The 56,083-nt window shown below is 66.6% G+C and carries 53 protein-coding genes (1 of these 53 only partly in view); 36 read left to right on the top strand and 17 right to left on the bottom strand.

Features of this window, described 5'->3' with window-relative positions:
- Positions 1 to 74, top strand: the 3' portion of a protein-coding gene (gene rimI, locus FHR95_RS07140) for a ribosomal protein S18-alanine N-acetyltransferase (protein WP_183313893.1). The gene continues 388 nt to the left of window position 1, outside the view; the window shows 74 of its 462 coding nt (coding positions 389-462); its start codon lies beyond the left edge, outside the window; its stop codon occupies positions 72 to 74.
- Positions 75 to 78: 4 nt separating this feature from the next.
- Here the strand turns inward: rimI and FHR95_RS07135 are convergent, their stop codons facing one another.
- Both FHR95_RS07135 and rsmD read right to left on the bottom strand, forming a co-directional pair.
- Complete coding sequence (locus tag FHR95_RS07135) at positions 79 to 273, bottom strand: cell division protein ZapB (protein ID WP_183313892.1); 195 nt, start codon at positions 271 to 273, stop codon at positions 79 to 81.
- 81 nt (positions 274 to 354) lie between these two features.
- Positions 355 to 1,014, bottom strand: a complete 660-nt coding sequence (gene rsmD, locus FHR95_RS07130; RefSeq protein WP_183313891.1) for a 16S rRNA (guanine(966)-N(2))-methyltransferase RsmD — start codon at positions 1,012 to 1,014, stop codon at positions 355 to 357.
- A 91-nt stretch (positions 1,015 to 1,105) separates the two neighbouring features.
- Between rsmD and ftsY the strand changes: the two genes are divergently transcribed.
- The 4 genes from ftsY (at position 1,106) to rpoH (ending at position 4,995) form a co-directional block, all read left to right on the top strand.
- Positions 1,106 to 2,374: a signal recognition particle-docking protein FtsY gene (gene ftsY, locus FHR95_RS07125; RefSeq protein ID WP_183313890.1), complete on the top strand. Its 1,269-nt coding sequence runs from the start codon at positions 1,106 to 1,108 to the stop codon at positions 2,372 to 2,374.
- Positions 2,371 to 3,039, top strand: coding sequence for a cell division ATP-binding protein FtsE (gene ftsE, locus FHR95_RS07120; protein ID WP_040184968.1), 669 nt, complete (start codon positions 2,371 to 2,373; stop codon positions 3,037 to 3,039). The genes ftsY and ftsE overlap by 4 nt, the downstream gene beginning before the upstream one ends.
- On the top strand, positions 3,036 to 4,010 hold the full coding sequence (ftsX, locus tag FHR95_RS07115; RefSeq protein WP_183313889.1) for a permease-like cell division protein FtsX: 975 nt from the start codon (positions 3,036 to 3,038) through the stop codon (positions 4,008 to 4,010). The genes ftsE and ftsX overlap by 4 nt, the downstream gene beginning before the upstream one ends.
- 118 nt (positions 4,011 to 4,128) lie before the next feature.
- Complete coding sequence (rpoH, locus tag FHR95_RS07110) at positions 4,129 to 4,995, top strand: RNA polymerase sigma factor RpoH (RefSeq protein ID WP_183313888.1); 867 nt, start codon at positions 4,129 to 4,131, stop codon at positions 4,993 to 4,995.
- 134 nt (positions 4,996 to 5,129) lie between these two features.
- On the opposite strand, the gene slmA is transcribed toward rpoH, so the two are convergent.
- The 5 genes from slmA to coaBC are packed head-to-tail and all read right to left on the bottom strand — an operon-like array spanning position 5,130 to position 9,968.
- Entirely contained in the window at positions 5,130 to 5,741 is a 612-nt protein-coding gene (slmA, locus tag FHR95_RS07105; protein ID WP_040184973.1) for a nucleoid occlusion factor SlmA, read from the bottom strand.
- A 43-nt stretch (positions 5,742 to 5,784) separates the two neighbouring features.
- On the bottom strand, positions 5,785 to 6,702 hold the full coding sequence (gene argB / locus FHR95_RS07100; RefSeq protein WP_183313887.1) for an acetylglutamate kinase: 918 nt from the start codon (positions 6,700 to 6,702) through the stop codon (positions 5,785 to 5,787).
- Positions 6,703 to 6,742: 40 nt separating this feature from the next.
- Positions 6,743 to 8,140 carry a phosphomannomutase/phosphoglucomutase gene (locus tag FHR95_RS07095; RefSeq protein WP_183313886.1) on the bottom strand — a complete coding sequence of 466 codons (1,398 nt, stop codon included), beginning with the start codon at positions 8,138 to 8,140 and terminating at the stop codon, positions 6,743 to 6,745.
- 49 nt (positions 8,141 to 8,189) lie between these two features.
- Positions 8,190 to 8,657 carry a dUTP diphosphatase gene (dut, locus tag FHR95_RS07090; protein ID WP_040184981.1) on the bottom strand — a complete coding sequence of 156 codons (468 nt, stop codon included), beginning with the start codon at positions 8,655 to 8,657 and terminating at the stop codon, positions 8,190 to 8,192.
- A 21-nt stretch (positions 8,658 to 8,678) separates the two neighbouring features.
- Positions 8,679 to 9,968, bottom strand: a complete 1,290-nt coding sequence (gene coaBC, locus FHR95_RS07085; RefSeq protein ID WP_183313885.1) for a bifunctional phosphopantothenoylcysteine decarboxylase/phosphopantothenate--cysteine ligase CoaBC — start codon at positions 9,966 to 9,968, stop codon at positions 8,679 to 8,681.
- A gap of 115 nt (positions 9,969 to 10,083) precedes the next feature.
- Between coaBC and radC the strand changes: the two genes are divergently transcribed.
- The 10 genes from radC to FHR95_RS07035 all read left to right on the top strand — a co-directional run bounded on the left by radC (position 10,084) and on the right by FHR95_RS07035 (position 19,681).
- Positions 10,084 to 10,758: a RadC family protein gene (gene radC, locus FHR95_RS07080; RefSeq protein ID WP_183313884.1), complete on the top strand. Its 675-nt coding sequence runs from the start codon at positions 10,084 to 10,086 to the stop codon at positions 10,756 to 10,758.
- Positions 10,759 to 11,057: 299 nt separating this feature from the next.
- Positions 11,058 to 11,294, top strand: coding sequence for a 50S ribosomal protein L28 (rpmB, locus tag FHR95_RS07075; RefSeq protein WP_040184989.1), 237 nt, complete (start codon positions 11,058 to 11,060; stop codon positions 11,292 to 11,294).
- A 26-nt stretch (positions 11,295 to 11,320) separates the two neighbouring features.
- Positions 11,321 to 11,476 carry a 50S ribosomal protein L33 gene (gene rpmG, locus FHR95_RS07070; protein ID WP_040184991.1) on the top strand — a complete coding sequence of 52 codons (156 nt, stop codon included), beginning with the start codon at positions 11,321 to 11,323 and terminating at the stop codon, positions 11,474 to 11,476.
- A gap of 93 nt (positions 11,477 to 11,569) precedes the next feature.
- The gene (mutM, locus tag FHR95_RS07065; protein WP_183313883.1) at positions 11,570 to 12,394 is read left to right on the top strand and encodes a bifunctional DNA-formamidopyrimidine glycosylase/DNA-(apurinic or apyrimidinic site) lyase; all 825 of its coding nucleotides are present in this window, start codon (positions 11,570 to 11,572) and stop codon (positions 12,392 to 12,394) included.
- 52 nt (positions 12,395 to 12,446) lie between these two features.
- Positions 12,447 to 13,643 (top strand): class I SAM-dependent rRNA methyltransferase, encoded by a 1,197-nt coding sequence (locus tag FHR95_RS07060; RefSeq protein WP_183313882.1) that lies wholly within the window; start codon positions 12,447 to 12,449, stop codon positions 13,641 to 13,643.
- A gap of 6 nt (positions 13,644 to 13,649) precedes the next feature.
- Positions 13,650 to 13,970 carry a putative signal transducing protein gene (locus FHR95_RS07055; protein ID WP_183313881.1) on the top strand — a complete coding sequence of 107 codons (321 nt, stop codon included), beginning with the start codon at positions 13,650 to 13,652 and terminating at the stop codon, positions 13,968 to 13,970.
- Positions 13,971 to 14,189: 219 nt separating this feature from the next.
- Complete coding sequence (gene ald / locus FHR95_RS07050; RefSeq protein ID WP_040184998.1) at positions 14,190 to 15,305, top strand: alanine dehydrogenase; 1,116 nt, start codon at positions 14,190 to 14,192, stop codon at positions 15,303 to 15,305.
- A gap of 145 nt (positions 15,306 to 15,450) precedes the next feature.
- Positions 15,451 to 16,476 (top strand): tryptophan--tRNA ligase, encoded by a 1,026-nt coding sequence (locus FHR95_RS07045; RefSeq protein ID WP_183313880.1) that lies wholly within the window; start codon positions 15,451 to 15,453, stop codon positions 16,474 to 16,476.
- A gap of 178 nt (positions 16,477 to 16,654) precedes the next feature.
- Positions 16,655 to 17,863 carry a YeeE/YedE family protein gene (locus tag FHR95_RS07040; protein ID WP_183313879.1) on the top strand — a complete coding sequence of 403 codons (1,209 nt, stop codon included), beginning with the start codon at positions 16,655 to 16,657 and terminating at the stop codon, positions 17,861 to 17,863.
- 138 nt (positions 17,864 to 18,001) lie between these two features.
- A complete protein-coding gene (locus FHR95_RS07035) occupies positions 18,002 to 19,681 on the top strand; it encodes an NAD-dependent malic enzyme (RefSeq protein ID WP_040185004.1) in 1,680 nt (559 codons plus the stop codon).
- Between the two features lie 89 nt (positions 19,682 to 19,770).
- On the opposite strand, the gene acnA is transcribed toward FHR95_RS07035, so the two are convergent.
- Positions 19,771 to 22,518, bottom strand: a complete 2,748-nt coding sequence (acnA, locus tag FHR95_RS07030; protein ID WP_183313878.1) for an aconitate hydratase AcnA — start codon at positions 22,516 to 22,518, stop codon at positions 19,771 to 19,773.
- A 184-nt stretch (positions 22,519 to 22,702) separates the two neighbouring features.
- Here acnA and FHR95_RS07025 point away from each other — a divergent pair, with 184 nt between their 5' ends.
- Positions 22,703 to 22,912, top strand: a complete 210-nt coding sequence (locus FHR95_RS07025; RefSeq protein WP_040185009.1) for a zinc ribbon domain-containing protein — start codon at positions 22,703 to 22,705, stop codon at positions 22,910 to 22,912.
- 148 nt (positions 22,913 to 23,060) lie between these two features.
- The gene (trxB, locus tag FHR95_RS07020; RefSeq protein ID WP_183313877.1) at positions 23,061 to 24,011 is read left to right on the top strand and encodes a thioredoxin-disulfide reductase; all 951 of its coding nucleotides are present in this window, start codon (positions 23,061 to 23,063) and stop codon (positions 24,009 to 24,011) included.
- 229 nt (positions 24,012 to 24,240) lie between these two features.
- Here trxB and FHR95_RS07015 read toward each other — a convergent pair whose 3' ends face one another.
- Entirely contained in the window at positions 24,241 to 24,486 is a 246-nt protein-coding gene (locus tag FHR95_RS07015) for a SlyX family protein (RefSeq protein WP_040185053.1), read from the bottom strand.
- A gap of 95 nt (positions 24,487 to 24,581) precedes the next feature.
- Between FHR95_RS07015 and FHR95_RS17290 the strand changes: the two genes are divergently transcribed.
- On the top strand, positions 24,582 to 25,046 hold the full coding sequence (locus FHR95_RS17290) for a cold-shock protein (RefSeq protein WP_040185012.1): 465 nt from the start codon (positions 24,582 to 24,584) through the stop codon (positions 25,044 to 25,046).
- Positions 25,047 to 25,124: 78 nt separating this feature from the next.
- Here FHR95_RS17290 and FHR95_RS07005 read toward each other — a convergent pair whose 3' ends face one another.
- From FHR95_RS07005 to map, 7 genes are all read right to left on the bottom strand, one after another.
- Positions 25,125 to 25,511: a hypothetical protein gene (locus tag FHR95_RS07005; protein ID WP_040185056.1), complete on the bottom strand. Its 387-nt coding sequence runs from the start codon at positions 25,509 to 25,511 to the stop codon at positions 25,125 to 25,127.
- Positions 25,512 to 25,518: 7 nt separating this feature from the next.
- On the bottom strand, positions 25,519 to 26,691 hold the full coding sequence (gene dapE / locus FHR95_RS07000; RefSeq protein WP_040185013.1) for a succinyl-diaminopimelate desuccinylase: 1,173 nt from the start codon (positions 26,689 to 26,691) through the stop codon (positions 25,519 to 25,521).
- Positions 26,678 to 27,703 carry a 2,3,4,5-tetrahydropyridine-2,6-dicarboxylate N-succinyltransferase gene (dapD, locus tag FHR95_RS06995; RefSeq protein WP_040185014.1) on the bottom strand — a complete coding sequence of 342 codons (1,026 nt, stop codon included), beginning with the start codon at positions 27,701 to 27,703 and terminating at the stop codon, positions 26,678 to 26,680. Before dapD ends, dapE begins: the two co-directional genes overlap by 14 nt.
- Positions 27,704 to 27,737: 34 nt before the next feature.
- Complete coding sequence (locus tag FHR95_RS06990) at positions 27,738 to 28,076, bottom strand: Spx/MgsR family RNA polymerase-binding regulatory protein (protein ID WP_183313876.1); 339 nt, start codon at positions 28,074 to 28,076, stop codon at positions 27,738 to 27,740.
- The gene (gene dapC, locus FHR95_RS06985; RefSeq protein ID WP_183313875.1) at positions 28,076 to 29,275 is read right to left on the bottom strand and encodes a succinyldiaminopimelate transaminase; all 1,200 of its coding nucleotides are present in this window, start codon (positions 29,273 to 29,275) and stop codon (positions 28,076 to 28,078) included. The genes FHR95_RS06990 and dapC overlap by 1 nt, the downstream gene beginning before the upstream one ends.
- A gap of 158 nt (positions 29,276 to 29,433) precedes the next feature.
- Positions 29,434 to 32,115: a [protein-PII] uridylyltransferase gene (locus FHR95_RS06980; RefSeq protein ID WP_183313874.1), complete on the bottom strand. Its 2,682-nt coding sequence runs from the start codon at positions 32,113 to 32,115 to the stop codon at positions 29,434 to 29,436.
- A 10-nt stretch (positions 32,116 to 32,125) separates the two neighbouring features.
- Positions 32,126 to 32,917 carry a type I methionyl aminopeptidase gene (gene map / locus FHR95_RS06975; RefSeq protein WP_183313873.1) on the bottom strand — a complete coding sequence of 264 codons (792 nt, stop codon included), beginning with the start codon at positions 32,915 to 32,917 and terminating at the stop codon, positions 32,126 to 32,128.
- Positions 32,918 to 33,212: 295 nt separating this feature from the next.
- Between map and rpsB the strand changes: the two genes are divergently transcribed.
- The 18 genes from rpsB (at position 33,213) to tilS (ending at position 54,187) form a co-directional block, all read left to right on the top strand.
- On the top strand, positions 33,213 to 33,959 hold the full coding sequence (gene rpsB, locus FHR95_RS06970; RefSeq protein WP_040185023.1) for a 30S ribosomal protein S2: 747 nt from the start codon (positions 33,213 to 33,215) through the stop codon (positions 33,957 to 33,959).
- Positions 33,960 to 34,097: 138 nt separating this feature from the next.
- Positions 34,098 to 34,967 (top strand): translation elongation factor Ts, encoded by an 870-nt coding sequence (tsf, locus tag FHR95_RS06965; RefSeq protein ID WP_040185025.1) that lies wholly within the window; start codon positions 34,098 to 34,100, stop codon positions 34,965 to 34,967.
- 115 nt (positions 34,968 to 35,082) lie between these two features.
- Positions 35,083 to 35,850 (top strand): UMP kinase, encoded by a 768-nt coding sequence (gene pyrH / locus FHR95_RS06960; RefSeq protein ID WP_040185027.1) that lies wholly within the window; start codon positions 35,083 to 35,085, stop codon positions 35,848 to 35,850.
- A 4-nt stretch (positions 35,851 to 35,854) separates the two neighbouring features.
- Positions 35,855 to 36,412, top strand: a complete 558-nt coding sequence (frr, locus tag FHR95_RS06955; protein WP_040185029.1) for a ribosome recycling factor — start codon at positions 35,855 to 35,857, stop codon at positions 36,410 to 36,412.
- A gap of 118 nt (positions 36,413 to 36,530) precedes the next feature.
- A complete protein-coding gene (gene uppS, locus FHR95_RS06950; protein ID WP_040185031.1) occupies positions 36,531 to 37,319 on the top strand; it encodes a polyprenyl diphosphate synthase in 789 nt (262 codons plus the stop codon).
- The gene (locus FHR95_RS06945) at positions 37,312 to 38,112 is read left to right on the top strand and encodes a phosphatidate cytidylyltransferase (protein ID WP_040185033.1); all 801 of its coding nucleotides are present in this window, start codon (positions 37,312 to 37,314) and stop codon (positions 38,110 to 38,112) included. The genes uppS and FHR95_RS06945 overlap by 8 nt, the downstream gene beginning before the upstream one ends.
- Positions 38,100 to 39,290: a 1-deoxy-D-xylulose-5-phosphate reductoisomerase gene (ispC, locus tag FHR95_RS06940; protein ID WP_183313872.1), complete on the top strand. Its 1,191-nt coding sequence runs from the start codon at positions 38,100 to 38,102 to the stop codon at positions 39,288 to 39,290. Before FHR95_RS06945 ends, ispC begins: the two co-directional genes overlap by 13 nt.
- Before the next feature lie 39 nt (positions 39,291 to 39,329).
- Positions 39,330 to 40,688 (top strand): sigma E protease regulator RseP, encoded by a 1,359-nt coding sequence (gene rseP, locus FHR95_RS06935; protein WP_040185036.1) that lies wholly within the window; start codon positions 39,330 to 39,332, stop codon positions 40,686 to 40,688.
- An 87-nt stretch (positions 40,689 to 40,775) separates the two neighbouring features.
- A complete protein-coding gene (gene bamA, locus FHR95_RS06930) occupies positions 40,776 to 43,115 on the top strand; it encodes an outer membrane protein assembly factor BamA (protein WP_246378425.1) in 2,340 nt (779 codons plus the stop codon).
- A 26-nt stretch (positions 43,116 to 43,141) separates the two neighbouring features.
- Complete coding sequence (locus tag FHR95_RS06925; RefSeq protein WP_183313871.1) at positions 43,142 to 43,648, top strand: OmpH/Skp family outer membrane protein; 507 nt, start codon at positions 43,142 to 43,144, stop codon at positions 43,646 to 43,648.
- 29 nt (positions 43,649 to 43,677) lie between these two features.
- On the top strand, positions 43,678 to 44,715 hold the full coding sequence (gene lpxD, locus FHR95_RS06920) for a UDP-3-O-(3-hydroxymyristoyl)glucosamine N-acyltransferase (RefSeq protein ID WP_040185039.1): 1,038 nt from the start codon (positions 43,678 to 43,680) through the stop codon (positions 44,713 to 44,715).
- Positions 44,716 to 44,821: 106 nt separating this feature from the next.
- The gene (gene fabZ / locus FHR95_RS06915; protein ID WP_040185041.1) at positions 44,822 to 45,265 is read left to right on the top strand and encodes a 3-hydroxyacyl-ACP dehydratase FabZ; all 444 of its coding nucleotides are present in this window, start codon (positions 44,822 to 44,824) and stop codon (positions 45,263 to 45,265) included.
- A complete protein-coding gene (gene lpxA / locus FHR95_RS06910) occupies positions 45,262 to 46,029 on the top strand; it encodes an acyl-ACP--UDP-N-acetylglucosamine O-acyltransferase (RefSeq protein ID WP_040185045.1) in 768 nt (255 codons plus the stop codon). Before fabZ ends, lpxA begins: the two co-directional genes overlap by 4 nt.
- Before the next feature lie 13 nt (positions 46,030 to 46,042).
- Entirely contained in the window at positions 46,043 to 47,239 is a 1,197-nt protein-coding gene (lpxB, locus tag FHR95_RS06905) for a lipid-A-disaccharide synthase (protein ID WP_183313870.1), read from the top strand.
- Positions 47,236 to 47,874 (top strand): ribonuclease HII, encoded by a 639-nt coding sequence (rnhB, locus tag FHR95_RS06900; protein WP_183313869.1) that lies wholly within the window; start codon positions 47,236 to 47,238, stop codon positions 47,872 to 47,874. Before lpxB ends, rnhB begins: the two co-directional genes overlap by 4 nt.
- Positions 47,875 to 48,137: 263 nt before the next feature.
- The gene (gene dnaE / locus FHR95_RS06895) at positions 48,138 to 51,638 is read left to right on the top strand and encodes a DNA polymerase III subunit alpha (protein WP_183313868.1); all 3,501 of its coding nucleotides are present in this window, start codon (positions 48,138 to 48,140) and stop codon (positions 51,636 to 51,638) included.
- Between the two features lie 181 nt (positions 51,639 to 51,819).
- Complete coding sequence (gene accA, locus FHR95_RS06890) at positions 51,820 to 52,773, top strand: acetyl-CoA carboxylase carboxyl transferase subunit alpha (RefSeq protein ID WP_040185050.1); 954 nt, start codon at positions 51,820 to 51,822, stop codon at positions 52,771 to 52,773.
- 85 nt (positions 52,774 to 52,858) lie between these two features.
- A complete protein-coding gene (tilS, locus tag FHR95_RS06885) occupies positions 52,859 to 54,187 on the top strand; it encodes a tRNA lysidine(34) synthetase TilS (protein ID WP_246378424.1) in 1,329 nt (442 codons plus the stop codon).
- Here tilS and ppx read toward each other — a convergent pair.
- Entirely contained in the window at positions 54,117 to 55,661 is a 1,545-nt protein-coding gene (gene ppx, locus FHR95_RS06880) for an exopolyphosphatase (protein ID WP_183313866.1), read from the bottom strand. The two genes, tilS and ppx, sit on opposite strands and share 71 nt — an antisense overlap.
- Positions 55,662 to 56,083 lie beyond the last annotated feature (422 nt).

Raw genomic sequence — 56,083 nt, 5'->3', positions numbered from 1 at the left:
GGCATGGCTACTATCCGGCACGCAACGGCGGCCAGCGGGAGGATGCGCTGCTGATGTCGCTTCCGCTGACCTGATGCCTCAGTTGCTGGTGGTGGTCTCGACCTCGTCGAACTTGCCCAGCAGGGCGGAGAGGCGACGCTCCCACTCCTCGCGCTCCTGCTTCAGGCGGGCGTTTTCCTCGCGCAGCTCCTCGGCTTCCATCCTCATCAGCTCCAGGGCCTCGACGGCGCTGGTGACCTTCTGTTCGAGCTGGTTGAAGAGTTCAATACTCATCCTGTTCTCCTGACGACATCCTGCTGGTGGGGCATGCCCGTTGGGTTCCTTCAGCGCGCAGCGTAACGCCGCGGTCGGGGCTCAGCAAGCGTCGCCGTCGGGCGACCTTGCGCCTGGCGGTTGTCGGCGGTAGAGCCATCCCGTGCTGTCGCCGGCCCGTACCTCGCGATGCAGGTGCCAGTTGGCGGGTACCTCCGGGGCGAGCGATGACTCGGTCTCCACGTAGATCAGTGCCTCCTCGGCGAGCCAGCCGGCCTCCAGGGCGTGGCAGCAGGCCCCGGCGAGCCCCAGGCGGAAGGGCGGATCGAGGAATGCCAGGGAGAAGGGAGTAGGGGCGCCGGTGAGGAAGGCCTGGGCATCGGCGTTGACCAGCCGGGCGCGTTCGTTGGCTCCCAGGGCCGCGAGGTTGTCGGTGAGTTGGCGCGCCACTTTGGCGTCGCGCTCGACGAATACCGCCTGCCGGGCGCCCCGCGAGAGGGCCTCGAGGCCGAGTGCGCCGGTGCCGGCAAACAGATCCAGCACCCTTGCCCCGGGCGTGGCATCGGTGAGCCAGTTGAACAGCGTCTCGCGCACCCGGTCAGGCGTGGGACGCAGCCCCGGGCGGTCGAGCACCGGCAGCTGGCGGCGGCGGTACTCGCCGCCGATGATGCGCAGCCGGCCGGCATTCCGGCGTCCGGTGCCCTTGCCCTGGGGAGCGTCCGATCGGCATGGCTTTCGAGAGGAGGGGCGGCGTCGTGTCATGGGGGCGGATTGTAACCGCCGGCTTGTCCACAGTCATGGTGCTCAATGGTAGGATGAGGCGATTCGTTCATCCGTGAGGCGTGATCCCCCCATGTTCGGTATTTTCAAGCGCAAGAAGCAGCAGGAAGGGCAGCAGACAACACCGGAACAGGAGGCCGAGCAGCAGGCGGAGGAGCAGGCGGAGGAGCAGACGGCGGATGAGGTCAGCACGCCGGCGGAGGACGTCGACCAGGCAGGCGACGAGACGGCAACGCCCCCGGCGCCGCATCATCAGACGTCCGTGACCCCGGCCAGCGAAGCCATGCCCGAGCCCGCTCCCGAGCCACCGGCCAAGCCCTCGCCTGAATCCGAGCTCGCCCACGAGACCGAGCCGTCGCCACCCAGGGCGGCGCTGCAGGAGAAGCCGGTCGCCGAGAAGAAGGGCTGGTTTGCCCGCATTCGTGCCGGGCTTGGCAAGACACGCGCCAATCTCACCGACGGTCTGGCCGACCTCTTCATGGGCCGCAAGCAGATCGATGACGACCTCATGGAGGAGCTCGAGACCCAGCTGCTGATGGCGGATGTGGGCATCGAGGCCACCACCGAGATCATCGACCGGCTCACCGACCGGGTCTCGCGCAAGGAGCTCAAGGAGCCCCAGGCGCTCTACCGAGCCCTGCAGGAGGAGCTCGCGGCGATGCTCGAGCCGGTCACTCGACCGCTAACGCTGCCGCCCAAGGGCGAGGGCCCGTTCGTGATCCTGGTGGTGGGCGTCAATGGTGTGGGCAAGACCACGACCATCGGCAAGCTGACCCAGCGCTTTCAGCGCGAGGGGCGCAGCGTGATGCTGGCGGCGGGCGATACCTTCCGTGCAGCGGCAGTGGAGCAGCTAAAGGTCTGGGGCGAGCGCAACGCCGTGCCGGTGATCGCTCAGCATACCGGCGCCGACAGCGCCTCGGTGATCTTCGATGCCGTGTCGGCCGCCAAGGCGCGAGGCGTCGACGTGCTGATCGCGGATACCGCAGGGCGCCTGCACAACAAGGCTCATCTGATGGAGGAGCTCAAGAAGGTCCGACGGGTGATGGCCAAGGTCGACGACACTGCACCCCACGAGGTCATGCTGGTGCTCGATGCCGGGACTGGCCAGAACGCCCTCGCTCAGGCCTCGACCTTCAACGAGGCGGTGCCGGTCACCGGTATCACGCTGACCAAGCTCGACGGCACCGCCAAGGGCGGCATTATCTTCGCTCTGGCCCGCCAGCTCGGCACGCCGATCCGCTTCATCGGCGTCGGCGAGTCGCTGGATGACCTGCGACCCTTCGCGGCGCAGGAGTTCATCGATGCCCTGTTCGATCGCGAGCCGGTGTCGCCGGCGTCATGATCGCCTTCGAGCACGTCGGCAAGCGCTATGGAGGGCGTTTCGAGGCGCTCGCCAATATCGATTTCCGGGTGCGACGCGGCGAGATGGTCTTCCTCACCGGCCACTCCGGCGCGGGCAAGAGCTCGCTGCTGCGCCTGATCATGCGTCTGGAGCGCCCCAGCCGCGGCAAGGTGCGGGTGGCGGGCCATGACATCGAGCGCCTGCATCACAGCCAGATTCCCTTCTATCGCCGCCAGATCGGCGTGGTCTTCCAGGACCATCAGCTGCTCTTCGACCGCTCCATCTATCACAACGTGGCCCTGCCGCTGGAGATCCAGGGGGTCGAGCACCGCGAGGCGGCGCGGCGGGTGAGGGCGGCTCTGGACAAGGTGGGCCTCTTGCATCGAGAGGGTGCGCTGCCCATCGAGCTCTCAGGCGGCGAGCAGCAGCGGGTCGGCATCGCCCGGGCGGTCGTCAACAAGCCGGCGTTACTGCTTGCCGACGAGCCCACTGGCAACCTCGACCCCCAGCTCTCTGCCGACATCATGGCGCTGTTCGAGGACTTCAATCGCATCGGCACCACGGTGATGGTCGCCAGCCACGACCTGGCGCTGATCGCTCGGCTTCGCCACCGCACCTTGCGCCTCCATGACGGACGCCTGGTGGCTGACGAGGAGGTCGCATGAGCCGCGAATCCGCCCCTTCGCCCCGCGGGGCGCGCACCCAGCGGCCGGCTGGTGGCATACGCTGGCGGGCCTGGGCGCGTCATCACCGTGCCATGGTTCTCGACAGTGCGCGTCGCCTGCTGCGCCGCCCGCTGGGGAGTCTGATGACCATGCTGGCCATCGCCATTGCCCTGGTGCTGCCCGCGGGGCTCTGGCTGACCCTGGACAGCGCGCGTCTGCTCGACGCCGAGCTGGAGCAGAGCGCCACCCTCACCGCTTACCTGGAGGTCGGAGTCGGCGATAGTGAGGCCGGACGCATCGAGCAGGCGCTGGCCGCCCAGGCGGGGGTGCTCGACACCCGCTTGATCACCGCCGCCGAGGGCATGGCCGAGTTTCACCAGGCGCTGGGGCTGCGCGATGCGCTGGCCCGCCTCGACGACAACCCCCTGCCGGCCAGCGTGGTGGTGCGCCCCGCAGACCCTGCCCCCCAGGCAGTGCGGCGACTCGCCGAGCGGTTCGAGGCTGTTCCCGGGGTCGACGAAGTGCGCCTGGACCTCGCCTGGCTCGAGCGCCTGCGTCACCTTGCCGAGTTGGGCCAGCGGGTCACCCTGGCGCTGGGTGTGCTGTTCGGGCTGGGCGTGCTGTTGGTGGTAGGCAATACCATCCGGCTCGCCGTGGAGAATCGCCGTCAGGAGATCGAGGTGATCACCCTGATCGGTGCCACCCATGCCTTCGTGCGCCGCCCGTTCCTGTACAGCGGCGCCTGGTTCGGGCTGGGCGGTGGCCTCTTGGCCTGGGGTCTATTGACGCTAGGCAGCGACTGGCTTTCGGCGCCGGTCTCGGCCCTGGCGGCGAGCTACGGGGCCAGCTTCCACCTGCCGCGGCTGGGCCTCGAGGGGTCTACAATACTACTGTGTTCTAGTACACTACTTGGCTGGCTGGGTGCCTGGATCGCCGTGAATCGGCACCTGGCGGAGAGTCGGCCTCGCTGAGCCGAGGGTTGGACGAATCCACGGGATATCGGGCATCGGCCGGAACTTTCATCGGTCTTTACCATCTTATACGGCAACCATGCACAGCCTTATGGGTTTCGAAGGAGACAACCTGCACATGAGCACCAGTCTTCTGCCGGTGGGTCAGCTCTCGCCGGGTCATGACCTGAACGGTTACATTCAGGCGGTCAACGGTATTCCGATGCTGACCGTCGACGAGGAGCGCGAACTGGCCTTCCGTCTGCACGACGAGGGAGACCTCGAGTCGGCGCGCCGGCTGGTGCTCTCGCATCTGCGCTTTGTCGTCTACATCGCTCGCAGCTACTCCGGCTACGGGCTGCCTCAGGCCGACCTCATCCAGGAAGGCAACGTCGGTCTGATGAAGGCCGTCAAGCGCTTCGACCCTAACCAGGGAGTGCGGCTGGTCTCCTTCGCCGTGCACTGGATCAAGGCCGAGATTCACGAGTTCGTGCTGCGCAACTGGCGTATCGTCAAGATCGCCACCACCAAGGCCCAGCGGAAATTGTTCTTCAACCTGCGGGGCGCCAAGAAGCGCCTGGCCTGGCTGAATAGCGACGAGGTCGAGGCCATCGCCAAGGATCTTGACGTCAAGCCCGAGGTGGTTCGCGAGATGGAGGGCCGTCTGTCGGCCCACGACGCCGGTTTCGATGCCTCGCCGGGCGAAGACGAGGAGTCCGCCTATCAGGCGCCGGTACACTTCCTCGATGACAGTAGTGCAGACCCGGCCACCCAGCTCGAGGACAGCGACTGGGAGCAGGATGCCACCCACCGCCTTCAGCAGGCCCTGGCGGCCCTTGATGAGCGCTCTCGGGACATCCTGCAGCGCCGCTGGCTGGGAGACGACAAGGCCACCCTGCACGAGTTGGCCGACGTCTACGGCGTTTCTGCCGAGCGTATCCGCCAGCTCGAGAAGAATGCCATGAAGAAGATTCGCCAGCAGATCGGCGATACCATGGCGGCGTGACGCCCTGCGGGCAGCGCCGAGCGACAGGCGCCTAGCCTCGAGGTAGCAAGCGGAAAGTAGACAGTGACGAGAGGGCCCCGTCGGCGACCGCCGGCGGGGCTTTTTACGTTCTCCTTGAGCCCTTGCTCGGCGCGCTACGCCGTCTGCGGGCTCTCCCGAAGCAGCTGTGCCGAGAACAGCGCCCACTGGTCGTCCCAGTGCTCGGTGGGGCGGTGGCGGAAGTCGCTGCGCACGTAGCGCGAGATCTGCCCCTCCAGATGGGCCAGCAGCAGGTTGGCAGCCGCCGGCACGGGCAGCGCGGGGCGGCGCCCTTCGCGCAGCTCCGCTTCACGCAGCACCTGCTTGAGCTGGGTCTCGAGACGCTCGAAGAGCTGGTGGATGCGAAGACGAAGTCGTGACGTCTCGCCGGTCAGGGCATCGCCACCCAGCAGGCGCGAGAGGCCCGGGTTCTTCTCGGCGAAGGCCAGCACCAGGGTGAGGATCTGGCCGCAGCGCGGCACCGCCTCCGGCACCTCATCGAGGATGCGGCCGATACGCTCGAAGAGGGACTCCTCGATGAACGCGATCAGCCCCTCGAACATGCGCGCCTTGCTGGGAAAGTGGCGATAGAGCGCGGCCTCCGAGACACCGACCTGGCGTGCCAGGGCGGCCACGGTGATGCGTTTGCCGCTATCCTCTTCCAGCATCAGCGCCAGGCCCTGCAGGATCTGTTCGCGGCGATTGGGGGGACGTGTTTCCTGCGTCATGTCGTTGTGTTCTTGTCGGTCGAGTGGATCGGGGCCGGCAGGCTCAGACGGCGTTCAGGTCCTGGGGAATGTCGGTGATCAAGGTGCCCACCCCGGCATTGGTGAAGATCTCCAGCAGGGTGGCATGGGGCACTCGACCGTCGATGATGTGGGCGCTCGCGACGCCCCCCTTCACGGCGTCCAGGGCACAGCGGATCTTCGGCAGCATGCCGCCATGGATGGTGCCGTCGGCGATCAGGGCATCCACCTGGGCGGTGGTCAGCCCGGTGAGCACCTCGCCCTCGCTGTTCATCAGCCCGGCGACGTTGGTCAGCAGCATCAGCTTCTCGGCATCCAGGGCCTCGGCCACCTTGCCGGCCACCAGGTCGGCATTGATGTTGTAGCTGCGGCCCTTGGCATCCACGCCGATGGGCGCGATCACCGGGATGAAATCGCGCGCGGCGAGCATCTCGATGAGGTCGGTGGAAATATGCTCCACCTCGCCCACATGGCCGATGTCGATGATCTCCGGCGCGGTCATTTCCGGGCTCTGATGCTCCACCTGGAGCTGGCGGGCGCGGATCTGCGCGCCGTCCTTGCCGGTCAGGCCGATGGCCTTGCCACCGCTCTGGTTGATCAGGTTGACGATCCCCTTGTTGACCAGGCCGCCCAGTACCATCTCCACCACGTCCATGGTCTCGGCGTCGGTCACTCGCATGCCGTTGACGAACCGCGACTCGATGCTGAGCTTCTCCAGCAGTTCACCGATCTGCGGCCCCCCGCCATGCACCACCACCGGATTGATGCCGACCTCCTTCATCAGCACCATGTCGCGGGCGAAGGAGTCGATCAGGGTGTCCTCGGTCATGGCGTTGCCGCCGTACTTCACCACCACGGTCTTGCCGGAGAAGCGCTGGATGTAGGGCAGGGCCTCGGAGAGCACCTCCACCACCAGGCGTGGGTCACGGTTGTGTTCAGTCATCGATCGGGTTCCCTCTCCTGTCTATGCGGCGAACTGCCCCTCAAAGGGGCAGTTCGAGGTCGGGTGACACCTGGGTGAGGGCGTCGGCGAAGCGCCCGCGGATGCGGGCTAGGGCAGCGTCGTCCTTGCCCTCGAAGCGCAGCACCAGCACCGGCGTGGTGTTGGAGGCGCGGCACAGGCCCCAGCCGTCCGGATAGTCGACGCGGATGCCATCCAGGGTCGTCTTGACGCCGTCCTCGCCGAAGTCGCCCTCTCGGGCCAGCCGCTCCACCAGCGCGAACTTGCTCTCGTCGGTGACCGTGATGTTGATCTCCGGGGTGCCGACGTCCTGGGGGTAGCGGGCGAAGAAGCTATCGGCATCGTCGGCCTGCTTCGAGAGGATTTCCAGCAGGCGGGCGGCGGCGTACAGGCCGTCGTCGAAGCCGTACCAGCGCTCCTTGAAGAAGATGTGACCGCTCATCTCGCCGGCCAGCAGGGCGCCGGTCTCCTTCATGCGCGCCTTGATCAGCGAATGCCCGGTGCGCCACATCTCCGGTGTGCCGCCGGCTTCCTCGATGACCCGGGTCAGATTGCCGGTGCACTTGACATCGAAGATCACCCGGGCGTCGCGATTGCGCGACAGCATGTCCTCGGCGAAGGCCATCAGCAGATGGTCGGGATAGATCAGCTTGCCGCTCGGCGTGATCACGCCGAGTCGGTCGCCGTCGCCGTCAAAGGCCAGGCCGATGTCCGCCCCGCTCTCCTGCACGGTGCGAATCAGGTCCTGGAGGTTTTCGGGCTTGCCCGGATCCGGATGATGGTTGGGGAAGGTGCCGTCGATCTCGGCGAACAGCGGTAGGGTCTCGGCCCCGAGGCGCTCGACCAGTGCCGGGCCCAGTTCGCCGGCGACGCCGTTGCCGCAATCGACCACCGCCTTGAGCGGACGGTCGAGCGTGACATCGCCGAGGATGCGGGCTAGATAGGCGTCACGTACGTCCTCCTGACGCATGCTGCCCTGGCCGTCGCTGAGTTCGCCGTTCGTCAGGCGCGTATGCAGCGCGGTGATGGCGTCGCCGGAGAGCGTCTCGCCGCCCAGCACGATCTTGAAGCCGTTGTAGTTCGGCGGGTTGTGGCTGCCGGTGACCATCACGCCCGAGGTCGTGCCGTCGAGCACGTGGGTGGCGAAGTAGAGCACCGGGGTGGGCACCATGCCGATATCGATGACGTCGCAACCCGAGGTCATGAGGCCACGCGTCAGGGCGGCCAGCAGGCGTGGGCCGGAGAGGCGACCGTCGCGGGCGACGACCACGGTGAACTCGCCGCGCGACTGGGCCTCGCTGCCGATGGCATGACCGATCTGCGCGACGCTCGTCTCGCTCAGGGTGTCGTCGACGATGCCGCGAATGTCGTAGGCGCGGAAGATGGAGGCGGGGACTGCCTGGCTGGCGTCTTGGGTCATGGTATCTTTCCTGTGTGGAGTCTCGCGTCGCGGGGTCCATCACCGGCCGTCAGTGACGGCCGGAGCTACCGAAGCCCCCGGCACCGCGCAGGCTGGTGTCGAAGGTGTCGACGATCTCGAGGTCGGCCTGTACGACGGGAACGAGCACATACTGCGCCAGCTTCTCGAAAGGCTCGAGGGTGAAGGGCGCCTTGCCACGGTTCCATGTGGAGATCATCAGCTCACCCTGATAGTCGGAATCGATCAGGCCGACCAGGTTGCCGAGCACGATACCGTGCTTGTGACCCAGTCCCGAGCGGGGCAGGATCATTCCGGCGAGGGTCGGGTCGGCAATGTGGATGGCAAGCCCGGTGCGCACCAGCTCGCACTGCCCGGGTGCCAGGGTCAGCGGGGCATCGAGCAGGGCACGCAGGTCCATGCCGGCAGAACCGTCGGTGGCGTATCGAGGCAGGTAGTCGCGCAAGCGCTCGTCGAGCAGCTTGACGGCGAGGCGCGGGCGAGCAGGAGGGACGGGCATCTGGGGTCCTCGGGATCGGTATCAGGGGGCGTGATGGAACGCCAGGCAGGAGAGCGCGCGGCGCATCACCGCCTGGGCAAGCTGTGCCTTGGGCTGGGGGGCGAGGCTCTCGCTGCCTTCCCCGTCGCCTTCCCGCCATAGCAGCAGGGCGGCGTTGTCGTCGCTGCCGAAGCCGAGGCCGGCTCGGGAGACGTCGTTGGCGACGATCATGTCGAGCCCCTTGCGGGTCAGCTTGTCCCGAGCATAGGCCTCGAGGTCGCGCGTCTCGGCGGCGAAACCTACCACCAGCGGACGCTGTGACTCGGGGAGGGCGGCGACACCGGCGATGACGTCGGGGTTCTTCACCAGGCGCAGGATGAGCCCCTCCTCGCCCTCGACCTTCTTGATCTTGTGCTCGGCGGCCGCCTCGGCACGGTAGTCGGCCACGGCGGCGCAGCCGATGAAGATATCGCTGTCGATGGCCAGCCGCTGGGCGGCCTCGTGCATCTCCTGGGCGGTCTCGACGTCGGTACGTTCGACGCCCTCCGGCGTCGGCAGGCCGACCGGGCCGCTGATTAGCCGCACCCGAGCGCCCAGCGCGGCAGCGCTGGCGGCCAGAGCGAAGCCCATCTTGCCGGAGCTGTGATTGGAGAGGTAGCGCACCGGGTCGAGCGGCTCCTGCGTGGGGCCGGCGGTGATGGTGATGGTCAGGCCGTCGGCCTCCCCGGATGCATTCGCCTCGGCCGGCGCGGCATCGGGTGCCGTGGAAAGCAGCGCCGCCACGATCGTCTCGGGCTCGAGCATGCGCCCCGGCCCCACGTCACCGCAGGCCTGGTCACCGCTGTCCGGCCCCAGCAATTGCCAGCCGTCCTCGGCAAGCCGGTGGGCGTTGCGCTGCGTGGCCTTGTGGCGCCACATGGCCTGATTCATGGCGGGGGCCATCACTTTCTCCGCCTCGCTCGCCAGGCACAGAGTGGTCAGCAGATCATCCGCCAGGCCCTGGGCGAGGCGCGCCATCAGGTCCGCCGTGGCCGGCGCAATCAGGATGGTATCGGCCCAGCGCGCCAGCTCGATATGCCCCATGCCAGCCTCGGCTTCGGGGTCGAGCAGCGAGGTGCGCACCGCTTCTCCACTAAGCGCCTGCAAGGTCAGCGGAGTGATGAAGGCCTGGGCGCCCTGCGTCATCACTACGCGCACGTCACAGCCGGCCTGGGTGAGCAGGCGGACGATTTGAGCGCTCTTGTAGGCAGCGATGCCGGCGCTGATGCCAAGCAGTATGCGTCGGGAGGCGCTCCGTCGGGCGGTGTTTCCGGGGCCGGGCAGTGATGACATGGTGGTATCCGAGCGGAAATCGGGTTGCCTACCTTACCATCGGTGCCCGACCTTGCGTAGCCGCCGGACCGACTACACTGACGTGACGTCAGGGGCGTTGGGCAGGGAGGCAGGGATGTCGATTCGGGACTGGCCGGAGGGGGAGCGACCCCGGGAGAAACTGCTGGCGCTGGGTGTGGAGGCGCTCTCCGATGCCGAACTGCTGGCGATCTTTCTGCGTGTCGGCGTCGAGGGGCGTTCGGCGGTGGACCTGGCCAGGGATCTGCTATCGGCCTTCGGTGGGCTTCGCCAGTTGCTCGAGGCCGACCAGGCGCGCTTCTGTGCCCAGCGTGGCATGGGAATGGCCAAGTTTGTTCAGCTCCAGGCCACCCTGGAGCTGTCTCGGCGGCATCTCGCCAGCCAGTTGAACCGTGGCGACGCGCTGACCTCCCCCTCGCTGGTGCGCGCCTACCTCGCCGCCCAGCTGCGCCATCTCGGCCACGAGGAGTTTGCCGCGCTGTTCCTCGACAGCCAGCATCGGGTGATCCGCTACGAGTCGCTGTTTCGCGGCACCCTGGACAGCGCCTCGGTCTATCCTCGTGAAGTGGCTCGTCGCGCCCTGGAACTCGGCGCCGGCGCCATCATCTTCGCCCACAATCACCCCTCCGGCGTGGCCGAGCCTTCCGATGCGGACCGACGCATCACCGACCGCCTTCGCGAGGCGCTCGCGCTCTTCGAGGTGCGCGTGCTGGACCACTTCGTGGTGGGCGACGGGGAGGTGGTCTCCTTCGCGGAGCGGGGATGGCTGTAACGGCTGGATGGATAGGAAAACCGCGCCTGGCCGGCTACAATACGCCACCGGCTGCGCTGGGCCCCTTGGTAAGGGCCACCCGCCTGTCATCGTTGTCCGCTACGCCTTCCGAGGTGCGTTGCGGGCCATGCCACGCCCCGTCGGATTGTCGCCGCGTCGCTTGCCGAATGCGGCGGTCTCTGGTATAAAGTGCAGCCTTTGAATTCCCTTGGGTCAAATGACAACGGGGTCGTCCCGGTTTGCCCGACAGGTTTTGAACACTCAGGTATAAACGCCTGGCCAAGCGGTTGGAGGCTCTCATGTCCAAAGTATGTCAGGTTACCGGCAAGCGCCCGGTGACTGGTAACAACGTTTCACACTCCCAGCGCAAGACGCGTCGTCGTTTCGTGCCGAACCTGCATTCCCACCGTTTCTGGGTGGAGTCCGAGAAGCGCTTCGTCAAGCTGCGCGTCTCCTCCAAGGGCATGCGCATCATCGACAAGAAGGGCATCGAAGCGGTGCTCGGCGACATCCGCAAGCGCGGCGAAGCCGTCTAAGCGATTTTCCAGGGGAGAGATTCGTCATGCGTGACAAGATCAGAATGATTTCCAGTGCCGGTACCGGTCACTTCTACACGACCGACAAGAACAAGCGGAACACGCCGGACAAGCTCGAAAAGAAGATGTTCGACCCGGTCGTCCGTCAGCACGTGATGTACAAGGAAGGCAAGATCAAGTAAGTCTTGGTCGCTTCCGCCGCAGGCAGAAGCCTGTCAGCCTGAACCCGGTCCGATGGCCGGGTTCTTGCGTATTTTGCCCCGCCGGACGAGCCCATGCCCGAGTTGCCCGAAGTCGAGACCACCCGCCGTGGTATCGCCCCTCACGTGGAGGGTCGCGAGATCACCGAGGTGATCGTTCGCCAGGCGCGTTTGCGCGTGCCGGTGCCGGCGGATCTCGTCGAGCGGCTGGTCGGGGCGCGCATCTGCGAACTGGCCCGGCGCGCGAAGTATCTGCTGCTGCCGCTCGAGGGCGAGGCGTCCGGTACGCTGCTCTGGCATCTGGGCATGTCTGGCAGCCTGCGCATCGCCCGCCTGGGCGAGCTGCCGAAGAAGCACGACCATCTCGACCTGGTGCTCGACGACGGTGCCATCCTGCGCTATCACGACCCGCGCCGCTTCGGCTTCGTCGACTGGCTGGCCGGTAGCGCGGAGCAGGACCCGCGACTGGCGCGTCTGGGCCCGGAGCCGCTCTCTGAAGCCTTCGGCGGAGAGCGCCTCTTCGCGCGTTCTCGCGGCCGCCGCCTGGCGGTGAAGCCCTTCCTCATGGATAACGCCGTGGTCGTGGGGGTTGGTAACATTTATGCCGCCGAGGCGCTGTTCCTGGCCGGCATCGACCCACGGCGGGCCGCTGGGCGCATCTCGCGTGCACGCTACGTGCGGCTGGCGGCGGCGGTGCGCGAGGTGCTGGCCGCCGCCATCACCCAAGGGGGGACTACCCTGCGCGACTTCGTGGGCGGCACCGGCGAGCCGGGCTACTTCAAGCAGCGCCTCAATGTCTACGGGCGCGACGGTCAGCCCTGCCGCCGCTGTGGCGCCGAGCTGCGCCTGATCACTCTGGGCCAGCGGGCCAGCGTGTTCTGCGGCCATTGCCAGACCTGACGGCGGCGAGGCTTCGTCGGCGCCCCCTCACACCCCTTTACGAGATCCTGCCATGACCGCCATTCCCTCACTGCGCCTGAAGAAGAACGCCGACCGTCGCCTCAAGGCCGGCCACCTGTGGCTCTACTCCAACGAGATCGACATCCAGGCCACGCCGATCAAGGCGTGTGAGGCCGGAACCCAGGTGGTGGTCGAGGCCGCCAATGGCAAGGCTTTGGGCGTGGCCTATGTCAATCCGCACTCGCTGATCTGCGCGAGGATGGTCTCCCGCGACCCTGCCCAGGGGCTCGACCGCTCACTGCTGGTGCACCGCCTCAACCAGGCACTGGCGCTGCGCCAGCGCCTCTTCGACAAGCCCTTCTATCGACTGGTGCACGGTGAAGGCGACCTGCTGCCGGGGCTAGTCATCGACCGCTTCGGTGACGTGCTGGTCGTGCAGCTCAACACCGCCGGCATGCAGGCCGTTGCCGATGAGCTGCTGGATGCCCTGGACAAGGTGCTCTCGCCCGCTGCTGTGGTCTTCCGCAACGACACCAGCGGACGTCGTCAGGAGGGGCTCGAGGGCGGCGTTGAGGTCGTCAAGGGCACGCTTCCCGACCCGGTGCTGCTGGAGGAGAACGGCGTGCAGTTCGTGGCGCCGGTGCTCGATGGCCAGAAGACCGGCTGGTTCTACGATCATCGCGTCAATCGGGCCTGGCTCAATGGCCTGGTGGCCGGCAAGCGAGTACTGGACCTGTTCAGCTATGTGGGTGGCTGGGGCGTTCAGGCCGCGGCCAATGGCGCTCGCGAGGTGCTGTGCGTGGATGCCTCCGGCGCGGCACTCGAGCGGGTCGCCGAGAACGCCGCCTTGAACGGGGTGCACGAGCAGGTGGCGGTGGGCGAGGGCGATGCCTTCGAGGTCCTCGCCGCCCTCAAGGCGGAGGGTGAGGAGTTCGACATGGTAATCCTCGACCCGCCCGCCTTCATCCGCAAGCGCAAGGACATCCCCAACGGCGAGCGTGCCTATGGCAAGCTGAACCGCGAGGCGATGCGCCTGCTGGGGCGCGACGGCCTGCTGCTCTCCGCCTCCTGTTCCATGCACCTGGCCCCTGAGCGCCTGGTGGACGTGGTGCGCGGGGCGGTGCGCCACCAGGACCGCCAGGGCCAGATCCTCTTCCAGGGGCATCAGGGCCCCGATCACCCCGTTCATCCGGCGATTCCCGAGACCTCCTACCTCAAGGCGCTGGGCGTGCGCGTCTTTCGGGACTAGGGCGCGATGCTTCCCGGTTACGTTCGCGCCTTCGCCCATTCCAACGCGCTGCTGGTCAGTCACGTGCACAACGTGCTGACCGCCGCCGGGATCCCCGCGGAGCTGCATAACCTGACCCTGGCCGGAGGCGCTGGCGAGTTGCCGCTGGGCGAGTGTGAGCCAGAGGTGTGGGTGGCGCCCCACAACCTCGCGCGAGCCGAGGCGCTGATTCGCCAGTCCCTGGAAGGGACCAGTGACCGCGCCAGCTGGACCTGCCCCGGGTGTGGAGAGCCCCTCGACGGCGTTTTCGATACCTGCTGGAACTGTGGCACCCGCCGAGAGGCCTGAGACGGATCGACGCCTGACGGTTTCTGCACGCCGACCGGCCCGCTGCCTCGGGACGTCCTGGCAGGGTTTTCTGCCCGGCCGTTTCCTGAAAGAAGGATTTCTGGCAAATAAGTCCATCGTTGACAATATTTTTCGTTCTTTCTCGTGGGCTCTTCGTTTATGGACTGCCTGTGCTGTAATGGGCAGGAAAGCCACCCAATAACAGCCCAGGAGAACACCATGCAGATCGCCGTGCCCAAGGAAATCAAGAATCACGAATATCGTGTCGCCCTGACGCCCACCGGCGCTCGGGAGCTGGTCGGCCGTGGCCACACGGTCACCGTCCAGGCCGGGGCCGGCGAGGGTGCCGGCTTTGCGGATGCCGCCTATGAGGCCGCCGGCGCCCGCCTCGAGGCCGACGTGGCCAAGGTCTGGGACGCTGCCGAGCTGATCCTCAAGGTCAAGGAGCCGCAGGCCGAGGAGGTCGCGCGCCTCAAGACCGGTCAGACGCTCTTCACCTACCTGCACCTGGCCGCCGAAGCGTCGTTGACCCGCGGCCTGATGGAGAGCGGCGCCACCTGCATCGCCTACGAGACCGTCACCGACCGCCAGGGTGGCCTGCCGCTGCTGGCGCCGATGAGCACCGTGGCTGGGCGCATGGCCATCCAGGCCGGTGCCCACAGTTTGGAGAAGGCCCAGGGCGGCTCCGGTGTGCTGCTGCCTGGGGTGCCCGGGGTGGCGCCGGCCAAGGTGGCCGTGATTGGCGGCGGCGTGGTGGGCGAGAATGCCGCCCGCATGGCGCTGGGCCTCGGCGCCGAGGTCACGGTGCTCGACAAGTCGATACCGCGTCTCGAGACCCTGGACGACCGCTACCAGGGCCGCATGAAGACAGTCTTCTCCACCGCGGATGCCATCGACGAAGCGGTGCGCGAGTGCGACCTGATCGTGGGGGCCGTGCTGATCCCGGGCGCCGCCGCGCCCAAGCTGATCACCCGCGAGATGCTGGCCGAGATGAAGCCCGGCAGCGTGCTGGTGGACGTGGCGATCGACCAGGGCGGCTGCTTCGAGACCAGCCGGGCCACCACCCATACCGACCCGACCTACATCGTCGACGGGGTCGTGCACTACTGCGTGGCCAACATGCCCGGCGCCGTGGCGCGCACCTCCACCCAGGCGCTGACCAACGCCACCATGCCCTTCGTCACGGCGCTGGCCGACAAGGGCTGGAAGCAGGCCCTGGCCGACGACGCTCACTTCGCCGCCGGCCTCAACGTCCATGAGGGCCAGGTAACCTATAAGGCGGTGGCCGAGGCCTTTGGTCTGGAGTATGTCGAACCCGCCAAGCTGCTGAAATAAAGCACGGCGCTGGGTTTTCGACCTGCCCCGGTCGAGCCGCACGAAGCGTTCATAGGGTTGAGCGAAACCAACGGCCCCGGTCGCCTTGACCGGGGCCTCGCGTTACCATAGCGGCCATTTCCGCACAGTAGAGTCCGCTTTCCCCATGAGTGCAGCTTCCGAGAAGACCCGCGTTCTCACCGGCATCACCACCACCGGCACCCCCCATCTGGGCAACTACGTGGGGGCGATCAAGCCCGCCATCGCCGCGAGCCAGGACCCCAACGTCCAGTCGTACTACTTTCTCGCCGACCTGCATGCGCTGATCAAGTGTCAGGATCCGCGCCGGGTGCAGGATTCGCGCCTGGAGATCGCGGCCACCTGGCTGGCGCTGGGCCTGGATACCGACAACGCCATCTTCTATCGCCAGTCGGATGTGCCCGAGATCCCCGAGCTCACCTGGCTGCTCTCCTGTGTCTGTGCCAAGGGGCTGATGAACCGTGCCCATGCCTACAAGGCGGCGGTGGCCGAGAACGAGGCCGCCGGCAACCAGGACCCGGACAAGGGCATCACCATGGGGCTGTTCGGCTACCCGGTGCTGATGGCTGCCGATATCCTGATGTTCAACGCCAACAAGGTGCCGGTGGGACGCGACCAGATCCAGCACATCGAGATGGCCCGCGATATCGCCGGTCGCTTCAACCACCTCTACAAGGGGCAGTACTTCACCCTCCCCGATGCCGTGGTGGATGAGCGCGTGGAGGTGCTGGGCGGCCTGGATGGTCGCAAGATGTCCAAGAGTTACAACAACACCATCCCGCTGTTCGTCTCCGAGAAGAAGCTGCAGAAGCTGGTGCGCAAGATCAAGACCAACTCGCTGGAGCCCGGCGAGCCCAAGGATCCGTCGACCTGCACGCTCTTCCAGATCTATTCCGCCTTCGCCACGGCCGACGAGACCGAGGCGATGCGCAACGAATACGCCAATGGCATCGGCTGGGGCGAGGCCAAGAACCGCGTCTTCGAGCTCCTCAACGAGCAGCTGCGCGAACCCCGCGAGCGCTACCAGGCGCTGATGGAGGACCCCGGCCATATCGAGCAGGTGCTGATCAAGGGCGCCGAGCGGGCCCGTGCCGAGGCGGCGCCTTTCATGGACCGCCTGCGCCAGGCGGCCGGCCTCGGGCGTTTCGTCTGATTCGCATCCGCAAGATACTGCGGTGGGCACCTTCGGGTGGCCGTTGTGGTTGGCGAGGCGATTGTTATTCTTTTTGATTATTAATCGTTTGTTTTAAATACTTTTACGTTCGAATCTTGACCCCTTAGCATGGCGAGTCCCGGGCTAGCTGCCCTTGATCACTTCAAGAGAGTAGGCCATGCGTGAACTCGCCCTGACCCAACGCCCTCGACTTCCCGTCTCCGCCATGGCGGGCGGCGCCCTGCTGCTGGGTGCCCTGGCCGTGGGCATCGCTTTCGGCGCTCGCCTGGGTGTGCTGATGGTGGTAGGCGGGCTGCTGGGCATGGTGCTCTACCATGCCGCCTTCGGCTTCACCGCCGCCTGGCGGGTGTTCATCACCGAACGGCGGGGGCGTGGGCTGCGCGCCCAGATGGTGATGCTGGCCATCGCCGTCCTGCTGTTCTTTCCAGCGCTGGGCGCGGGCAGTCTCTTCGGTCAGTCGGTTTACGGCTTCGTGGCGCCCATCGGTCTCTCGGTGGTGGTTGGCGCCTTCCTGTTCGGCCTGGGCATGCAGCTCGGTGGCGGCTGTGCCTCGGGGACGCTCTTCACCGCCGGCGGCGGTAACGCCCGCATGCTGATCACCCTGCTGTTCTTCGTGGTGGGCTCGGTGATCGGAACGGCTCACTTCACCTGGTGGCAGAGCCTGCCCGCTTTCCAGCCTGTGTCGCTGGTCAAGACCGCCGGCACGGGGGGCGGCATTGCCATCAGCCTGGTGCTGTTTGCGGCCATTGCCGCCTTCACCGTGCTGATGGAGCGGCGTCGCCATGGCGCGCTCGAGCGGGCCCCGACGGTCAATGCCGGCAACCGTCGCTGGCTCACCGGCCCCTGGCCGCTGCTGGCCGGCGCCGTGGCCCTGGCGCTGCTCAACTTTGCCACCCTGGCGCTGGCCGGCCGTCCCTGGGGCATCACCTCTGCCTTCGCCCTCTGGGGGGCCAAGGGGTTCGAGGCACTGGGCGGCGACGTCAGCCAGTGGGGCTACTGGCAGTCATCGTGGAATGCGGCGGCCCTGGAGGCCACCATCTGGCGTGACATCACCAGCGTAATGAACATCGGCATCCTGCTCGGGGCGCTGGTGGCTGCCGCGCTGGCCGGCAAGTTTGCGCCCAACTTTCGCATCCCCGCCAGGTCGGTCTTGGCCGCGGTGATCGGTGGCTTGTTGCTCGGCTATGGGGCACGCCTGGCCTTTGGCTGCAACATCGGTGCCTACTTCAGCGGGATCGCCTCCGGCAGCCTGCATGGCTGGGTGTGGCTGGTAGCGGCTTTCGCGGGCAACATGCTCGGGGTAAGGCTGCGGCCCTTTTTCTTCACCGGCGATGCCCGCCGGCTGCCCGCCGCAAAGGGCGCGTGAATCACCCATTGCCCGCACCTGCGCACCTTCACGCCCTGGCTTCTGGCCGGGGCGTCGTTGTTGAGGGCGTGCTAGAGTTGGCATCAAGGTGCCGATAGAGCGCCACGGCCCGTTCCAGTTACCGTATCGAGGCGAGAAATGACCGACGATAAGAAGCGTCCCCTCTATATCCCCTACGCCGGCCCGCCGCTGCTCGAGATGCCGCTGCTCAACAAGGGCAGTGCCTTCACTCGCGAGGAGCGCCTGGAGTTCAACCTGATCGGCCTGCTGCCGCAGAATGTGGAGACGATCGAGGAGCAGGCGGAGCGGGCCTATCGCCAGTACCGGCAGTGCCAGAACGATCTGGACAAGCACATCTACTTGCGCGCCATTCAGGACGACAACGAGACCCTCTACTACCGCCTGGTCGCCGAGCACCTCGAGGAGATGCTGCCGATCATCTACACCCCGACGGTCGGCAAGGCCTGTGAGGAATTCTCGAACATCTATCGCAATCACCGGGGATTGTTCATCGCCTATCCGGACCGTGAGCACATGGATGACATCCTGCACAGTTCCACCAAGGACAAGGTCAAGGTGATCGTGGTCACCGACGGCGAACGCATCCTGGGGCTTGGCGATCAGGGCATCGGCGGCATGGGGATTCCCATCGGCAAGCTGGCACTCTATACCGCCTGCGGCGGCATCAGCCCGGCCTATACCCAGCCGATCATGCTCGACATGGGGACCAATAACCAGGCACTGCTCGACGACCCGATGTACATGGGCTGGCGACATCGTCGCGTTTCCCAGGAAGAGTACGACGCCTTCATGGCGGAGTTCATTGCCGCGGTGAAGCGCCGCTGGCCGGGGGTGCTGCTGCAGTTCGAGGATTTTGCTCAGGCGAATGCCCTGCCGCTGCTCGACCGCTATCGCGACGAGCTGTGCTGCTTCAACGATGATGTCCAGGGGACGGCCTCGGTGGTGGTCGGTACCCTGATGGCGGCCTGCCAGGCTCGCCAGGAGGGTATCGCCCAGCAGCGGGTAGTCTTCGTCGGGGCGGGCTCCGCCGGCTGTGGTATTGCCGAGCAGGTGGTGGTGGCGATGCAGGCCGAGGGCCTGACCGAGGCGGAGGCGCGCTCGCGCATCTACATGGTCGATCGCGAAGGGCTGGTCACCTCCGAGCAGGCATGGCTTCGCGGCTTTCAGGGCCGCCTGGCCCATGACCCTGGAACGGTGGTCGACTGGGACGGTCAGTCGCTGCTCGAGGTGGTACGCCGAATCTCGCCCACGGTGCTGATCGGCGTCTGCGGTATGCCAGGCATTTTCACCGAGGAGGTGGTGCGCGCCATGCATGCTGGCTGCGAGATGCCGCTGATCATGCCGCTCTCCAACCCCACCTCGCGGGCCGAGGCCGTGCCCGAGGACGTGATCCGCTGGACCGATGGCCAGGCCCTGGTGGCCACCGGCAGCCCTTTCCCGCCGGTGGAGTACGGTGGCCGGCGTATCCCTATCGCCCAGTGCAACAACGCCTACATCTTCCCGGGAATCGGTCTGGGGGTGGTAGCCGCCGGAGCCAAGCGGGTCACCGATGCCATGTTGATGGCCTCGTCGCGAGCGCTCGCGCGCGAAGCGCCAATCGTCAAGCATGGTGAAGGAGCGCTGCTGCCGCCGCTCTCGCACATCCGCGAGCTCTCCACGGCGATCGCCTTCGACGTGGCCGCCCAGGCTCAGGGCGAGGGCGTGGCGCTGAAGACCAACGGCATCAAGCTGCGCGAGGCCATCAAGCGCAACAGCTGGACGCCGGCGTACAGGCGCTATCGCCGCCGCTCCTTCTGATAGGGCACTGATTCATCCCAAAAAATGGCCCCGCCGGTTACCCGGTGGGGCCTTTCGCTGCTGGGAAGGCGTGGGGTCAGGCCGCCCTGTCAGGCCGACCCGATCATCTTGCGCAGCACGTAGTGGAGGATGCCGCCATGGCGGTAGTACTCCAGCTCGTTGCCGGTATCGATGCGGCACAGCGCCTCGAGGTTCTGCTCGCCCTTGTCGCTCTTGATGGTCACCTTGACCTTGCCACCCGGGGTGAGATCGGCAAGTCCTTCGATGGAGACCTGCTCGTCACCGGTCATCCCCAGCGTCTTGCGGCTCTCGCCCTCGGGGAACTGCAGCGGAACCACGCCCATGCCGATCAGGTTGGAGCGGTGGATGCGCTCGTAGGACTCGGCCAGCACGGCCCGTACGCCGAGCAGGCGGGTGCCCTTGGCCGCCCAGTCACGCGAAGAGCCGGTGCCGTACTCCTTGCCGGCGACGACCACTAGCGGCGTGTCTTCCTGCTGGTACCGCATGGCGGCATCGTAGATCGCCATCTGCTCGCCGGAAGGCACGTGGCGCGTTTCGCCGCCGACGACGCCGTCGAGCATCTCATTCTTGATGCGCACGTTGGCGAAGGTGCCGCGCATCATCACCTCGTGATTGCCGCGCCGCGAGCCGTAGGAGTTGAAGTCCACTGGCTTCACGCCACGCTCCTGCAGGTAGCGCCCGGCAGGGCTGTCGGGCTTGATGGCGCCGGCCGGCGAGATATGGTCGGTGGTCACGGAGTCACCGAGCATGGCCAGTACCCGGGCGTCCTTGACGTCCTCGATGGCGGGAGGCGTGCGCCCCATGCCCTCGAAGAACGGAGGATGTTGAATGTAGGTGGAGTCCTCAGACCACTGATAGACCTTGCTCTCGGGGACCTTGATGGATTTCCAGGTCTCGTCGCCGTCGAATACCTCGGCATACTCCTTGCGGAACATCTCGGTGTTGACTTGCTCCACGGCCTCGGCGATCTCTGCCTGGCTGGGCCAGATGTCCTTGAGGGTGACCGGATTGCCCTGGTCGTCCGTGCCCAGGGGGTCGCGGGCGAGGTCGAGCTGGACGTTGCCGGCCAGGGCATAGGCCACGACCAGGGGGGGCGAGGCCAGCCAGTTGGTCTTGACCAGCGGATGGATGCGGCCCTCGAAGTTGCGGTTGCCCGAGAGTACCGAGGCCACCGTCAGGTCACCGTCGCTGATGGCCTGCTCAATGGGCTCAGGGAGCGGCCCCGAGTTGCCGATACAGGTCGTGCAGCCATAGCCCACCAAGTTGAAGCCCAGAGCGTTCAGGTCGTCCTGTACGCCACCGGCGGCCAGATAGTCGGTGACCACCTTGGAGCCCGGTGCCAGGGATGTCTTCACCCAGGGCTTGGTGGACAGTCCCTTCTCGCGGGCTTTTCGCGCGAGCAGGCCGGCGGCCATCATCACGCTGGGATTGGAGGTGTTGGTGCAGGAGGTGATGGCGGCGATGACCACGGCACCGGGATCGAGCCGGAAGGATTCGCCGTCCAGGCTGACTTCCTGACTGTCATGGTGCTCGTAGCTCTTCTCGACACCCACCGCGGTCTGGCCGCCCTCGGAGAACAGCCGTCCCTTGTCCTCGGTGGGCGTGGCGGTCTTGTTGTCGTCATCCATCACCTTGGCGAAGGCCTGGGGCATGTCCTGCAGCGCGACGCGATCCTGGGGCCGCTTGGGGCCGGCCAGGCTGGCCTCGACCTCGGTCATGTCCAGCGCCAGGGTGTCACTGAAGATCGGCTCATCGCCGGGTTCCCGCCACAGACCCTGGGCCTTGCAGTAGGCCTCGACCAGGGCCACCTGCTCGTCATCGCGGCCGGTCAAGCGCATGTAGCGCAGCGTCTCGTCGTCCACCGAGAAGAAGGCACAGGTAGCGCCGAACTCCGGCGACATGTTGGCGATGGTGGCGCGGTCAGCCAGCGGCAGGTCCTTGAGGCCGTCGCCATAGAACTCGACGAACTTGCCCACCACGCCTTTCTTGCGCAGCATCTCGGTGACCGTCAGCACCAGGTCGGTCGCGGTGATGCCCTCGCGCAGCTTGCCGGTGAGCTTGAAGCCCACCACCTCGGGAATCAGCATGGAGACCGGCTGGCCCAGCATGGCGGCCTCGGCCTCGATGCCGCCCACGCCCCAGCCGAGCACGCCCAGGCCGTTGATCATGGTGGTGTGGGAGTCGGTACCCACCAGGGTGTCCGGGTAGGCCAGGGTCTTGCCGTCTACCTCCTTGGTCCAGACGGTCTTGCCTAAGTACTCGAGGTTGACCTGGTGGCAGATGCCGGTGCCGGGGGGGACGACGCGGAAGTTGTCGAATGCCTGCTGGCCCCAGCGTAGGAACTCGTAGCGCTCGTGGTTACGCTCCATCTCGATCGCCACGTTGTCCTTGAACGCGGAAGGGTTGCCGAACTTGTCGACCATCACCGAGTGGTCGATGACCAGGTCGACCGGCGACAGCGGGTTGATGCGGGCGGGATCTTCGCCGAGGGACTCCACCGCGGCGCGCATGGAGGCCAGGTCGACGACCCCGGGCACCCCGGTGAAGTCCTGCATCAGTACCCGCGCCGGGCGATAGCCGATCTCACGGTCCGAGTGGCCCTGCTGCTGCCAGTCGACCAGCGCCTGCATGTCCTCGCGGGAGACGCTCTCGTCATCGGCGAAGCGCAGCTGGTTTTCCAGCAGGATTTTCAAGGTCTTGGGCAGGCGATCGATGTTGCCCAGCGCGTCGGCGGCTTTTGCCAGGCTGTGATAGTGAAAGGTGGCGCCGCCGGCGTCCAACGTCTCCAGCGTATCCGGTGTGGACTCGTTGCTCATGCTGTCTGTCCTCCTGTCGCGTCGCGGGGAGTGAGGCACCCATCCTGGTACCATGATGATGACATGGTCATGATAGTTGGCCTTTTCAAGCGCCGCCCGGGTCGTGCCGTTCCGGGCACTCTTGAAATGCCATCCTCCTCCCCCCATATTGCTGCAATACGGCACGACGGTACAGGTTGGCCCGATGCACGAAGAACAGCTTGAGTCGCGGACCGTGCACTGCCCCTACTGCGATACTCCCTTCGAGCTGCTGCTCGACCTCTCCCAGGGCAGTCACGTCACCTGGGAGGATTGCCCGCAGTGCTGCGCGCCGATTCAACTGCGCATCGAGGTGTCGCCGACGACGGGTGAGCTGGCGTCCCTGGAGTTGGGGCGCGACGACGATGTGCTCTAGTGAGGCACGGGTCGCGTAACACCTCACCGAGACTCGCCCGACCCGAGGGTCTCTCGCCCCCAGGTTTCTCGCCGCGGGCTGCGCCATGCCGGCGCGTGTCGGCATTGCCCAGTCCACTGCGCCACTATCGACTCCACGAGGTCATGTCATGAGCGACGCGCGTCACGAACGCCTGATTATCCTGGGCTCAGGCCCTGCCGGCTACACGGCGGCCGTCTATGCCGCCCGCGCCAATCTGAAACCCCTGCTGATCACCGGTATACAGGCCGGCGGACAGCTGACCACCACCACCGACGTGGATAACTGGCCGGGGGATGAGGACGGTGTCCAGGGCCCTGAACTGATGGAGCGCATGAAGCGCCACGCCGAACGGTTCGACACCGAAGTGCTGTTTGATCATGTGAGTGAGGTGGAATTGCGCGATCGCCCCTTCACGTTGAAGGGCGACAACGGCACCTACACCTGTGATGCCCTGATTATCGCCACCGGTGCCAGCGCTCGCTATCTCGGTCTCGAGTCGGAGCAGAAGTTCATGGGGCAGGGGGTTTCGGCCTGTGCGACTTGCGATGGCTTCTTCTATCGCAAGCAGGAGGTCGTGGTGGTGGGCGGCGGCAATACCGCCGTGGAGGAGGCGCTCTACCTCTCCAACATCGCCTCCAAGGTGACCCTGGTGCACCGCCGGGATAGCCTGCGCGCCGAGAAGATCCTTCAGGACAAGCTGTTCGAGAAGGCCGAGAACGGCAATGTGGCGCTGGAGTGGAACCAGACCCTGGATGAGGTGCTGGGCGACAACAGCGGCGTGACCGGGGTGCGCCTCAAGTCCACCGTGGACGGTAGCACCAAGGAGATTGACGCCCCCGGGTTATTTATCGCCATCGGCCACAGCCCCAATACCGGGATCTTCGAGGGCCAGCTGGAGATGGCCGGCGGCTATATCAAGGTTCAGTCGGGCCTCGCTGGCAATGCCACCGCGACCAGCGTGCCGGGCGTGTTTGCCGCCGGTGACGTGATGGATCACGTCTACCGTCAGGCCGTGACCTCCGCCGGCACCGGCTGCATGGCCGCGCTGGACGCCGAACGCTATCTGGACGAGCTTTGACCGGGCTTCACCCGGACAAAAGCTTGAAGAGCGGCGCTTCGCGCCTGGAAGCTTGAAGCTGCAAGAAAAACCGCCTCCGAGGGCTTGCCCCGGAGGCGGTTTCATTTAGGCTGCGATTCAGCTTCAGCTTCAGCTTCAGCTTCAGCTTTCAGCTTTCAGCTTTCAGCTTTCAGCTTTCAGCTTTCAGCTTTCAGCTTTCAGCTTTCAGCTTTCAGCTGCCGCGAAGCGGCTAGTAATGCGGCGGCACCTCGTCCGCGGGGCCAGGTGTCGCCGTGTCGTTTTCCTGCAGCGCTCGCTGCTGGTCACGAATCTTCTCCTGCATCAGCGCGTTGAGCCGCTCGAGACGTGACAGCCGCTGCTCCTGGCCGGCCACGGCCTCATCCAGCGTGTCGAGCCAGTGCTCCTGGTAGGCGATACGGCTCTCCAGGGCCTCGAGGCGCCTCGCCAGCTCGGCAGGCGTCGCATCGGTGCTCATGGTAGTATTCTCTGGCTGGGTGTCGCCGTTCATCGTGGCACCTTCATGATGGTTTCTCCCTTCCTTTCACCCCGATAAGAGAGTTTCACAGGTCCATGAATCGAAAGGTCGTGTTTCGTTGCAGTCTCATCAGCCTGCTGCTGGCCGCACCGGCCCCTCTGCTGATTGCCCTGTTCGTTCATCTCACCGGCGGCGAGCTGTCCCGTGAGCTGTTTGCCAGCCTTCAGGTCGGCGGTCTGGCGGTGGTCTATTTCGCCGCCGCGGCTGCGGTCTTCCTGATGCTGCTGGTCGCCACCCTGGCGGTCAACGCCCTCACGCCACAGCTGGTCAACCTGGCCGAGGTCGAGGACGACGATCGCGAGATCGGTGAGGTCAAGTGGTTCAACGTCAACAAGGGGTACGGCTTCATCACCCGTGACGACGGCGAGGATGTCTTCGTGCACTTTCGCGCCATTCGCGGGCGCGGGCACCGTACCCTGGCCGAGGGCCAGAAGGTTCGCTATCACGTCATCCAGAACGAGCGCGGGCTGCAGGCCGACGACGTCACGGTGATTACCTAAATCGAAGCGCCTGCGCTCGGCGTGTTTCCCCCTGCCAACGACATCGCCCCGCCTCGAGCGGGGCGATGTCGTTTTGGACTACTGGCCGGAGTCGGGCCAGTCGATCGGCTGTTCGCTGCCATCGGGCAGCACCTGCAGGAAGCGGTCCGGGTCGTCGCCGGGCTGCCAGCCGCCCAGCGAACAGCGAACCTCGCAGTCCAGCCGGGCGGCAGCGTCTCGGGCACACGCCGCATCGCTCGCCCAGGGCGTCTCGGGACTGTCGAGCCACAGGCTGGCGAAGCCGTCGGCGGCCTTCTCCACGATCAGTACCGGCACTTCCGACCCGTCTCGCCATCCGAGGGTGCGCCACTGGCGCTTGCCCGCGGGCGAGAGTGGCTCGGCATCGATGGCTTGCCCGAGCCAGGCGTCCAGACGCGCGATGTCGCAGTGGGCCAGATAGATCTCGATATCGGGATAGGATTGCATGGGCATCTCAGGTCCGTGCCGTGCCGTTGACGAAGAGCCTGGCGAGGATGGCCTCGTAGACCCGGCTCAATTCATCGAGGTCCGCGGCCAGCACCCGTTCGTTGACCTGGTGGATGGTCGCGTTGCAGGGGCCGAGTTCGACCACCTGGCTGCCCAGGGTGGCGATGAAGCGGCCATCCGAGGTGCCGCCGGAGGTGGAGAGTTCGGGACGCTGCCCGGTCACGGCCTCCACGCCATCAATGGCGGCTTCCACCAGTTCGCCCTCGGCGGTAAGGAAAGGCTCGCCGTTGAGCGTCCAGTCCAGATGGTAGTCGAGGCCATGGGCATCCAGCAGCGCCTCGGTGCGGGTCTGGAGCTGGTCGTGAGTCACTTCGGTGGAGAAGCGGAAGTTGAACACCACCTCGACATCGCCGGGGATGACGTTGGTGGCGCCGGTCCCCGAGCGGATGTTGGAGATCTGGAAGCTGGTGGCAGGGAAGAAGGCGTTGCCGGCGTCCCAGTGCTCCCGCGCCAGGGCATCCAGTGCCGGCATCGCCTGGTGGATAGGGTTGCGTGCCAGGTGCGGATAGGCCACGTGGCCCTGGATGCCCCGCACATGCAGCACGCCGCCCAGCGAGCCGCGCCGGCCGTTCTTGATCACGTCGCCGAGGCGGTCGGTGGAGGAGGGCTCGCCGACGATGCAGTAGTCGAGCCGCTCGTGGGCCTCGCGCAGGTGTTCGACCACGGCGCGGGTGCCGTCCACCGCCGGCCCCTCCTCGTCGGAGGTGATCAGAAAGCCGATGCGTCCGTGGTGGTCCGGGTGAGCGGCCACGAAGCGCTCCACGGCGGTGACCATCGCCGCCAGGCTGCCCTTCATGTCGGCGGCGCCTCTCCCTCGCAGCATGCCGGCCTCATCGATGCATGGCTCGAAGGGTGGGAAATCCCAGCGGGGTTGGGGGCCGCTCGGCACGACGTCGGTATGGCCGGCGAAGGCCAGCAGTGGCCCATGATGGCCGCGGGTGGCCCAGACATTCTCGACATCGCCGAAGGGTAAGCGCTCGATCCGGAAGCCGAGCGCCTCGAGGCGCTCGATCATCAGGTCCTGACAGCCCAGGTCATCCGGCGTCACCGAGGGGCGGCGGATGAGCTCGAAGGCCAGTGCTAGGGTCGAGGAGAGGGCGGGCGCCTCAATTGTTGGCATGCAGCGCCTCGTTCAGCGCCACGGCGCTCTTGTTGGTGAGGCACTCGATGCGCCCGTTCTGCGAGTTGCGCCGCAGCAACAGGTCGTCCTGGCCGGCCAACTCGCGGGCGGCCACGGCCTTGACCTCCTGGCCATGGTCGTCGAGCAGAGTCACCTTGGCGCCGGCCGTGAGATAGAGGCCGGCCTCCACGGTGCAGCGGTCGCCCAGCGGGATGCCGATACCGGCATTGGCGCCGATCAGGCAGCCCTCGCCCACCTTGATGACGATGTTGCCGCCGCCCGAAAGGGTGCCCATCGTGGAGCAGCCGCCGCCCAGGTCCGAGCCCTTGCCGACCATCACGCCGGCGGAGATGCGGCCCTCGATCATGCCCGGCCCCTCGGTGCCGGCGTTGAAGTTGACGAAGCCCTCGTGCATCACCGTGGTGCCTTCACCGAGGTAGGCGCCCAGGCGAACCCTGGCGGTATCGCCGATGCGCACGCCGGCGGGCACCACGTAGTCGGTCATCTTGGGAAACTTGTCGACGCAGTCCACGGAGAGCGCTCGCCCTTCCAGGCGCGCCTTGAGACGGCGGGCCGGCAGCTCCTCGATGTCGATGGCGCCTTCGCTCGACCAGGCGATGTTGCGCAGCAGGCCGAACATGCCGGTGAGGTCCAGACCGTGGGGCTTCACCAGGCGATGCGAGAGCAGGTGCAGCTTCAGGTACACCTCCGGAGCGCTCTGGGGTGGGGTATCCACGTCCAGGAACATCGCTACCAGCGGGCGCCGGCTCGCGGCTAGGGCCTCGGCCAGTTCGGCCTGCTCCTCGTGACCGGCGGCCCTCAATGCGCCCGCCAGTTCGCTGCACTGCTCGGGCAGGAAGCTGATTGCGGCATTGCCGTCGGGGGCGTCGAGCACCTTGGCGGCGGCGGCCACCAGGCCGGCATCAGGGTCGAGCAGCGGCACCGGATAGTAGATCTCCAGCCAGTCGCCCTGGGTATTCTGGGTGCCGATTCCGAGTGCAAAGCTCAGCATGGGGGGTGTCCTCTGGAAGTGTAGGAAAGGGTCACTAGAGTTTGTCGTAGTCGCCGTCGCGGTAACCGACGAGGATCGCGTCGCCGGTATCGAGCAGTGGGCGCTTGAGCAGGGTGGGGTGGGCCAGCATCAGATCGCGTGCGCTGTTGGCGTCGATGTTGGCCTTTTCCCCGTCATCGAGTTGCCGCCAGGTGGTGCTGCGCTTGTTGAGCACCTCCATGATCGGCACACGGTGCAGAATGTGTTCCAGTAACGGCGCCGACAGGCCGTCCTCGCGCAGATCGTGGGTCTGGTAGGGCAGGCCCCGATCGTCCAGCGCCTTGCGCGCCTTTCGGCAGGTGTCGCAGTTCTTGATCACGTAGAGCGTCAGCATCAGGCCCTCCTTTCGATGAAACGGCGGACACGCCAGGCGGCCTCCAGGGTGGCGTCGACCTCGGCGACCAGTGCCAGGCGCAGCCGGCCGCTACCGGGATTGGTGCCGCTGCTACCGACCCGGCCCATGTAGCTGCCGGGCAGCACGCTGACGTGTGTCTCGGCGAAGAGCGCACGGGTGAAGGCCTCGTCATCTCCATCGGGGACGGCTGGCCACAGGTAGAAGCTCGCCTCGGGGGTGGGGAAGTCCATTACCGGCGCGAGGACCTCGGTCACTGCGGCGAAGGTCTCGCGATAGGCATCGCGGTTGGCACGCACGTGTGCCTCGTCGTTCCAGGCGGTGATCGATGCCTGCTGGACGGGCAGTGCCATGGCGCAGCCGTGGTAGGTGCGGTAGCGCTTGAAGGGAGCGGTCAGCTCGGCGTCGCCGGCAACGAAACCCGAGCGCAGCCCGGGCAGATTGGAGCGCTTGGAGAGCGAGTGGAACACCAGGCAGCGCCGGTAGTCATGGCGGCCAAGATGCGCGCAGGCCTCGAGCAACCCTGGCGGCGGGGCGTCCTCGTCCAGATAGAGCTCCGAGTAGCACTCGTCCGAGGCAATGATGAAATCAAACTCGTCCGCCAGTGCGATCAGCTTCTCGAATTCGGCCAGCGGCGTCACCGCCCCGCTGGGGTTGCCCGGCGAGCAGAGGAACACCAGTTGGACGTCGCGCCAGGTCGCGGCGGGGACCTTGTCCAGGTCCGGCAGGAAGGCGTTCTCGGCCGTGGCGTCGAGGTAGATCGGCTGTCCGCCGGCGAGCAGGGCGGCACCCTCATAGATTTGATAGAAGGGGTTGGGCATCGCCACCCCGGCCGGGCGGGTGCGATCCAGCGCGGCCTGGACGAAGGCGAAGATCGCCTCGCGGGTACCATTCACCGGCAGCACCTGGTGGTCGGCGTCCAGGCTGGCCAGCCCGAAGCGACGTGACGCCCAGTTGGCGATGGCCTGGCGCAGTTCGCTGGTTCCGGCGGTAGCCGGGTAGCGGGCGAAGCCCTGGCGGTGCGCCGTAAGCGCCTCGAGGGCGGCCGCAAAGGGCGCATGCTGCGGCTCACCGATGGTCAGCGGGATATGCGCCAATCCCTCGGGTGGGGTCACGCCGGCCTTGAGGCCGGCGAGCTTCTCGAAGGGGTAGGGCTTGAGGGCGTCGAGGTCGGGGTTCATGGGTGTCCAGGTGCGCCTGGGACAGCAGCAAGCGTCCGGCGTCGTTGTCGGTGGTGGCTCGCGGGCCGACAGCGGCGCGCGGGCGAACAGGGCGTTGATTATAGGGAAGCGCCGGGGCGGCCTCAAACGCCTCCCGCCCGCATGCCCGGCGGGCGGCATCAGCCGGGGATGGCGAGGACCTCGATGAGACGCTCACGCAGGCACTGCTGGCGCTGCGGGTCGGTGAGCGGCGCGCCGGTCTTGTCGGTAATGAAGAAGACGTCCTCGACGCGCTCGCCCAGCGTGGCGATCTTGGCCGCCGACAGCGCGATATCCTGCTCCATGAAGATGCGTCCCACCCGGGCCAGCAGACCGGGACGGTCGGGCGCGACGAGCTCGAGGAGGGTGCGCTCATTGGCCGGGTCCTGCTCGATGCTGACCTCGGTAGGCACCCGAAAGTGCTTGAGCTGGCGCGGCGTATGGCGGGTGACGATCTGCGGATAGTCGTCCGGGTCATCGAGCTCCTCCACCAGGTGGCGTCGGATCTCCTCGATGCGCTCACGGTCGCGGATCGCCTGGCCGTGGTCGTCCAGCACGATGAAGGTGTTCAGCGTCCAGTCGTTGCTGGAGGTGGCAATGCGCGCGTCGTGGATCGACAGCCCCAGCTGGTCCATGGCAGCGGCGGTGGCGGCGAACAGGTCGTCCACCGAGCGGGTATGAATGAAGACCTTGGTGCCGCCCTCAGCCATGTCGTCGGTGGGCGCGTTGATCAGGATCAGCGGCAGCTGGCTATTGCCATGGCCGAGGATCCCCTGGGTCTGCCAGACGATCTCGCTGGGCGCGTATTGCAGGAAGTAGTCCTCACCCAGTGACTCCCAGAGCCGGTCGACCCGGACCATGTCGGCGCCCACTGACGCCAGCAGGGAGTGCGCCTCGCTGCGGGTCTCCTGCACCCAGTCGTCGCGCTCCAGGGGATTCTCGAGGCCGCGGCGCAGGGCACGCTTGGTCTCGCCATGCAGCTGGCGCAGCAGCGAGGCCCGCCAGCCGTTCCACAGGGTCGGGTTGGTGGCGTTGATGTCGGCCACCGTCAGCACGTAGAGGTAGTCGAGCCGTGTCTCGTCGCCGACCAGGCGGGCGAAGTCCCCGATCACGTCGGGATCGGTGATGTCGCGCTTCTGGGCGACCATCGACATTATCAGGTGATGCTCCACCAGCCAGCTGACCAGGCGGGTGTCACGGCCGGAGAGCCCGTGACGCTCGCAGAAGGCCTCGGCATCCCGCGCCCCGAGGATCGAATGGTCGCCACCGCGTCCCTTGCCGATATCATGGTAGAGGCCGGCGATCCATAGCAGCTCCAGCTTGGGCAGCTGGTGGATGAGATTGGCGGCGACCGGAAATTCTTCCTTCGCCTCCGGCTTGCGGAAGTTGTGGATGCACTTGAGCAGTCGCAGCGTATGGGCGTCCACGGTATAGATGTGGAAGAGGTCGTGCTGCATCAGCCCGACCGCCTGGCCGAATTCGGGCAGGTACTTGCCGAGCACGCCGTAGCGGTTCATGCGTCGCAGCTGGCGCGCCACGTTGCCGCCGGAGCGCAGCAGGGCCATGAACAGGCTCTGATGGCGCAGGTCGTCGCGGTAGAGGTCGTCGATCAGGTGGCGATGGTCGCGGATCAGGCGGATGGTGTCCGCGCGGACCCCCTCGATCTCCGGATGCTCGGCCATCAGCAGGAACAGCTCGAGCAGCGCCGAGGGGCGCTTGCGGAAGACATGGCGCGAGCGGGCCTGGATGTAGCCGCCCTTGATCTCGAAGCGCTCGTTGAGGCGCGTCGTGGTCAGTGCCTCGCCGGCATGCAGGATCGCCTCGTCGAAGTGCTGAAGCAGCATGTCGTTGAGACCGGCCAGCGCCGTGACGTGGCGGTAGTAGCGTTTCATGAACTGTTCGACGGCCAGTCGCTCCGGGGTGTCGCGAAAGCCAAACAGCTCGGCAATGGTGCGTTGGTGGTCGAACTGCAGGCGGTCCTCGGCGCGGCCGGTGAGCATGTGCAGGGCGTAGCGCACCTGCCACAGGAAGGCCTGGCCCTGGCTGAGGATGCGCAGCTCGGGATCGTTCATGAAACCGCCGGCGACCAGGTCTTCGTAGCGCTGGGTGCCGAAGTGGCGCTTGGCGACCCAGCCGATCATCTGGATATCGCGCAGCCCGCCGGGCGAGCTCTTGATATTGGGCTCGAGGTGGTATTCGGAGTTGTTATAGCGGTAGTGACGGCTGATCTGTTCCTGCCACTTGGCCTCAAAGAAGCGATCCGCCGGCCATAGCCGGTCGGTGGAGAGGCGTGCCTGCATGGCTTCGCGCAGGCCCTCCGGCCCGGCCAGGGTGCGGGTCTCAAGCAGGTTGGTGATCACCGTCACGTCGGCGCAGGCCTCGCGCTCGCAGTCGGCCAGCGAGCGCACGCTATGGCCGATCTCCAGGCCGATGTCCCACAGGAAGGTGATGAAGGCCGTCAGTGGCTCGCGATACGGCGTATCGTCATCGTGCTCGAGTAGCAGCAGCAGGTCGATATCGGAGTGAGGGTGCAGCTCGCCGCGGCCGTAGCCGCCCACGGCGAGCAGGGCCACTCCCCCGTCGGGCCAGGCGTGCTGTTCCCAGGCGACCGCCAGCAGGCGGTCCAGGCACCAGGCGCGGCCGTGCACCAGGTCGCGAATGTCGGCGCCGGCGCGGAAGCGCTCATCGAGGCGGGCCTGGATGTCGCGCAGTGCCGCCTTGAAGGGGGCGATCGGCGAGCGCTCGCCGGTCAGCTCGGCGCGGAACGCCTCGACATCGAAGAGGCTGACGTCTGGGACGAAGCGGTAGTGGTGCAGGAGCATGGCGATCGACTCAGCGGTCGAGGAAGGAGAGGTCTTCGTCGTGACGAGCGGTGAGCACCTCTACCCCCGTCGCGGTGACCAGCAGGGTATGCTCCCACTGGGCGGTCAGACTTCTGTCCTTGGTCACGGCGGTCCAGCCGTCGCGCAGCACCTTGGTGCGATGGTCGCCGACGTTGATCATCGGCTCGATGGTGAAGCACATGCCTTCCTTGAGGGCGATGTCGGCCTCGGGCGCATAGCCGTCGTAGTGCAGGATCTGCGGATCCTCGTGGAAGCCGGCGCCGATGCCGTGCCCGCAGAAGTCGCGCACCACCGAATAGCCGTTGGCCTCGGCATGGGACTGGATAGCGCGGGCAAGTTCCGAGAGGTGCACGCCCGGGCGCACCAGGGCGATGCTGCGGTAGAGGCACTCCTGGGTGACCCGGCACAGACGCTCGCCCTGGATGGTCTCGCCGATGATGAACATCATGCTGGAATCGCCATGATAGCCGTCGGCCGTCTTCACGGTGATGTCGATGTTCATGATGTCGCCTTTCTTGAGCTTCTTGGCGCCATCCGGGATGCCGTGGCAGACCACATGGTTGATCGAGGTGCAGATCGACTTGGGGAAACCGTGGTAGTTGAGCGGCGCGGGGCTGGAACCCAGCTCGTCGACGATGTAGTCGTGACATAGCCGGTCCAGCTCGCCGGTGCTCACGCCAGCCTTGACGTGGGGGGTGAGCATCTCGAAGACGCTGGCGGCCTGGCGGCCCGCCTCGCGCATCTTCTCGATCTCGTCGGGCGTCTTGATGGGTACGTTCATGGAATCTCGAATCAGGGGTGGTGTCGCCCGTACATTGGCGGGCACGAGCATCGGACGACTTCATCTCGGCGGTCATCCATGGTATAAAGCTGCGCGCTTTCCTGCAATCGCGTGGCTCCGACAACACCTCGGGCGCTGCGGCGAGTCCCGGGAGATGCGCTCAACTAATGCAATGCCTTGAAAACACACATGCACCGGCACATGGTCCCGGGTGCTGTCGTGGTTATCCCTGATGACGCGACGGTCGGATCCATGGGGTGCGTGGAGGCCTAACCCGATTTTCCAGGAGTCATCCATGGCACACGTCAATATGCGTGACCTGCTGAAGGCAGGTGCACACTTCGGTCACCAGACCAAGTACTGGAACCCGAAGATGAGCAAGTACATCTTCGGCGCGCGTAACAAGATTCACATCATCAACCTCGAGCACACCCTGCCGGCCCTCAATGAGGCCATCGACGTGGTCGAGAAGATGGCCGCGGCCAACAACAAGATCCTGTTCGTGGGCACCAAGCGCAGCGCGAGCAAGATCATCAAGGAAGAGGCCAACCGCGTCGGTCAGCCGTTCGTCAACCACCGCTGGCTCGGCGGCATGCTGACCAACTACAAGACCATTCGCGTCTCCATCAAGCGCCTGCGCGACCTCGAGACCATGCACGAGGACGGCACCTTCGAGAAGCTGACCAAGAAGGAAGTGCTGATGGCGACCCGCGAGCAGGACAAGCTCGAGCGGTCCGTGGGTGGTATCAAGGAAATGGGTGGCCTGCCCGATGCCCTGTTCGTGATCGACGTCGACCATGAGCGCATCGCCATCAACGAGGCGAACAAGCTGGGCATTCCGGTCATCGGCGTGGTGGATACCAACTCCGATCCCGATGGCGTCGACTACGTGATCCCGGGCAACGATGACTCCATCCGTGCCATCCAGATCTACGTCAAGGCCGTCGCCGACGCCTGTGCCCGTGCGAAGGAAGGTCGTCCCGACGAGTTCGTCGAGGTCACCGAAGCCGAAGAGAGCCAGAGCGACGCGGCCGCCGAGTGATCGTCGGCCCGCCTGGGCCGGACGCCGTGCCGCCACGTCGCTGGCGGCCTGCCGGACAGGCACAAGGGGGCCTCGGCCCCCTTGCTTCTCTTGCTTACCGCTACCTATTCCAGGTCGAACCATTCAGAGGACACTACCATGGCAGCTATCAGCGCCTCCCAGGTCAAGGAACTGCGCGAGCGCACCGGGCTCGGCATGATGGAGTGCAAGAAGGCGCTCACCGAGACCGATGGTGATATCGAGCAGGCGATCGAGAACCTGCGCAAGAACTCCGGCCTCAAGGCCGCCAAGAAGGCGGGTCGCACCGCCGCAGAAGGCGTCGTGGTCACTCGCGTGGCCGACGACGGCAGCGTCGGCGTGATGGTCGAGATCAACTCCGAGACCGATTTCGTCGCCCGTGACGACAACTTCAAGGCGTTTGCCGAGAAGATCGCCGACGCCTTCTTCGATGCCAAGAGCGAGGACGTGGCCGCCGTCATGGAAGGCGCGCTCGAGACCGCTCGCGAGCAGCTGGTGCAGAAGATCGGCGAGAACATCGGCGTGCGTCGCAGCGTCGTCGTCGAGGCCGGCGAAGGCAACGTGGTGGGCGAGTACGTCCACGGCGGTCGCATTGGCGTGCTGACCGTGCTCAAGGGGGCTAACGCCGAGGTGGCCAAGGACGTCGCCATGCACGTCGCCGCCATCAACCCGGCCGTGGCGCTCCCCGAGAACATGCCCCAGGAGCAGTTGGACGCCGAGAAGGCGATCATCCTGGCCCAGCCCGACATGGCCGGCAAGCCCGAGCAGATTGCCGAAAAGATGGTCCAGGGCCGACTGAAGAAGTACCTGGCCGAAAACAGCCTGACCGAGCAGCCCTTCGTTAAGAACCCGGATCAGACTGTGGCCGAGTTCGTCAAGGCGGCCGGTGGTGAAGTGCTCAGCTTTACCCGCTTCGAAGTGGGCGAGGGCATCGAGAAGGAAGAAGTCGACTTCGCCAAGGAAGTGATGGAACAGGCCAAGCGCAGCTGAGGTCCGAGGTTCCAGTGTGACGATGGCGTGCGCGTGAGCGCACGCCTTCGCGTATCCGGCCGGTGAGTCCGGCCATCCACCAGGTCCCAAGCGTCGAGAATCCGGGAGACACCCCATGACCAGTGCCGATCACCCCGCCCCCAGCAAGCCCGAGAAGTCCCGCGCCGAGGTCTCCAAGTACAAGCGTATCCTGCTAAAGCTCTCTGGCGAGGCCTTGACCGGCGACGCCGAGTTCGGCATCGACCCCAAGGTGCTGGATCGCCTGGCATTGGAGATCGGCCAGCTGGTGGGGATCGGTGTTCAGGTCGGCATCGTGGTGGGCGGTGGCAACCTGTTCCGCGGGGCGGCACTGCACGAGGCGGGCATGGACCGGGTGACCGGCGACCACATGGGTATGCTCGCCACGGTGATGAACGCCCTGGCCATGCGCGATGCCCTGGAACGTTCCAATATCCGTTCCCGCGTCATGTCGGCCATCCCGATGAGTGGCGTGGTGGAGCATTACGACCGTCGCACCGCCATTCGCTACCTGACATCCGGTGACGTGGTACTGTTCTCGGCCGGTACCGGCAACCCCTTCTTCACCACGGACTCCGCGGCCTGCCTGCGTGGCATCGAGATCGACGCCGACGTGGTGGTCAAGGCCACCAAGGTCGACGGGGTCTATGATAAGGACCCGGTCACGCATCCCGACGCGGTCAAGTACGAGCAGCTGACCTATGACGATGCGCTCGACCAGAAGCTCGGGGTGATGGATTTGACCGCCATCTGCCTGGTGCGGGACCATGACATGCCGGTGCGGGTCTTCAACATGAACAAGCCGGGTGCCCTGCTGAACCTGGTGGTGGGTGGCAAGGAAGGCACGCTGATTGACAGAGGGTAAGACAGTGATCGACGACATCAAGAAGGATGCGCAGAGCCGCATGAAGAAGAGCCTCGAGGCCCTTCACCAGAACTTTAACAAGATCCGTACCGGTCGAGCGCACTCCAGTATCCTGGATGCGGTGACCGTGGATTACTATGGCGCCCAGGTGCCGCTCAACCAGGTAGCCTCGATCAACGTCGAAGACGCCCGGACCCTGGCCGTGGTCCCCTGGGAGCAACAGATGGTCCCCAAGATCGAGAAGGCCATCATGACGTCCGATCTCGGCCTCAACCCGGCAAGTGCCGGCAACGTGATTCGCGTGCCCATGCCGATGCTCACCGAGGAGACGCGCAAGGGCTACATCAAGCAGGCCCGCCAGGAGGCCGAGCACGCCCGCGTGGCGGTGCGCAACGTGCGTCGCGATGCCAATGGTGACCTGAAGTCGCTGCTCAAGGAGAAGGAGATCACCGAGGACGAGCAGCACCAGGGCGAGGAGGCGATCCAGAAGCTCACCGACAGCATCATCGCCGAGATCGACAAGGCGCTTGAGTCCAAGGAACACGACCTGATGCAGGTCTGAGGATGGTGGGCGGCACCGACGAACGGCGCCGCCGGCGACGGATCGCCCCTCGGCGAACCGCGGGCAGGTCGCTTGCGGTTCGTTGGTCCTCCAGTTCTTTCCCGCCATGCGAGACATCATGACGTCACCGCAGTCTCCCCGTACCGGGGCACCCCCCGACGATGGGCCCACCCCAGCCGAGGGGCCTTTGCCGCGCCACGTGGCGATCATCATGGACGGCAACAACCGCTGGGCGAAGGCACGCGGCATGTCCGGCGTGCGAGGCCATCATGCGGGTGTCGAGGCGGTACGCGACGTGATCCGCCGCGCCGCCGAGCGCGGCATCGAGACGCTCACGCTGTTTGCCTTCTCCAGCGAAAACTGGAAGCGCCCTCCCAGCGAGGTCAATGCCCTGATGGAGCTTTTCCTCATGGCGCTCAAGCGCGAGGTCAAGAAGCTCCATCGGCATGGCATCCGCCTGTCGGTCATCGGGGATCGCAACGGTTTCTCCGCCTCCATCCAGAAGCATATCGCCAGTGCCGAGGCGCTGACACGCGACAACACCGGCCTGCATCTGGTGGTCGCGGCCAACTACGGGGGACGCTGGGACATCGCTGGTGCCGCTCGTCGGCTTGCCGAGCGGGTCGCTGCTGGCGAGCTCGAGCCTGACGCGATCGACGAGCAGTCTCTCGACGAGGAAGTGAGCCTGCCGGAGGATGCACCGGTGGACCTGTGTATCCGCACCAGCGGCGAGCAGCGCATCTCGAACTTCCTGCTCTGGCAGATGGCCTACGCCGAGCTCCATTTCACTCCCGTGCTGTGGCCCGATTTCGATGGCGCGGCTTTCGACCGCGCCCTGGCTGACTTTCAGCGACGCAAGCGGCGCTTCGGCATGACCGATGAACAGATCGAGGGACACGGTGCTTAAACAACGGATCCTCACCGCCGCCTGGCTGATCCCTCTTGCCCTGTTCGGCCTGTTCGGCCTCGACGGCGAGGGGTTCCGGCTGTTCACCGCCGCCGTCGTGCTGCTCGCCGCCTGGGAATGGGCCAATCTCGCCGGTATCGCCGCGCCGGGGCGTCGCCTGCTGGTGGTTGCCAGTCTCGCCGGGCTGCTGGCGCTGTGCTGGGCGAGCGGCGCCGTGCTGTCAACCTGGCCGCTTTGGCTCGGTGCACTGGGCTGGCTGGTCAACCTGTATTGGGTAACCGGCTACCCCGCGCGCCTTGCGCAATGGGGGGCGACCGGCATGCGCCTGGCCATGGGGCTTTGGGTGCTGCTGCCGACCTGGGTAGGCTTCAGCGTGCTGCGCGAGAGCGGTGCCGTCTGGCTGCTCTTCGTACTGTTGCTGGTGTGGGGTGCCGATATCGGCGCCTATTTCGTCGGCCGAGCCCTCGGTCGCCACAAGCTGGCCCCCCGTGTCAGCCCCGGCAAGACCTGGGAGGGCGTGGCCGGTGGTCTGATGGTTACCGCGCTGCTGGCGATCGTCTTCGCCAGTTGGCAGAGCCTCGGCGTTGCCGGAGGTCTCATGCTGATGCTGGCGACCGCCGTAGTCACGCTGGTCTCGGTGCTGGGTGACCTGCTTGAGAGCATGCTCAAGCGCCATCGCGGCATCAAGGACTCCAGCCAGCTGCTGCCGGGACATGGCGGGGTGCTCGATCGGGTCGACAGCCTGACGGCCGCGGTGCCGCTGTTCGCGCTGCTTTCCGGGTGGCTGCTGTGAGCCTGCGTCGCGTGACCGTACTGGGCGCCACCGGCTCCATCGGCACCAGCACGTTGGATGTGATCGGTCGCCACCCGGAGCGCTATCGGGTGCATGCGCTAACGGCCCACCGCTCACGAGAAGCGCTGCTGGCCTTGTGCCTGCGTCATCGGCCGGCGGTGGCGGTGCTCGATACCGAGGAGGACGCCGCCTGGCTGCGCAGGCAGTTGGCCGAGGCGCAGCTCGCCACCGAGGTGCGGGCCGGCTGCCGGGCGCTGGTCGAGGTGGCCGAAGCCTCTGAGGTAGACGCCGTTATGTCGGCCATCGTCGGTGCGGCCGGTCTATTACCGACGCTTGCCGCGGTGAAGGCCGGCAAGCGGGTACTGCTGGCCAACAAGGAAGCCCTGGTGATGTCCGGGGCGCTGTTCATGGATGCGGTGACGCGCCATGGCGCGACCCTGCTGCCCATCGATTCCGAACATAATGCCATCTATCAGTGTCTACCCAGCGAACACCGGGGAGGGCTGGGGCGTCACGGCGTCACTCAGCTTCTGCTGACCGCCTCGGGGGGCCCCTTCCGTGGCTGGTCGCGGGATGGCTTGGCCAGCGTGACACCGGATCAGGCCTGTGATCACCCCAACTGGTCGATGGGCCGCAAGATCTCGGTGGACAGTGCCACCTTGATGAACAAGGGCCTCGAGCTGATCGAGGCCTGCTGGCTCTTCGACGCGCGTGCCGATCAGATTCAGGTGGTGGTGCATCCCCAGAGCGTGATTCACTCCATGGCGGCTTACAGCGACGGCTCGGTGATCGCCCAGCTGGGCAATCCGGACATGCGAACCCCCATCGCCTATGGGCTGGCCTGGCCGGAGCGCATCGACGCCGGCGTGGAAGCCCTGGACCTGTTCCGGATTGCGCGGCTCGACTTCGAGCCCGCCGACGAGCGTGCCTTTCCCTGCCTGCGCCTGGCCCGAGAGGCCATGGCCGCTGGTGGTACGGCGCCCGCGGTGCTCAATGCCGCTAACGAGGTGGCGGTGGAGGCCTTTCTGGCCGGGCGTCTCGGCTTTACCGGCATCGGCGAACTGGTGGCCAGGGTGCGTGATGCGCGCCCGGTCGAGGCGGCCGACGACCTCGAGACCATTCTCGAGGCCGACGCCCTCGCTCGACAAGCGGCCTACGCCCGGCTGGCGCGGCAATGAGGCGCATGCCTCGAGGCAGTTGACTGCAAGGAGAATAATGTGGGCCTGATCCAGAACGTGCTGGCCGTGATCGTGGTGCTCGGCCTCTTGATCACTTTCCACGAGTTCGGGCACTTCTGGGTGGCCCGGCGCTGCGGCGTGAAGGTGCTGCGTTTCTCGGTGGGGTTCGGCAAGCCGATCTGGTCGCGCCGTGACCGCCACGGCACCGAGTTCATGGTCGCCGCGATCCCGCTGGGGGGCTACGTGAAGATGCTCGATGAGCGTGAGGGCCCCGTCGACCCCGACGAGCGGCACCGGGCCTTCAACAACAAGACGGTCTGGCAGCGTATCGCCGTCGTGGCGGCCGGTCCGCTGGCCAACTTCCTGCTGGCCATCGTCGCCTACTGGGCGCTGTTCGTGGCCGGTACCACCACGGTGGCGCCGGTGATCGGCAGCGTGGCGCCGGACTCCCCGGCCAGCCGTGGCGGCCTCGAGGCGGGCCAGGAGATTACCGCAGTGCGCGGTGAGCCGGTGCGTTCCTGGGACGAGATAAACCTCAAACTGGTCGCAGCCATCGGTGCGAGCGGCGAACTCGAGGTCAAGGCGCGCGACGAGCCCACCGCCGCACAGCGGACCTACGGCCTGCCCGTGGAGGACTGGCTGGTGCGCCAGGACCCGCCTCGTCCCTTGCCGAGCCTGGGGGTTACCCCCTGGCAGCCCGATATTCCGGCGGTGCTGGGGCAGGTGGTGCCGGGCGAAGCGGCCGACGAGGCCGGCTTGCAGGCAGGTGATGAGATCGTCGCGGTAGACGGCGAGCCCGTGGCGGACTGGATGGCGTTCGTCGATCGCGTCCGCGCCAGTCCCGGGGAATCCCTCGACCTTGAGGTGCTGCGCAGTGGTGAGCGTATCGAGCTCACCGTCACGCCGGGGCGCAATGAGCTGGAGGAGGGCGTGGCCATCGGCTATATCGGTGCCGGTGTCGAGCCCGTCAGTTGGCCCGACGAATATCGTCGCGAAATCCGTTACGGCCCGCTGGCCGCCGTGGGGCAGTCGTTGTCGCGGACCGGCGAGATGACGGTGCTGACCCTGGGGGCCATCCGCAAGATGGTGGTGGGACTGATCTCACCGTCGAACCTCTCCGGCCCCATCACCATCGCCCGGATCGCCGGCGAGTCAGCGCGCACCGGCCTCGAGAGTTTTGTCAGCTTCCTGGCCTACCTGTCGATCAGCCTCGGGGTGCTCAACCTGCTGCCGATCCCGGTGCTCGACGGCGGCCATCTGCTCTATTATCTGGTCGAGGTGGTGCGCGGCCGTCCGGTTTCCGAACAGGCCCAGGCCGTGGGCCTGCGTATCGGCCTGGCACTGGTGGGCACCCTGATGCTGATGGCGCTCTATTTCGACCTGATGCGGCTATGGTAGCCGGGTGTCGGCTTGTCAGTGGACAGTACAAATGTATAAGGTGCCAGTCTGGACAGGACGGCAGACCAACGCGAGCGAATCGATTGCATGAAAATCAAGACTATCGGACTGGCGGCGCTGCTGCTCGTTGGTGCCCAGGCGGCACAGGCACAATCCTTCGACGTTTCCGACATCAGGGTCGAGGGGTTGCAGCGGGTCTCGCCTGCCTCCGTATTCAATGCCTTTCCTGTCAGCGCCCGCGATCGGGTCGACGAGCGCGAACTCGCCGACGCGGCCCGTGAACTCTTCGCCACCGGCCTGTTCGAGGATGTCAGCCTGGCCCGTGAAGGAGATGTGCTGATCATCCAGGTGGTCGAGCGCCCGACCATCGCGCGCCTCAATATCGAGGGCAACAAGCAGATTGCCGACGAGGACCTGCGAAGCGGCCTCAAGCAGGCCGGGCTCGAGGAGGGGCAGGTGCTGCAGCTCTCCACCCTCGAGGAGATTCAGCGTGAACTGGAAGGGGTCTATCAGTCTCAGGGTCGCTACAGTGCGCGGATCGATACGTCGGTCGAGGAGGTCGGTCAGGGACAGGTCCAGGTCAATATCGACATCAACGAAGGGGCGGTAGCCAAGATCCGCCAGATCAACATCGTCGGCAACCGTGACTTCGATGACGACGAGCTGCGCGATGTCTTCGAGCTCGACGACAAGCCGGGCTGGTTCTTCGGCTGGTTCTCCAGCGACGAGTATTCTCGCGAGGCGCTGGCCGGTGATCTGGAGCGTTTGCGCTCCTTCTACCTAAATCGCGGCTACGTGAACTTCAACATCGAGTCTTCCCAGGTCTCGATCAGCCCCGACAAATCGCGGATCTTCGTCACCGTGAACATCGACGAGGGGCAGCAGTACCGGCTGGGCGATATCCGCTTCGTCGGCGACCTGCGGATTCCCGAACGCGAGGCCCGCCAGCTGCTGGAAGTGGAAAGCGGCGAAATCTTCTCGCGCAGTGATGTTACGGCCTCCACGGAAGCGCTGCGCTCCAGGCTGGGGGCCGAAGGCTTTGCCTTCGCCAATGTAGACGGCATTCCCGAGGTCGCCACGTCCGGTGATACCGTAAACCTGACCTTCCGCATCGAACCGGGTCGCCGGGCCTACGTGCGGCGCATCGAGTTTGCCGGCAACACCACCACGCAGGACGAGGTGCTGCGGCGCGAGATGATCCAGCTGGAGGGCGCGCCGGCCTCCACCCAGTCGATCAGCCAGTCGCGTCAGCGCCTGGAGCGCCTGGGCTTCTTCAAGCAGGTTGACGTGGAGACGCGTCCGGTGGCCGGGGAGCCCGACAAGCTGGACGTTACCTATACCGTGGAAGAGCAGCCTTCCGGTTCGATCTCGGCGAGCATCGGCTTCTCCCAGAGCGCCGGGGTGATCTATGGTGCGTCACTCTCCCAGAACAACTTCCTCGGGACGGGCAACCGGGTCAACATCGGTGCCCAGCGCAGCGACACCTTTACCAGCCTCAATTTCGGCTTCACCGACCCCTACTGGACCCTCAGTGGCATCTCGCGCGGTTATAACCTCTTCTACCGCGAGACCGACTATGAGGACTCCGATATCTCGACCTACTCCACCGACGCTTACGGCGGCGGCATCAATTTCGGCTATCCGATCAACGAAGTGACCCGTCTCAACTTCGGGGCGGCGGTCGAGGACCTGTCGCTCAAGACCTATCGCGATACGCCGGCCGAGATCATCCAGTATGAAAACGATCAGGGCAGCGACGCCCAGAGTCTGAAGTTGACCGCCAGCTGGACGCGCAACAAGCTCAACCGCGGCATCATGCCCACCGCCGGCAACTACCAGCGCCTGTCGCTGGAGAGTTCAGTGCCGGGCAGCGACGCCGAGTACTACAAGCTGCGTGCTCGGGCCCGCCAGATCATCCCCTTCAATGAGGAGCAGACCTGGGGGCTCAAGTTCAGCGGCGAGCTGGGCTATGCCGATAGCGTCGGCGATGACCCCTATCCGTTCTACGAGAACTTCTTCTCCGGTGGCCTGGGGTCGGTGCGTGGTTTCACCGGCAATACCCTGGGGCCGGCTACCACCGAGCGTAATGGGGGTAACGATCGCACCCTGGGCGGCAACATCCTGGTGGAGGGTAGCGCCGAGGTGCTCTTTCCGATGCCCTTCGTCGAGGATCAGCGCTCCCTGCAGGCCTCGCTGTTCCTGGATGCCGGTAACACCTTCCTGACGGACTGCTACGACGTTCCGGATGGCTTTTCATCATCCTGTGAGTCGGGTGTCGACCTGGGCGAGCTGCGCTACAGCGCCGGCGTTGGCCTCTCCTGGCTGACCCCGGTGGGACCGCTGACCTTCAGCGTCGCCGAGCCGCTCAACGACAAGGACGATGACGACACCCAGTTCTTCCAGTTCTCGCTGGGTCAGACCTTCTGATCCGGCCCCTATCGAGGAGTCTCCGCATGCGCAAGTTCTCCGCCGCTCTCTGCCTCGGCCTGCTGGTCGCCGGGACTCTCCCGGCCCAGGCCGAGGAGGTGGCCGTGCTCGACTGGCGTACCGCGCTGATGGAGACCGATGCTGCCCAGCGTTCCATGAACGAGTTGCGCAACCGCCTCGCCGGCCAGCAGCAGGAGGCTGAATCGCTGGGCCAGGAGCTTCAGCAGATGCAGCAGCGCCTGCAGCAACAGGGCGAGAGCATGACCGAGACCGAGCGGCGTACGACTCTGCAGGCGTTCCAGCAGAAGGGACAGCGCTTCGAGCAGCTGCGCCAGGAGATCGGCAAAGCGCGCCAGCAGTCCGAGCAACGCTTCCTTCAGCAGGCCGAGCCCAAGCTGGACCAGGCCGTCCAGCGAGTCATCGATCGCCACGGGGTCGAGGTGCTGGTGGAGCCGAATGGCGTGCTGCATACCGAACGAGAGCTGCAGGATCTGACCGGGGAAGTTACCGCGATCCTCAACAGCCTCTACTGAGCCCGGCCGCCCCACGACAGCGAGTTCCCATGAACCAAGACGCCCGAACCCTCACACTGGCCGAGATCGCCGAGCGCCTGGGAGCCCGCCTGGAGGGTGACGGCGAGCGGCGGGTGAGTGGCCTGGCCACGCTCAGGGAGGCCGAACCGGATCAGGTGGCTTTCCTCGCCAACCGGGCCTACCTCAAGGACCTGCCGGGAACGCGAGCGGCGGCCGTTCTGCTGGCGCCCGGCCATGCCGAGAGCTGCCCGGCGGCGCGCCTGGAGATGGACAACCCCTATCTGGGCTACGCCGAGCTGTCGCGGCTCTTCGATCCTCTGGCCGGGCGTACACCGGCCGGCATCCACCCCACCGCGGTGGTCGCCGCCGATGTCCGCCTGGGGGCTGGCGTGGCCATCGGTCCCCAGGCGGTGATCGAGTCGGGGGTCGAACTGGGTGACGAAGTGGTGATCGGCCCCGGCTGTGTGGTGGGTGCCGACTCGACCATCGGCCCCGGCTCGCGGCTGCATGCCAACGTTACCGTCTGCCATGGCGTGGTGATCGGGGCCCGGGCCATCCTGCACAGCGGCTGCGTGATTGGCGGCGACGGCTTCGGTTTCGCACACGACGGAGCGCGCTGGCACAAGATCGCCCAGCTTGGCGGGGTGGTGTTGGGCGACGATGTCGAAGTGGGCAGCTGCTCGAGCATCGACCGCGGGGCGCTCGGCGATACCTCGATCGGTGACGACGTCAAGATCGACAGCCAGGTGCAGATCGCCCACAACGTGCAGATCGGTGACCACAGCGCCCTGGCCGGCTGCGTCGGCATTGCCGGCTCCACCCGGGTGGGTCGCCACTGCATGCTGGGGGGTGGCGTGGGGCTCTCCGGCCATCTGACCATCGCCGACGGGGTCCAGGTGACCGGCATGAGCCTGGTGACCAACTCGATCCTCGAGCCCGGGATCTACTCATCGGGTACCGGTGCCATGGACAATGCCCAGTGGCGCCGCAACGCGGTGCGCTTCAAGCAGCTCGACGACATCGCTCGGCGCCTGGCGCGGCTCGAGAAGACCGGTCGCAGCGGTTGAGGCCATGTCGCAGGGCGGTATAATCCACCGCCTGTTTCCGCCGGCCCCGGCTGCCGGCCATGCCCCTCCGCAGGACGGGCATCCTGTCATTTCAGAGGTCGCTACGATGGTAATGGACATCAACGAGATTCGTGAGTATTTGCCCCACCGGTATCCCTTCCTGCTGGTGGATCGGGTGACGGAGATCACCCTGGGCGAAGCCATCGTTGCCTACAAGAATGTCAGCATCAATGAGCCCTTTTTCAATGGGCACTTCCCGGATCATCCGATCATGCCCGGGGTGCTGGTCATCGAGGCGCTGGCCCAGGCCTGCGGCATCCTCGGTTTCAAGACCGTCAACAAGCTGCCTGCCGACGGCTATGTCTATTATCTGGTGGCCAGTGATAACGTGCGCTTCAAGCGCCCGGTCATGCCCGGCGACAAGCTGGTGCTGGAAGCTCGGGTCGAGCGAACCAAGCGCGGCATCTGGAAGTTTGTCTGCCGCGCCACGGTGGACGACGAACTGGTCTGCGAGGCCGATATCACCTGCGCCGAGAGGAAGGTCGCTTGATACACCCCACCGCCCTCATCGATCCTTCGGCGCGCCTGGCCGACGATGTCGAGGTCGGGCCCTTCACGGTGATCGGGCCCGATGTCGAGATCGGGCCCGGTAGCCGCATCGGCCCGCATGTCGTGCTCAAGGGGCCCACCGTGCTGGGCGCGCGTACCCGCATCTTCCAGTTCGCCTCGGTGGGCGAGGACTGCCAGGACAAGAAGTACGCGGGCGAGCCGACCCGCCTGGTGATGGGCGATGACAACGTCATCCGCGAGGGAGCCACGCTGCATCGCGGCACCGCCCAGGATCGCGGCGAGACCACCATCGGCTCGCGCAACCTCTTCATGGCCTATGTGCACGTCGGCCACGACTGCGTGATCGGCAACGACTGCATCCTCGCCAATCAGGTGACGCTCGCCGGCCATGTGCACCTGGGCGACTTTGTGATCCTCGGCGGGCTCTCGGCCATCCACCAGTTCTGCCATTTCGGCGACCATGCCATGGCCGGCGGCGGCTCGATCATCACCAAGGACACCCCGGCCTACGTGATGATCAACGGCAACCCGGCCCAGGTCCACGGCCTGAACCTGGTGGGGCTCAAGCGCCGCGGCTTCTCCAAGGAGGCCATCCGCGCGCTGAGCGAGGCCTATAAGCTGGTCTACCGCCAGGGGCTGACCACCGAGCAGGCGCTCGCCGAGATTCGCAGCCGCTTCTCGCTGCCCGAGTCCGAGGCCTTTGCCGCCTCCATCGAGGCCTCGACCCGCGGCATCATCCGCTGAGCATGGCGGCCCCATGACGGTCCGGCGTGTCTACCTGGTCGCGGGCGAGCTCTCGGGCGATATCCTGGGGGCCGGCCTGATGCGCGCGCTCAAGGCGCGTCACCCGGGGGTGGCGTTCCGCGGCATCGGCGGCCCGCGGATGATCGCCGAGGGCATCGACAGCCGCTTTCCCCTGGAGACCCTGTCGGTGATGGGCCTGGTCGAGGTGATCCGGCACCTGCCCGGCCTGGTCCGGGTGCGTCGCGAGCTACGGCGCGATGCGCTGGCCTGGCAGCCTGATATCATGGTCGGCATCGACGCCCCGGACTTCAATCTCGGGCTGGAGCGACAGCTGCGCGAGGCGGGCCTGGCCACTGCCCATTACGTCAGCCCCTCCGTCTGGGCCTGGCGTCAGGGACGGGTCAAGGGCATCGCCCGCTCCGTCGACGCCATGCTTACCTTCCTGCCCTTCGAGGCAGCCTTCTACGCGCGCCACCGCGTGCCCGTGGCCTTCGTCGGTCACCCCCTGGCCGACGAGTTGCCCCTCGACAACGACCGCGCCGCGGCCCGTGCCGAACTGGGCTTGGCCGATACCGAGCAGGTGTTGGCCGTGCTGCCTGGCTCCCGGGCCAGCGAGATTCGCTTCCTCGGCGAGGTCTTTCTCGCCGCTGCCGAGCGCCTCTGCGCATCGCGGTCGGGCCTGCGGGTGGTGATCCCCGCGGCGACGCCTGAGCGCTTCGCCGAGCTCGAGGCGCTGATCGGGGCACATCCCGCCCTGGCGGAGCGCCTGACCCTGGTCACGGGCCAGGCCCGCGAGGCCATGGTGGCGAGCGACGCGGTACTGCTCGCCTCGGGCACGGCGGCACTCGAGGCGATGCTCTGCCACCGCGCCATGCTGGTCGCCTATCGAATGGCACCGATGACTCACTGGCTGGCGAAGCGGCTGGTGAAGACCGAGTGGATCGCCCTACCCAACCTGATCGCCCGCGAGACTCTGGTGCCGGAGCTGATTCAGGACGCGGCCAGCCCCGAGGCGATTGCCGCTGGACTGGGTGAGCTGCTCGACGATGGCGAGGGGCGCAGGGCCCTGGAGGCGCGTTTCGCCGCCATGCACGCCGGCCTTCAGCGCGATGCCAGCCGTCGAGCGGCCGAAGCCATCGAGGCGCTGGTGGCAGGTCAGCCCTTGCCGGCAAGCGTGGCCTCGGAACTGGCCGACGAGGTGGCGTCATGATCCTCAAGGCGTGCGCCAACGACAGCGAGACCCCTGAGCTGCCGCCGCTGGTGGTCAACTATGCGGGAGACCGCCTGGCCGGGGTCGATGAGGTCGGGCGCGGCCCGCTGATCGGTCCGGTCGTTGCCGCGGCGGTGATTCTTGATCCCGCACGGCCCGTCGCGGGCCTTACCGACTCCAAGGCACTCACTGCGCGGCGTCGCGAGGCCCTGGCGCTCGAGATTCGCGAGCGCGCTCTGGCCTGTGCCGTGGCCGAGGCGTCGGCCGAAGAGGTGGACGCACTGAATATCTACCATGCCACGCATCTCGCCATGCGCCGTGCCATCGATGCCCTGCTGCCGGCGGCCGAGTACCTGCTGGTGGACGGCAACCGGCTGCCCGGGCATCATGTCCCCGGCCAGGCGGTGGTCAAGGGCGATGCCCGTCACCCGGCCATCGCCGCCGCCTCGATACTCGCCAAGGTCACCCGTGACGCGGGCATGGTGGCCCTCGATGCCCGGTATCCCGACTACGGTTTCGCCCGCCACAAGGGCTACCCGACCCGCGAACACCTGGCCGCCCTGGAACGCCTGGGGCCGCTGCCGGAGCACCGTCGCTCCTTCGGTCCGGTAAAGCGCCAGCTGGCCCTGTTCTAGGTCGCTGAAGCGGCACCACGAGAGGCGCCGGGAGCAGGCCGAAGAGGAGGTCCTATGCCAGGGGTGAGGAGCACTGCTCCGAACGGGCTGGCCATGGATGGCCAGTACCGGACCTGCAAGCGTAGCAGGATGCGAGAGCGAAGCAGGGCATCGGTAGCGCCCAGGGAGGGGTTCACAGCGCCTCCTCGACGGTCCGGCGCCTGCTTCCGGGATAGCCTCGAACTTCCTGTACTGATCATCTACTGCCAAGCCCCGAGCCCTTTATGACCACGCCCTTCGTTCATCTTCGCGTTCACAGCGAGTTCTCCCTGGTCGACGGACTGGTGCGACTCAAGCCGCTGGTCCAGGCCGCAGTGGAACAGGGCCTGCCGGCCCTGACGCTGACCGACGAGGCCAACCTCTTCGGCCTGGTCAAGTTCTACAAGGGCGCCCAGGGCGCGGGGCTCAAGCCGATCATCGGCAGCGATCTGTGGCTGGCCAACCCCCACGACGAGGGGCAGCCCTATCGCCTGACGCTGCTGGCCATGGACGAGACCGGCTATCGCAACCTCACCGAGCTGATCTCACGGGGCTGGATGCACGGCCAGCGGCAGGGCCAGGCGCTGCTCGACAAGGCCTGGGTGCTCGAGCAGAGTGCGGGGCTGATCGCCCTCTCCGGCGGCCGGGAAGGGGAGGTCGGTCGCCACCTGCTCAGTGACCATCATGACGAGGCCCACGCGCTGCTCGAGGAGTGGAACGCCGCCTTCCCGGGGCGTTTCTACCTGGAGCTGACCCGCACCGGCCGCGTGCTTGAGGAAGAGTGCGTCCACCTCTCGGTGGAGCTGGCTGTGGCGACCGGTACCCCGGTGGTGGCCACCAACGACGTGCGCTTCCTCGCTCGCGAGGACTTCTGGGCCCACGAGACCCGGGTGGCCATCGGCGAGGGCAAGGCACTGGACGACAAGCGCCGCGAGCGGCGCTACACCGAAGAGCAGTACCTCAAGAGTCCCGCGGAGATGGCGGAGCTGTTCGCCGATATCCCCGAGGCGCTGGAGAACAGCGTGATGATCGCCGCGCGCTGCAACGTGGACGTGCGCCTCGGCGAGATCTTCCTGCCCGAGTTCGAGATTCCCGAGGGCATGACCCAGGACGAGTTCTTCCGCAAGATCTCCCACGACGGCCTCACCGAGCGCCTGGACTTTCTCTATCCGGCCGAGCGCTATCCGCGCGACGGGGGAGAGTATGCCGAGATCGATGCTCGCTACCGCAAGCGGCTCGACTTCGAGCTCGACATCATCATCCAGATGGGCTTTCCCGGCTACTTTCTGATCGTGATGGACTTCATCCAGTGGGCCAAGGACAACGACGTCCCGGTGGGGCCGGGCCGCGGCTCCGGCGCCGGCTCGCTGGTGGCCTATGCGCAGAAGATTACCGATCTCGATCCCATTGGCTATGACCTGCTGTTCGAGCGTTTCCTCAACCCCGAACGGGTCTCGATGCCCGACTTCGACGTCGACTTCTGCATGGAGAAGCGCGATCGGGTGATCGACTACGTGGCCGACCGCTACGGTCGCGACGCGGTCTCGCAGATCGTCACCTTCGGCACCATGGCCGCCAAGGCGGTGGTGCGCGACGTGGCCCGCGCCCAGGGCAAGCCCTATTCGCTGGGCGACAAGCTCTCCAAGCTGATCCCCTTCGAGGTGGGCATGACGCTGGCCAAGGCCATCGAGGCGGAGCCGGCGCTCAAGGAGTACCTTGAGGCCGACGAGGAGGCCGCCGAGATCTGGGAGATGGCGCTGAAGCTCGAGGGCATCACCCGGGGTACCGGCAAGCATGCCGGCGGCGTGGTGATCGCGCCGACCAAGCTCACCGACTTCTCGCCGCTGCTCTGTGACGAGGAGGGCAACGGCCTGGTGGTGCAGTTCGACAAGAACGATATCGAGGATGCCGGCCTGGTCAAGTTCGACTTCCTGGGCCTGCGCACCCTGACCATCATCGACTGGGCGCTGGAGATGGTCGACAAGGTGCGTGCCGTCGACGGGCAGGGGCCGCTGGACATCGACACCATCCCGCTGGATGACGTGCCGACCTTCGAGATGCTCAAGAAGGCCGAGACCACGGCGGTCTTCCAGCTCGAGTCGCGTGGCATGAAGGAGCTGATCAAGCGCCTGCTGCCGGATTCGCTGGAGGACATGATCGCCCTGGTGGCACTGTTCCGCCCCGGCCCGCTGCAGTCGGGGATGGTCGACGACTTCATCAACCGCAAGCATGGTCGCGCGGAAATCTCCTATCCGCATCCGGACTACCAGCACGAGCTGCTCAAGCCGGTGCTCGGGCCCACCTACGGCATCATCCTCTATCAGGAGCAGGTGATGCAGATCGCCCAGGTGATGGCGGGTTACTCGCTGGGCCAGGCCGACATGCTGCGCCGCGCCATGGGCAAGAAGAAGCCCGAGGAGATGGCCAAGCAGCGCGCGGGCTTCATGGAGGGCTGTGCGGCCAACGGCATCGACAAGGACCTCGCCGGCAACATCTTCGACCTGGTGGAGAAGTTCGCCGGTTACGGCTTCAACAAGTCGCATTCGGCGGCCTATGCCCTGGTCTCGTACCAGACGGCGTGGTTGAAAGCGCATTACCCCGGCCCGTTCATGGCGGCGGTGCTGTCCACCGAGATGGACAACCTCGACAAGGTAGTGCCGCTGATCGAGGAGTGCCGTCACCTATCGCTCACGGTGACGCCGCCCGACGTCAATGTCGGTGGCTACAAGTTCACCGTCGATGACCAGGCCCGGGTGGTCTACGGCCTGGGGGCGATTCGCGGCGTTGGCGAGGGTCCCATCGGCGCCATCGTCGAGGCCCGCGAGGCGGATGGCCCCTTCGAGGACCTCTTCGATTTCTGCCGCCGGGTCGATCCCAAGCGCATGAACAAGCGCACCCTCGAGGCGCTGATCCGCTCCGGCGCCCTGGACAACCTGGGGCCGAGCCGTGCGGTGCTCAGCGCGGCCCTGGAGGACGCCCTGAAGGCAGCGGTACAGACCCAGACCAACCAGAACCTGGGGATGATGGACATGTTCGGCGAGGCCTTCGTCGACGAGTCGGCCGGGGATGCCTACGCCGACTACCGCCAGGCGCGCGAGTGGAGTGACAAGGAGCGCCTCGCCGGCGAGAAGGATACCCTGGGGCTCTATCTGACCGGCCATCCCATCGACGAGTATGAAGGGGAGCTCGCCCGCTTCGTGTCCACCCGCATCAGCGACCTCAAGCCCTCTCGGGAACCACAGCGGGTGGCCGGCCTGGTGGTGGGCGTGCGCACCATGAAGTCCAAGCGTGGCGACACCATGGCCTTCATCACCCTGGACGACCGCACCGGGCGCATCGAGGCGTCGCTGTTCGGCGAGCTCTATGACCAGTTGCGCGGCCGTCTCGAGGCCGACCAGGTAATGATCGTCGAGGGCGAGGTCTCCAGTGACGACTACTCCGGCGGGCTGCGCCTGCGCGGCAAGGAGGTCACGCCGATGGTCGAGGCGCGCAGCCGTTTCGGGCAGGCGGTGGAGCTCTCGCTGGACGGCGGTCGCCTCAATGGGCGGTTGGTGGACAGCCTGCGCGCCAGCCTCGCGCCCTTCTGCGATGGCGAGGGCCTGCCGGTGCGGCTGCGCTACCGCAATGCCGAGGCCTCGGGCTGGCTGGAGCTTGCCGAGGAGTGGCGCGTCACGCCCAGCGACGAGCTGCTGACCGGCCTGCGCGAGGTGCAGGGCCAGGACGGGGTGCGGCTGAAGTATCGATAGACTGACTGCGGGCTTGAGCATGCCAGCGGCCTTCCCCCGGATCAGCCCCGAGCAATCGCCAGCAGTCGATGTGCCGCCTTGCGTGGCACGTTGAGGGTGCGATAATGCCAGACACTGATTTTCTTGCACCGCGCCTGGCTTCCACGGTCAGGGCGGTGAAACACCACAAGGCATCCGGCCAATGAATCCGAACTATCTCGATTTCGAACAGCCCATCGCCGAACTCCAGGCCAAGATCGAGGAGCTGCGACTGGTCGGCAACGACAGCCAGGTCAACCTCAGCGATGAGATCGGCCGCCTCGAGGAGAAGAGCCGCAAGCTCACCGAGTCGATCTTCAAGGACCTGAGCCCCTGGCAGGTATCGCAGTTGTCGCGCCATCCACAGCGTCCCTACACGCTGGACTACCTGGCGAACGTCTTCAGCGATTTCGACGAGTTGCACGGCGATCGCAAGTTCGCTGACGATGCCGCCATCGTCGGCGGCGTGGCGCGCCTGGATGACCGGCCGGTGATGGTCATCGGCCACCAGAAGGGCCGCGATGTCCACGAGAAGGTGCGTCGCAACTTCGGTATGCCGCGTCCCGAGGGCTACCGCAAGGCATGTCGCCTGATGGAGATGGCCGAGCGTTTCCGCATGCCGGTGCTGACCTTCATCGACACTCCCGGGGCCTATCCGGGTATCGATGCCGAGGAGCGCGGCCAGTCCGAGGCCATCGCCTACAACCTAGCGGTGATGTCGCGGCTGCGCACGCCGATCGTCGCCACCGTGGTCGGCGAGGGCGGTTCCGGCGGGGCACTGGCCATCGGGGTCTGCGACGAGCTGGCCATGCTGCAGTACTCCACCTATTCGGTGATCTCCCCCGAGGGCTGCGCCTCCATCCTCTGGAAGAGCGCCGAGAAGGCCGCCGATGCCGCTCAGGCCATGGGCATCACGGCCGAACGCCTCAAGGAGCTGGGGCTGGTTGACACCCTGATTCCGGAGCCGCTGGGCGGTGCTCATCGTCACCCGGTCTCTACCGCGGAACGGGTCAAGGCATCGCTGCTGGCAAGCCTCGACCGCCTGGAGTCCATGGACACGGAGCGCATGCTGGAGCGCCGCTACCAGCGGCTGATGAGCTATGGCGCGCCGACCTGAAGGGGGCTAGCCCCGGCACCGATGACGCCGTCCGCCATCGGTGCGGCGCCTGTATATGCCACACGGCCCGTCTGATCCCCGCGCCATGCTTCAACGTCTGATCGATCGCGCCCTGGCGGAGACGCCGCCGGGGCGCTGTGTCTGGGTGGCGCTCTCCGGCGGCCTCGACTCTTCATTGCTGCTGACCCTGGCGGCCGCGGCGGCTCACCGTCACCCTCGTCCCTTGCGGGCCCTGCATGTCCATCATGGGCTTCAGGGTGCCGCCGCTGGCTTCGAGCGCCACTGCCGGCGCCTCTGTTCACGCCTCGGCGTGCCGTTGTCCGTCGAGCGTATCCGCGTCGATGTCGCGTCGGGGCAGGGCATCGAGGGCGCGGCCCGAGAGGCCCGCTATGCCAGCTTCGCCGGGCGAGTGGCGCCCGGCGAAACCCTCTGGCTGGCCCAGCACCGGGATGACCAGGCCGAGACTTTCCTGCTGGCTGCCCTGCGCGGCAGCGGGGTGCGCGGCCTGGCCGGGATGACGACGGGCCGCGACTGGGGCGGTCGGTGGCTCGAGCGCCCGCTGCTCGATGTTGCTCGGTCGGCCCTCGAGACCGAGGCGGGTCGCCGAGGCCTGGCCTGGGTGGAGGACCCCTCCAACGACGACGAGGATCTGGACCGTAACTTCCTGCGCCACACCGTGATGCCGTCGCTGACCTCCCGCTGGCCCCATGCCGGCGCGGCGCTCGCCCGCAGCGCGGCGCTGGCCGGTGAGGCCGACGCCCTGCTCGAGGATCTTGCCAGGCTGGACCTCGAGCGCCTGGGCGACGCGTCGGGGCGCCTGTCGGTAGCGGGCCTGGAGGCACTCTCCGTGTCTCGCCGGCGGCTGCTGATTCGTCATGCCTGCCGTCACCGGGGGCTGCCGACGCCGCCGGCGCGGCGGCTCGAGACGCTGCTGGCCCAGCTCAATGCCGGGGAGGCGGCCGAGGTGCGAGTGGCCTGGCCCGGGGCCGAGGCCAGGGTCTGGCGAGGGCGGCTCCACCTGCTTGCGCCACCTGAGCCGCTGCCGGCCGGCTGGCAGGCCGAGTGGGATGGTCACTCACCGCTGGTGACGCCGCTCGGCGAGGTCCAGGTCTCGCTGGGACGGGCCGATGATGCGTCGGTCCGTCTGTGGGTAGGGGGGCGGCAGGGCGGCGAGCGGCTGCGGCTACCCGGCCGTGGCCGGCGCGACCTCAAGCGACTGCTGCAGGAACTCGGCGTGCCGCCCTGGCGGCGTGAGCGGCTGTTGGTCGTGCGGGAAGAGGCAGCACCGGTAGCCGTGCTCGACCCGGCGGAGGGGGCATGGCTGGTGCTTGGCGAGGGCTGGATCAGCCGCGACGCAGCACCAGCGGAAGATCGGCGGCCTGCTGGTAGCCCACCTCCTGCTCCAGGTCGTTAAGCAGCAGCGCCGGCGTCTCTTCGCCGGTGAGTGTCAGCGTCAGCGTCTCGCCGTCGGCCTCCAGCCGCGGCACGCTAGGCGGCTGTTCGGGCCGGGAGTGATTGAGAATCACCGCCAGGCGCAGCAGCCGCGCCAAGCGGGCGTGGGGGCGGCGCTCCGACTCGGGCAGGGCCTGCCACTCCTTGACCGGGAACTTGCGGCGGTGCGCGCGCACCAGAAAGGCCAGCAGTCGCTGTTCCGGACGCGAGAAGCCGGCCAGGTCGGAGTACTCCAGCAGGTAGGCGCCATGGCGATGGAACTGGCTATGGGAGATGGCCAGGCCGATTTCGTGCAGGCGGCTGCCCCAGTCGAGGAAGCGCGCCTGGTCGGCGTCGAGGCCCCAGGCCTCGCGGACCTGGTCGAGCAGCGCGCCGGCGGTGGCCGCCACGTTCTCTGCCTGCCGGCTATCCACCTGATAGTTACGGGCCAGGCCATCCAACGTCTTGAGACGCGAATCCTCGGGACTGTTGCGTCCCACCATGTCGTAGAGCACCCCCTCGCGCAGGGCGCCGTCGGCGTAGCGCATCTGCTCCAGGTCGAAGGCCTCGAAGACGGCGCTGAGGATCGCCACCCCGGCCGGAAAGACCCGCGAGCGGTCGGCCTTGAGGCCCTCCATGGCAACCTTGTCGAGCTTACGGCATTTGATCAGGCGCTTGCGCAGGGCAGCCAGGCCGGCGCGGGTGATCATGCCCTCGGGGGCATCCCCGGCGGCCGCGATCACGGCGGCCGCTGCTTTGATGGTGCCGCTGGACCCCACCGGGTCATCCCAGCCCAGGCGCTGGTAGGGGCGCTGGATATTGGCCAGTTCCGAGAGGGCGGCAAGCTCCGCCTTGCGCATGCGCTTCTCGCTGATCTCGCCACCCTCGAAGAAACGGCGGGTAAAGGTCACGCAACCCATGCGCAGACTTTCCAATGCCAGCGGCTCGAAGCGTTCGCCGATGATGAACTCCGTGGAGCCCCCGCCGATGTCGACGATCAGTCGGCGCCCATCCTCGGCCAGGGCATGCGCCGCGCCCAGATAGATCAGGCGGGCCTCCTCGCGACCGGCGATGATCTCGATGCGATGGCCGAGCAGCGACTCGGCCCGCTCGATCAGCGCCTGGCTGTTGGCCGCATCGCGCAGCGCGTTGGTGCCCACCACCCGCAGGTGACCCGGGGTGATGTCCTCGAGGAAGGGGGAGAAGCGTGCCAGGCAGTCCAGCGCGCGTTGCATCGCCGCTTCGCCAAGCCAGCCGTCCTCGTCGAGGCCGGCGGCAAGCTGGACCTTCTCGCCAAGGCGGGCCACCACCTGCAGGCGGTCATCCTGATAGTTGGCCACCAGCAGGTGGAAGCTGTTGGAGCCGAGGTCGATCGCGGCAAGCCGGATGGGGTCGCCGGCCACGGCAGCCGGAATGGGGGCGGCAGCGGAGGGCGCCGGGTCCTGTGGCGAAGTCATGGCAGTTCCTTCGGTACGGTCAGGGGCAAGGGTGCGCGGCGCTTCCGGTCGTGTCAATTGTCGCGGCCGCCAGGGCTTGCGTTCGCTCGCCGCCTTGACTAGTATCGGGTCGTTCGCCTGTTCCGAATGCTTCCCGACCGTTCAGCGGCGATTCCGTCACGGTCAGTTTCCAAGTCGTCAGACAGCCCACTGCTTCAGCCCGCGATCCCGGCCGCCTGGCCAGGACCCGCCGGTCAGGCGAAGACGAACCTGCTTCCTCGCTTCCGATATCGGCCCGGCAACCCCAGAGTGCGGTCGCCCGCCCTTGGCCATACGATGCAGCACGACGAGAGGTAGCCTGTCCGGGCTCTGAACGCACCCACAGGGCGTCATCGTCTCGCCTCCTGTCTTTCCCACGGCGCACTGCCGCCCGGCTTCCACGA

It is taken from the genome of Halomonas fontilapidosi, assembly GCF_014192285.1.
GTDB classification, from domain to species: domain Bacteria; phylum Pseudomonadota; class Gammaproteobacteria; order Pseudomonadales; family Halomonadaceae; genus Halomonas; species Halomonas fontilapidosi.
The sequence above is the reverse complement of the archived record's forward strand: the minus strand, read 5'-3'. Positions and strand labels throughout refer to the sequence as shown.

Bases quoted from the DNA above. Each gene is read 5' to 3' on its own strand.
- rpmG (WP_040184991.1), top strand. From the start codon at position 11,321: ATGCGTGACAAGATCAGAATGATTTCCAGTGCCGGTACCGGTCACTTC.
- FHR95_RS07035 (WP_040185004.1), top strand. From the start codon at position 18,002: ATGACCGACGATAAGAAGCGTCCCCTCTATATCCCCTACGCCGGCCCG.
- dapE (WP_040185013.1), bottom strand. From the start codon at position 26,691: ATGCCAACAATTGAGGCGCCCGCCCTCTCCTCGACCCTAGCACTGGCC.
- slmA (WP_040184973.1), bottom strand. From the start codon at position 5,741: ATGACGCAGGAAACACGTCCCCCCAATCGCCGCGAACAGATCCTGCAG.
- FHR95_RS07040 (WP_183313879.1), top strand. From the start codon at position 16,655: ATGCGTGAACTCGCCCTGACCCAACGCCCTCGACTTCCCGTCTCCGCC.
- ald (WP_040184998.1), top strand. From the start codon at position 14,190: ATGCAGATCGCCGTGCCCAAGGAAATCAAGAATCACGAATATCGTGTC.
- accA (WP_040185050.1), top strand. From the start codon at position 51,820: ATGAATCCGAACTATCTCGATTTCGAACAGCCCATCGCCGAACTCCAG.
- ftsE (WP_040184968.1), top strand. From the start codon at position 2,371: ATGATCGCCTTCGAGCACGTCGGCAAGCGCTATGGAGGGCGTTTCGAG.
- acnA (WP_183313878.1), bottom strand. From the start codon at position 22,518: ATGAGCAACGAGTCCACACCGGATACGCTGGAGACGTTGGACGCCGGC.
- radC (WP_183313884.1), top strand. From the start codon at position 10,084: ATGTCGATTCGGGACTGGCCGGAGGGGGAGCGACCCCGGGAGAAACTG.
- uppS (WP_040185031.1), top strand. From the start codon at position 36,531: ATGACGTCACCGCAGTCTCCCCGTACCGGGGCACCCCCCGACGATGGG.
- dapD (WP_040185014.1), bottom strand. From the start codon at position 27,703: ATGCTGAGCTTTGCACTCGGAATCGGCACCCAGAATACCCAGGGCGAC.
- trxB (WP_183313877.1), top strand. From the start codon at position 23,061: ATGAGCGACGCGCGTCACGAACGCCTGATTATCCTGGGCTCAGGCCCT.
- FHR95_RS07055 (WP_183313881.1), top strand. From the start codon at position 13,650: ATGCTTCCCGGTTACGTTCGCGCCTTCGCCCATTCCAACGCGCTGCTG.
- FHR95_RS07095 (WP_183313886.1), bottom strand. From the start codon at position 8,140: ATGACCCAAGACGCCAGCCAGGCAGTCCCCGCCTCCATCTTCCGCGCC.
- rnhB (WP_183313869.1), top strand. From the start codon at position 47,236: ATGATCCTCAAGGCGTGCGCCAACGACAGCGAGACCCCTGAGCTGCCG.
- ftsX (WP_183313889.1), top strand. From the start codon at position 3,036: ATGAGCCGCGAATCCGCCCCTTCGCCCCGCGGGGCGCGCACCCAGCGG.
- tilS (WP_246378424.1), top strand. From the start codon at position 52,859: ATGCTTCAACGTCTGATCGATCGCGCCCTGGCGGAGACGCCGCCGGGG.
- fabZ (WP_040185041.1), top strand. From the start codon at position 44,822: ATGGTAATGGACATCAACGAGATTCGTGAGTATTTGCCCCACCGGTAT.
- bamA (WP_246378425.1), top strand. From the start codon at position 40,776: ATGAAAATCAAGACTATCGGACTGGCGGCGCTGCTGCTCGTTGGTGCC.
- ppx (WP_183313866.1), bottom strand. From the start codon at position 55,661: ATGACTTCGCCACAGGACCCGGCGCCCTCCGCTGCCGCCCCCATTCCG.
- lpxB (WP_183313870.1), top strand. From the start codon at position 46,043: ATGACGGTCCGGCGTGTCTACCTGGTCGCGGGCGAGCTCTCGGGCGAT.
- rpoH (WP_183313888.1), top strand. From the start codon at position 4,129: ATGAGCACCAGTCTTCTGCCGGTGGGTCAGCTCTCGCCGGGTCATGAC.
- FHR95_RS07025 (WP_040185009.1), top strand. From the start codon at position 22,703: ATGCACGAAGAACAGCTTGAGTCGCGGACCGTGCACTGCCCCTACTGC.
- tsf (WP_040185025.1), top strand. From the start codon at position 34,098: ATGGCAGCTATCAGCGCCTCCCAGGTCAAGGAACTGCGCGAGCGCACC.
- FHR95_RS06990 (WP_183313876.1), bottom strand. From the start codon at position 28,076: ATGCTGACGCTCTACGTGATCAAGAACTGCGACACCTGCCGAAAGGCG.
- FHR95_RS06925 (WP_183313871.1), top strand. From the start codon at position 43,142: ATGCGCAAGTTCTCCGCCGCTCTCTGCCTCGGCCTGCTGGTCGCCGGG.
- dut (WP_040184981.1), bottom strand. From the start codon at position 8,657: ATGCCCGTCCCTCCTGCTCGCCCGCGCCTCGCCGTCAAGCTGCTCGAC.
- rpmB (WP_040184989.1), top strand. From the start codon at position 11,058: ATGTCCAAAGTATGTCAGGTTACCGGCAAGCGCCCGGTGACTGGTAAC.
- FHR95_RS07015 (WP_040185053.1), bottom strand. From the start codon at position 24,486: ATGAGCACCGATGCGACGCCTGCCGAGCTGGCGAGGCGCCTCGAGGCC.
- argB (WP_183313887.1), bottom strand. From the start codon at position 6,702: ATGACTGAACACAACCGTGACCCACGCCTGGTGGTGGAGGTGCTCTCC.
- pyrH (WP_040185027.1), top strand. From the start codon at position 35,083: ATGACCAGTGCCGATCACCCCGCCCCCAGCAAGCCCGAGAAGTCCCGC.
- mutM (WP_183313883.1), top strand. From the start codon at position 11,570: ATGCCCGAGTTGCCCGAAGTCGAGACCACCCGCCGTGGTATCGCCCCT.
- FHR95_RS07005 (WP_040185056.1), bottom strand. From the start codon at position 25,511: ATGCAATCCTATCCCGATATCGAGATCTATCTGGCCCACTGCGACATC.
- lpxD (WP_040185039.1), top strand. From the start codon at position 43,678: ATGAACCAAGACGCCCGAACCCTCACACTGGCCGAGATCGCCGAGCGC.
- coaBC (WP_183313885.1), bottom strand. From the start codon at position 9,968: ATGTCATCACTGCCCGGCCCCGGAAACACCGCCCGACGGAGCGCCTCC.
- FHR95_RS06980 (WP_183313874.1), bottom strand. From the start codon at position 32,115: ATGCTCCTGCACCACTACCGCTTCGTCCCAGACGTCAGCCTCTTCGAT.
- FHR95_RS17290 (WP_040185012.1), top strand. From the start codon at position 24,582: ATGAATCGAAAGGTCGTGTTTCGTTGCAGTCTCATCAGCCTGCTGCTG.
- ftsY (WP_183313890.1), top strand. From the start codon at position 1,106: ATGTTCGGTATTTTCAAGCGCAAGAAGCAGCAGGAAGGGCAGCAGACA.
- dapC (WP_183313875.1), bottom strand. From the start codon at position 29,275: ATGAACCCCGACCTCGACGCCCTCAAGCCCTACCCCTTCGAGAAGCTC.
- rsmD (WP_183313891.1), bottom strand. From the start codon at position 1,014: ATGACACGACGCCGCCCCTCCTCTCGAAAGCCATGCCGATCGGACGCT.
- dnaE (WP_183313868.1), top strand. From the start codon at position 48,138: ATGACCACGCCCTTCGTTCATCTTCGCGTTCACAGCGAGTTCTCCCTG.
- rpsB (WP_040185023.1), top strand. From the start codon at position 33,213: ATGGCACACGTCAATATGCGTGACCTGCTGAAGGCAGGTGCACACTTC.
- FHR95_RS07045 (WP_183313880.1), top strand. From the start codon at position 15,451: ATGAGTGCAGCTTCCGAGAAGACCCGCGTTCTCACCGGCATCACCACC.
- FHR95_RS07060 (WP_183313882.1), top strand. From the start codon at position 12,447: ATGACCGCCATTCCCTCACTGCGCCTGAAGAAGAACGCCGACCGTCGC.
- map (WP_183313873.1), bottom strand. From the start codon at position 32,917: ATGAACGTACCCATCAAGACGCCCGACGAGATCGAGAAGATGCGCGAG.
- FHR95_RS07135 (WP_183313892.1), bottom strand. From the start codon at position 273: ATGAGTATTGAACTCTTCAACCAGCTCGAACAGAAGGTCACCAGCGCC.